At 33.7% G+C, this 57,671-nt stretch carries 54 protein-coding genes (1 of these 54 running past the window's edge); 44 read left to right on the forward strand and 10 right to left on the reverse strand.

The window, feature by feature from the left end; translation table 11 throughout:
* Positions 1-118 precede the first annotated feature (118 nt).
* The 5 genes from HDR40_RS05560 to rpsD all read right to left on the reverse strand — a co-directional run bounded on the left by HDR40_RS05560 (position 119) and on the right by rpsD (position 3,731).
* The gene (locus tag HDR40_RS05560) at positions 119-595 is read right to left on the reverse strand and encodes a universal stress protein (protein ID WP_290627348.1); all 477 of its coding nucleotides are present in this window, start codon (positions 593-595) and stop codon (positions 119-121) included.
* Between the two features lie 52 nt (positions 596-647).
* Positions 648-932: a hypothetical protein gene (locus HDR40_RS05565; RefSeq protein WP_290627350.1), complete on the reverse strand. Its 285-nt coding sequence runs from the start codon at positions 930-932 to the stop codon at positions 648-650.
* 294 nt (positions 933-1,226) lie between these two features.
* Positions 1,227-2,537 carry a replication-associated recombination protein A gene (locus tag HDR40_RS05570; RefSeq protein WP_290627352.1) on the reverse strand — a complete coding sequence of 437 codons (1,311 nt, stop codon included), beginning with the start codon at positions 2,535-2,537 and terminating at the stop codon, positions 1,227-1,229.
* Positions 2,538-2,539: 2 nt separating this feature from the next.
* Entirely contained in the window at positions 2,540-3,013 is a 474-nt protein-coding gene (locus tag HDR40_RS05575; RefSeq protein WP_290627354.1) for a YueI family protein, read from the reverse strand.
* A 106-nt stretch (positions 3,014-3,119) separates the two neighbouring features.
* Entirely contained in the window at positions 3,120-3,731 is a 612-nt protein-coding gene (gene rpsD / locus HDR40_RS05580) for a 30S ribosomal protein S4 (protein ID WP_290627356.1), read from the reverse strand.
* Positions 3,732-4,016: 285 nt separating this feature from the next.
* On the opposite strand from rpsD, the gene ezrA reads away from it, so the two are divergent.
* From ezrA to mreD, 14 genes are all read left to right on the forward strand, one after another.
* Positions 4,017-5,759: a septation ring formation regulator EzrA gene (gene ezrA, locus HDR40_RS05585; protein ID WP_290627358.1), complete on the forward strand. Its 1,743-nt coding sequence runs from the start codon at positions 4,017-4,019 to the stop codon at positions 5,757-5,759.
* Positions 5,760-5,843: 84 nt separating this feature from the next.
* Complete coding sequence (locus tag HDR40_RS05590; RefSeq protein ID WP_290627360.1) at positions 5,844-6,998, forward strand: cysteine desulfurase family protein; 1,155 nt, start codon at positions 5,844-5,846, stop codon at positions 6,996-6,998.
* A gap of 9 nt (positions 6,999-7,007) precedes the next feature.
* On the forward strand, positions 7,008-8,225 hold the full coding sequence (thiI, locus tag HDR40_RS05595; protein ID WP_290627362.1) for a tRNA uracil 4-sulfurtransferase ThiI: 1,218 nt from the start codon (positions 7,008-7,010) through the stop codon (positions 8,223-8,225).
* 68 nt (positions 8,226-8,293) lie between these two features.
* Positions 8,294-9,406: a hypothetical protein gene (locus tag HDR40_RS05600; protein ID WP_290627364.1), complete on the forward strand. Its 1,113-nt coding sequence runs from the start codon at positions 8,294-8,296 to the stop codon at positions 9,404-9,406.
* A 106-nt stretch (positions 9,407-9,512) separates the two neighbouring features.
* Entirely contained in the window at positions 9,513-10,223 is a 711-nt protein-coding gene (locus HDR40_RS05605) for a pseudouridine synthase (RefSeq protein WP_290627366.1), read from the forward strand.
* Positions 10,224-10,576: 353 nt separating this feature from the next.
* Positions 10,577-13,855, forward strand: a complete 3,279-nt coding sequence (locus tag HDR40_RS05610) for an SLAP domain-containing protein (protein ID WP_290627368.1) — start codon at positions 10,577-10,579, stop codon at positions 13,853-13,855.
* A 363-nt stretch (positions 13,856-14,218) separates the two neighbouring features.
* Complete coding sequence (locus tag HDR40_RS05615; RefSeq protein ID WP_290627370.1) at positions 14,219-15,925, forward strand: cell division protein; 1,707 nt, start codon at positions 14,219-14,221, stop codon at positions 15,923-15,925.
* 388 nt (positions 15,926-16,313) lie between these two features.
* A complete protein-coding gene (locus tag HDR40_RS05620) occupies positions 16,314-18,953 on the forward strand; it encodes a valine--tRNA ligase (RefSeq protein ID WP_290627372.1) in 2,640 nt (879 codons plus the stop codon).
* Positions 18,953-20,218, forward strand: coding sequence for a folylpolyglutamate synthase/dihydrofolate synthase family protein (locus HDR40_RS05625; protein ID WP_290627373.1), 1,266 nt, complete (start codon positions 18,953-18,955; stop codon positions 20,216-20,218). Before HDR40_RS05620 ends, HDR40_RS05625 begins: the two co-directional genes overlap by 1 nt.
* On the forward strand, positions 20,199-20,879 hold the full coding sequence (locus HDR40_RS05630; protein ID WP_290627374.1) for an HAD family phosphatase: 681 nt from the start codon (positions 20,199-20,201) through the stop codon (positions 20,877-20,879). Before HDR40_RS05625 ends, HDR40_RS05630 begins: the two co-directional genes overlap by 20 nt.
* A gap of 34 nt (positions 20,880-20,913) precedes the next feature.
* Complete coding sequence (gene radC, locus HDR40_RS05635; protein WP_290627377.1) at positions 20,914-21,537, forward strand: DNA repair protein RadC; 624 nt, start codon at positions 20,914-20,916, stop codon at positions 21,535-21,537.
* A 128-nt stretch (positions 21,538-21,665) separates the two neighbouring features.
* Positions 21,666-22,667 carry a rod shape-determining protein gene (locus tag HDR40_RS05640; protein ID WP_290627379.1) on the forward strand — a complete coding sequence of 334 codons (1,002 nt, stop codon included), beginning with the start codon at positions 21,666-21,668 and terminating at the stop codon, positions 22,665-22,667.
* Positions 22,668-22,715: 48 nt separating this feature from the next.
* Positions 22,716-23,567: a rod shape-determining protein MreC gene (mreC, locus tag HDR40_RS05645; RefSeq protein WP_290627381.1), complete on the forward strand. Its 852-nt coding sequence runs from the start codon at positions 22,716-22,718 to the stop codon at positions 23,565-23,567.
* The gene (mreD, locus tag HDR40_RS05650) at positions 23,567-24,103 is read left to right on the forward strand and encodes a rod shape-determining protein MreD (protein ID WP_290627383.1); all 537 of its coding nucleotides are present in this window, start codon (positions 23,567-23,569) and stop codon (positions 24,101-24,103) included. Before mreC ends, mreD begins: the two co-directional genes overlap by 1 nt.
* Before the next feature lie 46 nt (positions 24,104-24,149).
* On the opposite strand, the gene HDR40_RS05655 is transcribed toward mreD, so the two are convergent.
* Complete coding sequence (locus tag HDR40_RS05655) at positions 24,150-24,272, reverse strand: DUF4044 domain-containing protein (protein WP_290627385.1); 123 nt, start codon at positions 24,270-24,272, stop codon at positions 24,150-24,152.
* Between the two features lie 111 nt (positions 24,273-24,383).
* Here HDR40_RS05655 and HDR40_RS05660 point away from each other — a divergent pair, with 111 nt between their 5' ends.
* The 26 genes from HDR40_RS05660 (at position 24,384) to HDR40_RS05785 (ending at position 49,847) form a co-directional block, all read left to right on the forward strand.
* Positions 24,384-24,722 carry a DUF3397 domain-containing protein gene (locus tag HDR40_RS05660; protein ID WP_290627387.1) on the forward strand — a complete coding sequence of 113 codons (339 nt, stop codon included), beginning with the start codon at positions 24,384-24,386 and terminating at the stop codon, positions 24,720-24,722.
* Positions 24,723-24,894: 172 nt separating this feature from the next.
* Positions 24,895-25,326, forward strand: coding sequence for a division/cell wall cluster transcriptional repressor MraZ (gene mraZ, locus HDR40_RS05665; protein ID WP_290627389.1), 432 nt, complete (start codon positions 24,895-24,897; stop codon positions 25,324-25,326).
* A gap of 2 nt (positions 25,327-25,328) precedes the next feature.
* Positions 25,329-26,276: a 16S rRNA (cytosine(1402)-N(4))-methyltransferase RsmH gene (gene rsmH / locus HDR40_RS05670; protein WP_290627391.1), complete on the forward strand. Its 948-nt coding sequence runs from the start codon at positions 25,329-25,331 to the stop codon at positions 26,274-26,276.
* A 28-nt stretch (positions 26,277-26,304) separates the two neighbouring features.
* Complete coding sequence (gene ftsL / locus HDR40_RS05675) at positions 26,305-26,676, forward strand: cell division protein FtsL (protein WP_290627393.1); 372 nt, start codon at positions 26,305-26,307, stop codon at positions 26,674-26,676.
* Positions 26,676-28,841, forward strand: a complete 2,166-nt coding sequence (locus HDR40_RS05680) for a penicillin-binding transpeptidase domain-containing protein (RefSeq protein ID WP_290627395.1) — start codon at positions 26,676-26,678, stop codon at positions 28,839-28,841. The genes ftsL and HDR40_RS05680 overlap by 1 nt, the downstream gene beginning before the upstream one ends.
* 19 nt (positions 28,842-28,860) lie before the next feature.
* Positions 28,861-29,820 (forward strand): phospho-N-acetylmuramoyl-pentapeptide-transferase, encoded by a 960-nt coding sequence (mraY, locus tag HDR40_RS05685; RefSeq protein WP_290627397.1) that lies wholly within the window; start codon positions 28,861-28,863, stop codon positions 29,818-29,820.
* An 8-nt stretch (positions 29,821-29,828) separates the two neighbouring features.
* Entirely contained in the window at positions 29,829-31,211 is a 1,383-nt protein-coding gene (gene murD, locus HDR40_RS05690; RefSeq protein ID WP_290627399.1) for a UDP-N-acetylmuramoyl-L-alanine--D-glutamate ligase, read from the forward strand.
* 1 nt (position 31,212) lies between these two features.
* Positions 31,213-32,331 carry an undecaprenyldiphospho-muramoylpentapeptide beta-N-acetylglucosaminyltransferase gene (murG, locus tag HDR40_RS05695; protein WP_290627401.1) on the forward strand — a complete coding sequence of 373 codons (1,119 nt, stop codon included), beginning with the start codon at positions 31,213-31,215 and terminating at the stop codon, positions 32,329-32,331.
* Positions 32,332-32,338: 7 nt separating this feature from the next.
* Complete coding sequence (locus tag HDR40_RS05700; RefSeq protein ID WP_290627403.1) at positions 32,339-33,208, forward strand: cell division protein FtsQ/DivIB; 870 nt, start codon at positions 32,339-32,341, stop codon at positions 33,206-33,208.
* A gap of 73 nt (positions 33,209-33,281) precedes the next feature.
* A complete protein-coding gene (gene ftsA, locus HDR40_RS05705) occupies positions 33,282-34,661 on the forward strand; it encodes a cell division protein FtsA (protein WP_290627405.1) in 1,380 nt (459 codons plus the stop codon).
* Between the two features lie 16 nt (positions 34,662-34,677).
* Entirely contained in the window at positions 34,678-36,021 is a 1,344-nt protein-coding gene (ftsZ, locus tag HDR40_RS05710) for a cell division protein FtsZ (protein ID WP_290627408.1), read from the forward strand.
* A gap of 23 nt (positions 36,022-36,044) precedes the next feature.
* Complete coding sequence (locus HDR40_RS05715) at positions 36,045-36,473, forward strand: cell division protein SepF (RefSeq protein WP_290627410.1); 429 nt, start codon at positions 36,045-36,047, stop codon at positions 36,471-36,473.
* Positions 36,473-36,769 carry a YggT family protein gene (locus tag HDR40_RS05720; RefSeq protein WP_290627412.1) on the forward strand — a complete coding sequence of 99 codons (297 nt, stop codon included), beginning with the start codon at positions 36,473-36,475 and terminating at the stop codon, positions 36,767-36,769. Before HDR40_RS05715 ends, HDR40_RS05720 begins: the two co-directional genes overlap by 1 nt.
* Before the next feature lie 5 nt (positions 36,770-36,774).
* Positions 36,775-37,575 (forward strand): YlmH/Sll1252 family protein, encoded by an 801-nt coding sequence (locus tag HDR40_RS05725; protein ID WP_290627414.1) that lies wholly within the window; start codon positions 36,775-36,777, stop codon positions 37,573-37,575.
* 4 nt (positions 37,576-37,579) lie between these two features.
* Complete coding sequence (locus tag HDR40_RS05730; protein WP_290627416.1) at positions 37,580-38,440, forward strand: DivIVA domain-containing protein; 861 nt, start codon at positions 37,580-37,582, stop codon at positions 38,438-38,440.
* A 213-nt stretch (positions 38,441-38,653) separates the two neighbouring features.
* Positions 38,654-41,443: an isoleucine--tRNA ligase gene (gene ileS, locus HDR40_RS05735; RefSeq protein ID WP_290627418.1), complete on the forward strand. Its 2,790-nt coding sequence runs from the start codon at positions 38,654-38,656 to the stop codon at positions 41,441-41,443.
* Positions 41,443-41,661 carry a cold shock domain-containing protein gene (locus tag HDR40_RS05740; RefSeq protein ID WP_290627420.1) on the forward strand — a complete coding sequence of 73 codons (219 nt, stop codon included), beginning with the start codon at positions 41,443-41,445 and terminating at the stop codon, positions 41,659-41,661. The genes ileS and HDR40_RS05740 overlap by 1 nt, the downstream gene beginning before the upstream one ends.
* A 9-nt stretch (positions 41,662-41,670) precedes the next feature.
* The gene (locus HDR40_RS05745; protein ID WP_290627422.1) at positions 41,671-42,234 is read left to right on the forward strand and encodes an NUDIX hydrolase; all 564 of its coding nucleotides are present in this window, start codon (positions 41,671-41,673) and stop codon (positions 42,232-42,234) included.
* The gene (locus tag HDR40_RS05750; protein ID WP_290627424.1) at positions 42,227-42,502 is read left to right on the forward strand and encodes a hypothetical protein; all 276 of its coding nucleotides are present in this window, start codon (positions 42,227-42,229) and stop codon (positions 42,500-42,502) included. The genes HDR40_RS05745 and HDR40_RS05750 overlap by 8 nt, the downstream gene beginning before the upstream one ends.
* Before the next feature lie 20 nt (positions 42,503-42,522).
* Entirely contained in the window at positions 42,523-43,221 is a 699-nt protein-coding gene (locus HDR40_RS05755; RefSeq protein ID WP_290627426.1) for a 5'-methylthioadenosine/adenosylhomocysteine nucleosidase, read from the forward strand.
* A gap of 116 nt (positions 43,222-43,337) precedes the next feature.
* On the forward strand, positions 43,338-44,495 hold the full coding sequence (locus HDR40_RS05760) for a cysteine desulfurase family protein (protein ID WP_290627428.1): 1,158 nt from the start codon (positions 43,338-43,340) through the stop codon (positions 44,493-44,495).
* Between the two features lie 107 nt (positions 44,496-44,602).
* Positions 44,603-44,938: a DUF1831 domain-containing protein gene (locus HDR40_RS05765; protein WP_290627430.1), complete on the forward strand. Its 336-nt coding sequence runs from the start codon at positions 44,603-44,605 to the stop codon at positions 44,936-44,938.
* Positions 44,939-44,954: 16 nt separating this feature from the next.
* Positions 44,955-46,082: a tRNA 2-thiouridine(34) synthase MnmA gene (gene mnmA, locus HDR40_RS05770; protein WP_290627432.1), complete on the forward strand. Its 1,128-nt coding sequence runs from the start codon at positions 44,955-44,957 to the stop codon at positions 46,080-46,082.
* Positions 46,083-46,208: 126 nt separating this feature from the next.
* The gene (locus HDR40_RS05775) at positions 46,209-46,868 is read left to right on the forward strand and encodes a histidine phosphatase family protein (protein WP_290627434.1); all 660 of its coding nucleotides are present in this window, start codon (positions 46,209-46,211) and stop codon (positions 46,866-46,868) included.
* A complete protein-coding gene (locus tag HDR40_RS05780) occupies positions 46,868-47,512 on the forward strand; it encodes a tetratricopeptide repeat protein (RefSeq protein WP_290627436.1) in 645 nt (214 codons plus the stop codon). The genes HDR40_RS05775 and HDR40_RS05780 overlap by 1 nt, the downstream gene beginning before the upstream one ends.
* Positions 47,499-49,847 (forward strand): ATP-dependent RecD-like DNA helicase, encoded by a 2,349-nt coding sequence (locus HDR40_RS05785; protein ID WP_290627438.1) that lies wholly within the window; start codon positions 47,499-47,501, stop codon positions 49,845-49,847. Before HDR40_RS05780 ends, HDR40_RS05785 begins: the two co-directional genes overlap by 14 nt.
* A gap of 30 nt (positions 49,848-49,877) precedes the next feature.
* Here HDR40_RS05785 and HDR40_RS05790 read toward each other — a convergent pair whose 3' ends face one another.
* The 4 genes from HDR40_RS05790 to def form a co-directional block, all read right to left on the reverse strand.
* Positions 49,878-50,819 (reverse strand): diacylglycerol kinase family protein, encoded by a 942-nt coding sequence (locus HDR40_RS05790; RefSeq protein ID WP_290627440.1) that lies wholly within the window; start codon positions 50,817-50,819, stop codon positions 49,878-49,880.
* A 53-nt stretch (positions 50,820-50,872) separates the two neighbouring features.
* A complete protein-coding gene (locus tag HDR40_RS05795) occupies positions 50,873-52,558 on the reverse strand; it encodes a ribonuclease J (RefSeq protein ID WP_290627442.1) in 1,686 nt (561 codons plus the stop codon).
* Complete coding sequence (locus tag HDR40_RS05800) at positions 52,558-52,785, reverse strand: DNA-dependent RNA polymerase subunit epsilon (RefSeq protein ID WP_290627444.1); 228 nt, start codon at positions 52,783-52,785, stop codon at positions 52,558-52,560. The genes HDR40_RS05795 and HDR40_RS05800 overlap by 1 nt, the downstream gene beginning before the upstream one ends.
* 170 nt (positions 52,786-52,955) lie before the next feature.
* Positions 52,956-53,510: a peptide deformylase gene (def, locus tag HDR40_RS05805; RefSeq protein ID WP_290627446.1), complete on the reverse strand. Its 555-nt coding sequence runs from the start codon at positions 53,508-53,510 to the stop codon at positions 52,956-52,958.
* Positions 53,511-53,790: 280 nt separating this feature from the next.
* Between def and typA the strand changes: the two genes are divergently transcribed.
* The 4 genes from typA to rsmD form a co-directional block, all read left to right on the forward strand.
* Positions 53,791-55,656 carry a translational GTPase TypA gene (gene typA / locus HDR40_RS05810; protein ID WP_290627448.1) on the forward strand — a complete coding sequence of 622 codons (1,866 nt, stop codon included), beginning with the start codon at positions 53,791-53,793 and terminating at the stop codon, positions 55,654-55,656.
* 103 nt (positions 55,657-55,759) lie between these two features.
* The gene (locus HDR40_RS05815) at positions 55,760-56,950 is read left to right on the forward strand and encodes an FtsW/RodA/SpoVE family cell cycle protein (RefSeq protein ID WP_290627450.1); all 1,191 of its coding nucleotides are present in this window, start codon (positions 55,760-55,762) and stop codon (positions 56,948-56,950) included.
* Positions 56,950-57,285 carry a DUF2129 domain-containing protein gene (locus tag HDR40_RS05820; RefSeq protein ID WP_290627452.1) on the forward strand — a complete coding sequence of 112 codons (336 nt, stop codon included), beginning with the start codon at positions 56,950-56,952 and terminating at the stop codon, positions 57,283-57,285. The genes HDR40_RS05815 and HDR40_RS05820 overlap by 1 nt, the downstream gene beginning before the upstream one ends.
* Positions 57,282-57,671 carry the 5' portion of a 16S rRNA (guanine(966)-N(2))-methyltransferase RsmD gene (rsmD, locus tag HDR40_RS05825; RefSeq protein ID WP_290627454.1) on the forward strand. Its footprint extends 159 nt past the window's final position, so the window shows 390 of its 549 coding nt (coding positions 1-390); it begins with the start codon at positions 57,282-57,284; its stop codon lies off the right edge, out of view. Before HDR40_RS05820 ends, rsmD begins: the two co-directional genes overlap by 4 nt.

A 57,671-nucleotide genomic window follows, 5' to 3' on the forward strand; every position in this document is an offset into this window, starting at 1 on the left:
AGTCCTAAAAGGGACTATTTTAACAAAAAGAAGACACAAAAATAGAGCAAGATTTCTAAAAATAGAATTCTTGCTCTTATTTTTTAGTCTAGGAAGCTAGTTTTTTCCCAGACTCTTTCTAGTTTTGATTCTTTTTAATGTCGACGTTTTGAGCTTCAGGATGTCGAATTACTAAAACATCACAGTCTGCGGTTCTAGTTACATATTCAGTAATGCTACCGATTAATAATCTTTCAACTGCATTTAATCCAGTAGCACCAATAATGATTAAATCAATATCATGCTCATCTGGGAAGGAGTGAGCAATAATATTTTTAGGAGAACCAAATTCTACTGAATAATTTACTTCTTTAACACCGGCCTTAAGTGCTTGTTTGTAATAATCTTCAATTTTGTCATGAGCTTCTTTAGAAACTTGTTCAATCATTGCTGAGTCAAAACTAGAAACGTCTTGAAATGCACGTGTATCAACAACGTGCAAAATTTCTAAAGTAGCGCCATTTCTTTTAGCAACTTCTACGGCCTTGCTAAAAGCAACTTCGGCTTCTTTGGAACCATCTACTGCGACTTGAATATGTTGATATTGTTTTAACATAATGTTGACCACCTTTCTTCAATCTATTTTACCAAAAATTTACTAAATCAACCTACTTATTTAAACTAGTAAATCTAAAAGAAAAAATAGTCATAATCATTGCGCTGATAAATAAAGTGATGAAATTATAATATTTACCTAAAGTAAACAAAATAATGATGCCAATAAACCCTATTATGATTAAACTAATTGCGGTTGTTTTAATTAGTTTCTTTACTTTATCATTTTGACTAATATTAAATATTAAAAACTTTTCTTGACCAAGTGCAAATAAAAAATACCATGCAGTTAAGAAAAGGAAAACGACAAAAATCAGCATTAAAATTTTTACTGCCATAAAAACTCTCCAGATAAAATTTGATATGAAAAAAGCGGCTGAAAGCCGCTTCCTTTAAAATTCAAAAGAAATCTGAGTTGACGATTCGAATAATGACGCTTGTTGAACCCGCAGTGTTCAAAATTTGAGCCCATGTCGCAGCGAATATGGATCCTAGGACAAGCTAGTATTCCGATTCGGTAGTTATTCATAAGCTCCAACGTCTATTGTTTGATCGGTCAACTTTATTATTAAACTTCACGATCAACTCAGACCATATTATATTTTAGCAAATTCTTTTATCTTGTCAATAAATTAACTTGGATTATTCTTTAAACCATCAGATTGCATTTTTCTCAACTTTTCATATTGATTTTTAAGAGCTTGCTCAAATTTTGAGTTACCTTTTGGAGAAAAATAAGAAGTTTCTCGTAAATTATCTGGGAGGTATTGTTGAGCGACCCAGTCGTTAGGATAAGAGTGAGGATAAATATAAGAAACACCATGTCCCAATTTTGAGGCGCCTTTATAGTGCGCATCTTTTAAGCTAGTGGGAATAGGATCATTTTTTTTGCTTTTAACGTCATTAATAGCTTGATCAATGGCCATGATGGCACTATTACTTTTAGGAGAAAGACATAATTCAATTACTGTATTGGCTAAAACTATTCTAGCTTCTGGAAGACCAATTGTTTGGGCTGCTTGAATGGCTGTAGCTGCACGCTGACAAGCTGGTGGATTGGCAAGTCCAATGTCTTCATAAGCAATTACAGTAAGCCGTCGGCAAATAGATATTAAATCACCTGATTCGCATAATTGGGCAAGATAGTATAGAGCAGCATCGGTATCAGAACCGCGGATAGATTTTTGAAAGGCAGAAATTAAATCATAATGTCCATCACCATTTGCATCATAATCTTGACTCTTTACTTGTAGCGAATCTGCCATATTTATTTCATCAATTAAAATTTTATCTACTTTTTTGCCAGCATATTCTAATTCTTGTTTAGTAGAAAGAACTGCTAACTCTAATCCATTTAGGGTAGCTCTTAAATCTCCATTACCCTTTTCAATTAAAATCTTGCGAGCGTTAGATGTTAGTTCAACATTATAATTGCCTAAGCCATTTTCTCGATTTGAGAGGGCGCGATCGATTGCAGAGCTTACATCGGCTTCATTTAAGCGATGTAATTCAAATATCTGGCAACGAGATCGAATTGCAGGGGAGATAGAAATGTAGGGATTTTCAGTGGTAGCACCAATAAGAATAATTTTTCCTGATTCAAGTAGGGGCAATAAAAAATCTTGTTTTGTTTTGTCAAGTCGATGGATTTCATCTAGAAGCAAAATAACCGTACCACTCATCTTACTTTCTTCGGCGACAATTTGTAAATCTTTTTTACTATCGGTAGCAGCATTTAATTTTCTGAAAGCATATTGTGTGGAACCAGCAATGGCACTAGCAATACTGGTTTTACCAATACCAGGTGGTCCGTATAGAATCATGGAGGAAAGTAATTTAGCTTCGACCATTCGACGAATGATTTTTTGGGGTCCTACCAGGTGTTGTTGGCCAACAACCTCATCTAGGTTAGTAGGACGCATTTTATAAGCTAATGGTTGCATGGTTAATCTTTTTTACCAAATAATTTTTCAAATAAATGATGTTTATGTTCTTTTGGGGCGTTTAATTGATCAGTAGGAAATTCAGGAGCGTATACTTGATTAATTTCAATTCGCATACGATTAATAGCGGTCTTAGCAACCACTAAAATACCAGTTGCATCAGGATCTGTTTGAGCAGTATTATCGCTGATAATAGTGAACTTATCACCATATTTTGAACATTCACTCATTAATTGGCCAATAAATTTATTTTGAGGCATCTTGCCATTAATTAAAATAGTGTAATCTTTATAGTCACTTAAATGATCTAAAAATATTTTTTGCCACTTGGGATTTTGAGTCTGAGCAATAGACATTCTTACTAGGGTGCGTTCTCTTAGTGAACCTAAAAAACGTCTTCTTTCATCGGGTTTAGTTTGAGGACCACTACCACTTCGAGAAGCTTGCTCAAGTCTTTGATTTAAATCTTCAGTCATAAAAAATACCTCTCTTTCTATATAATCTAGTTTAACAACTTTAATAAAAATTAGATACAAAAAAAGTCCCATCCGGAAAGGAGGGACTTTTGAAAAGAAATAGAAATTAAAGTTTCTTGTTGTACCATTCAACAACAAGTGCTTCGTCGATTTCAGGTTCCATTTCGTCACGTTCTGGAAGACGTACTAAAGTACCAGTCATCTTGTTTTCGTCAAATGATACGAATGCAGGACGAGCAGTAACTGCTTCAAGAGCGTCCTTAACTTGTTGCAAGTTCTTTGACTTTTCTCTTAAGCTAATTTCGTCACCAGGCTTAACTTCGTAAGAAGGAATGTCAACACGCTTACCATTTACTAAAATGTGACCGTGGTTAACAAGTTGACGAGCTTGTTCTCTAGTATTAGCCAAGCCAAGACGGTAAACAATGTTATCCAAACGACTTTCAAGTAAAGCCATGAAGTTAACACCGTGCTTACCTTCGCGAATCTTACCTGCACGAATGAATAAGTTTTGGAATTGACGTTCGTTCAAACCAAACATCCAACGTAATTTTTGCTTTTCTTTTAATTGTTGACCATATTCTGAAACCTTAGCACGGTTGTTAGGACCGTGATCACCAGGTGCGTAATTACGACGGCTAAGTTCCTTACCAGTACCGGAAAGGGAAATACCTAAACGTCTTGAACGCTTCCAACTTGGGCCAGTATATCTTGACATATAATAAATCCTCCATAAAATGTAATAAATTTCTGGAGTAAAATATAAGGAATAAGTTCAACATTCGTGCATCTTGAGTTGCATGTTTCGCCCAGTGCAGCGGCGGGTTACTCGTTCACTAAACGTCCCAAGATGTTGACGTTCTTGTCACTTATTGCTGCAAATATTTTACACGTCGTATATTATAGAGATAAAAGATAATTAAATCAAGCATCACTGAATATTTTTTAAATACTTCTTAATTAATTTTTTGCTATAATGAAATCAAGAAATTTGGAGGAAATTATGTCATCTGGACTATCAATAACAATAATAGTAATTATCATTTTGATTATTGCTGCTGTTGCAGTAGCAGTAATGGTTAATAAATCTAATACTAACCAGCTGGATAAAATAGAAAAAGCTAGTGCTGATTTAAATGATTTGTCTGTTAAAGAAGATATCAAGCGCTTAGAAAAAATGGAGTTAGCTGGTAAAAGTCTTGAGACTTTTAATAAGTGGAAAAAGACATACGAAAGTGTTGAGACGCAAGATATAGGTACTTTACATCAATTACTTAAACAAGGTGTGGCTGAAAACTCTCGTTATAGTTTGTTTAAAGCTAAAAAAATGATTAGTGAAGCACAGGAGATTAATGAACGTGCTCACACTAACTTAAAAGAGAGTAAAAAGGTTTTTACTGAATTACTTGAATCTAACCGAGATAATCAAATTCAATATACTTCTTTGCTTAAGGAGTATCAGGAATTAAGAAAGGAAGTCTTAGCAAAGTCATATAATTATGAAGTTGCACTGGATAAGATTGAAGATGAGCTTACTACGATGGAAGGCGAGTTTGACTCAGTTAAGAATCTTTCAGCTCAAGGTGATCATGTTGAGGCTAAGCGTGTGTTGACTCAAATTGATGACGAACTTAAAAGGCTTCAAAAACAACTTCCTCAAATTAAAAAGTTTGATAATGACTTAAAAAATACTTTCCCAGAACAATTGGAAGAAATTAGTGATACTTACAGAAAGATGCGCAAGGAAAAGTATAAGATTAAGGAAGTTAATATTTTAGATGAAGTTAAGAATATTTATGATCAAATTGACAGTAATCTTATTACATTAGGCGAAATGAATATTGAAGGTGTTAAAAAGAACAACGAAATTATTGCTAGCCAAATTGATAATTTGTACGGTACCTTAACTAAAGAATTTAAAGCACGACCTTTTGTTGATAAAAATCAAGATAAAATTGTTGAATTATTAGGTCATAGTGCCCATAATTCATCTCAATTAGTAACTAAACTACAACATATTGATGAAAGTTATGAATTAACCCATGGTGAATTGCAAGAAGCTAAAACTTTGGAAAGTGAAGTTAACCACTTAAATGTTGATTTTGGAACTGATTGTCAAAAGATTGCTGATGGTGAGGGCGTTTATTCTGAAATTCAAAATAAGTGGCTTAGTCTATTAAAGAAACTTGAAGAAATAGATCAACGTGAAAAGCAAATTTCAGAAGATGTTGATGGATTGTTTGATGCAGAAGCAGTTGCTAATGATTCTATCGAAAAGTTTAAGCAAGAAGTATCATTAATTTATCGCAAGTTGGAAAGAAGAAATTTACCTGGAAAACCAGAGAGTTTTGTTCAAATGTATACTTTGGTAGTCAACGAAATTACACGTACTAGCAAAGAATTACAACAGGTTAGAATCAATATGGAACATATTTCTGATGAATTGATTCAAATTCAAGAAGATATCAAACGTCTTAAGAAAGAAGCTAATGAGATTTTAAGTGCTGCAGATTTAGTAGAACTAACAATGCAGTATTCTAACAAGTTCTTGAATGATCCAGAAATTAAAAGAGCTCGAAAAGAAGCTTATAATTTATATCAAAATAAGTATGAATATCAGGAAGCTCTTGATATAATTGCTACTGCAATTGAAAAAGCTGAACCAGGATCATTCCAACGTCTTGAGCAAGAATATTATTCTGATAAAAAAGAAAGAGAACTTGCTAATCAAGATGAGAAGGAATAATTGAAATTGTTTCTTACTTAAGGTAAGATAAAATTTGTTTATTAAACGGTCATTTTTGATGGCCGTTTTTTTGGAGGTAACTGCATGATTTATTTTGATAACAGTGCAACTACCCAAATTTATCCTGAATCATTGGATACATTTGATAAAGTTGCTACACAAATTTGGGGAAATCCATCTAGTCTTCATAAAATGGGAGATCGTTCTCATCAGTTATTAGAAGCATCTAGAAAACAAATTGCTGATTTAATTGGTGCTAAACCATATGAAATTTTCTTTACTTCAAGTGGTAGTGAATCTGATAATTGGGCTATTAAGGGTACTGCATTAGCTAAGAAAGATTTTGGTAATCACATTATCACTACTAGTATTGAACATGCGGCTGTAACTAACAGTGTTCGCGCTTTAGAAAAACAGGGCTTTCGCGTAACAATGTTACCAGTTGATAAAGAAGGTCGTGTAAATCCTGAAGATTTGAAGAAAGCTCTTGATCGAGAGACTATTTTAGTTTCTATTATGGGAGTAAATAATGAAATTGGTTCTATTCAACCAATTCAAGAAATTAGTGCAATTTTGGAAGATTATCCTAATGTAACTTTTCATGTTGATAATGTTCAAGCTCTTGGTAAAAATGTTTGGGATAAAGTTTTTACACCTCGTGTTGACTTGATGAGTTTGTCATCTCATAAGTTCCATGCTCCACGTGGGGTAGGTATCCTTTATAAAAAAGAGGGCAAGATGATTGATCCTTTAGTTGATGGTGGTGGTCAAGAAAAAGGATTACGCTCAAGTACCGAGAACTTAGCAGGGATTGCAGCAACTGCCAAGGCAATGCGTTTGTACCTTGAAGATGAAAAGCAAAATGCTAAAAAAGAAGCTACAGTTAAAACTAAAATTATTGATTACTTGAAAGATAAACCAGGCTTACATATCTTTTCGCCAATGAATGATAATTTTGTACCAAGTATTCTTTGTTTTGGTATGGAAGGAATTCGTGGAGAAACTTTGGTGCATACACTTGAGTCAAAGGATATTTTTGTTTCTACTACTAGTGCGTGTTCTTCCCGAAGCGGTGTTGAAAGTGGTACACTTAATTCAATGAAGGTACCTGATGATATTGCAACTGGTGCAATTCGGTTAAGCTTTGATCCAAGTAATAGTGTTGAAGAAGCTGACCATTTTATTGAAGTATTTGATAAGATTTATAAACACTTCGCAGAAATTAATCATTTGAAATAAGGTGAAATAATGCAATATACAGAAGTAATGGTTCGTTACGGCGAACTTTCTACTAAAGGAAAAAATCGTAAGGACTTTATTGGACGTTTAGCTGGGAATATTACGAGATTACTCAATGATTTTCCGGAAATTGAAATTCATCCTAAGCATGATCGTTTGCACATTGTCTTAAATGGTGCATCTTTTGAAGAAATTGATGATCGTCTTAAGCGAGTTTTTGGTATTCAAACTTACTCTCCAACTATCAAGGTTGAAAGAAATATTGAAGCAGTAAAAAAGACTGCTTTAGAATTAATGCAAGATACTTTTGAAGATGGGATGACTTTTAAGGTTAATACTCGTCGTAGTGATCATGAATTTGAATATGATACTAATCAAATTAATGAAATGATTGGTGATTATCTGTTTGATAATATGGATAATCTCAAGGTTAAGATGAAAAAACCAGATATGGTTTTACGTATTGAAGTTAGAAAAGATGCAATCTATATCTCTAATCAATTAATTAAGGGTGCCGGAGGGATGCCAGTTGGTACTGCAGGAAAGGCTGTGATGATGCTTTCTGGTGGTATTGATTCTCCTGTTGCTTCTTATTTAGCTCTTAAGCGTGGAGTAGATATTGAAATGGTTCATTTCTTCAGTCCACCATATACTAGTGATAAAGCTTTGGCTAAGGCTAAAGAATTGGCCGGCATTTTAGCTAACTATTCAGGTAAGATAAACTTTATTGCTGTTCCATTTGCTGAAATTCAAGAACAAATTAAAGAAAAGTTACCAGAAGGTTACTTAATGACTATTCAACGTCGTTTTATGCTACGTTTAGCAGATATGATTCGTGCTAAGCGTGGAGGTTTGGCTATTTTTAATGGTGAATCTGTAGGTCAAGTCGCATCTCAAACTTTGGAATCAATGGTTGCAATTAATGATGTAACATCTACTCCTGTTCTTCGACCGGTTGCTACTATGGATAAAACGGAGATTATTAAGTTGGCAGAAGATATTGGTACTTTTGATTTGTCAATTAAACCATTTGAAGATTGTTGTACCATTTTTGCCCCACCTCGTCCAAAAACTAAACCTAAGCTTGAAGAAGCTAGAAAGCTAGAAGCTAGACTTGATGTTGAAGGCTTACTTCAACGAGCAATGGATGGAATTGAAGTAACTCCAATTTATCCAAACGAAACCTTCTTAGATGATCAAGCACAGATTGATATGAGTTTACTCTAATGTTAAAATACTACCCGTATGTTAATGGGTAGTATTTTTATATTAAGTTTGAGAAGGAAAATAGAATCTTGCAAAAAAAACAACCGCAATTATCTTGGAAATTTATTGTAGCTTTAATTTTAATTGTTTGTGGGATAGCAGTTTTTGTTATACACTCCCACCAGAATACTAAGGAGCCAGCTGTAGTCGACAATACTAGTACGCGTCCAGCGTCCTATTCGACTAAAGAGTTTAAGTCTTTATTACAAAAGCAATATCCTGATGTTTATAAGAATTTGGATCTTACTCAAAAACCGGCTTTTTATGTTATTCCAGGTTTAATTAAGTCAGCAGCTGTTAACCATAAAACACAGAAGCCCGGAATTGCTCGGGATATGGATCCACAAGGGTTAGCAATTATTCATAATAAGTACTTGATTATTTCAGCTTATAGTAAAAGCAAAAAATTTGATTCAGTACTATGGGTTTTAAATTTTCAAACAGGGGAATTTATTAAAACTATAGCCTTAAATGGTCTTGATCACGTAGGGGGAATTGCTTACGACAATGACCATGATCGTTTATGGGTAGCAACTATCAATAGCTCTAAGCGGGCCCAAGTCCAATCGATTACTTTAAATGAAATTGAAAATTATAATTTTGAAACTCAAAAGAAACCAATTAAGTTCCATAATGGAACTAATTTAGCCAATCCACAGCGAACATCTTATATGACTTATCACAATCATAAACTTTATGTAGGATATTTTGATAAAGTTCATGGTGGTCAACTTTTTGCTTATAAACTTAATAGCAAAGGTCTCTTAAAGAAAGATAAGAAGGATAACAATCTCGCAGTGCCAAATGAAAATTGGTCCACTTACACCCAAATTCAAGGGATTAGTTTTGATAAGAATGATATTGTATTGTCTTCTTCATACGGTGACAATAATTCTCAATTATTAATTTTTAAAAACAAATTGAATAAGAAGAATTATAAACTTAATTTCGCAGACGCTGATAAAATTGTTTCACTTCCACCATATCTGGAACAAATTATTGCTAAAGATGGGGAAACTTATCTTTTGTTTGAATCTGCTACAGCTCGTTACCGTAAGAATACTAATCTGCTCCATATGGATCGAGTAATTAAGATAAAAAACACAATAAGTGGTGAAAAAAACAAAGTAGTTAAAAAATAAAATAAAAAGTCCTTAGTATCAAATATTAAGGACTTTTTTTGATTGTAGTATAATTTGTTAGTCTATAGATAAAATAATATAACTTAGCGTATTAATGGTGATAAAAATGAGAATTGATAAATATTTGGCAAATATGAACGTTGGCTCGCGTTCAGAAGTTCATAAGCTAATTAAGCAGGGAATCATTACAATCAATGGTAAAAAAGTAAAAGCTCCGAAAGAAAAAGTTGCAGAGGGTGATGAAGTTTTAGTTGATGGTAAAGAGATTGCTTACCAAAAATATCATTACTTCTTACTAAATAAGCCGAAGGGTGTTTTGTCAGCAACTGAAGACCGAAGTCAAAAAACAGTTTTAGATTTATTGAAGAAAAAAGACCAATATCAAGGAATTGCACCAGTTGGAAGATTGGACAAGGATACAACGGGACTATTAATGCTCACTAATGATGGTCAATTGACGCATGAGTTGCTGGCACCGAAAAAACATGTTGATAAGATTTATCAGGCTTTAATTGCAGGAATTCCTGATGAAGATACGATCAATATATTTGCTAGTGGAATGACTCTTGGTGATGGTACTATCTTAAAACCAGCAGAGTTAACAATTTTAGAAACTTACCCTAAGACTAACCAAGCTAAGATTGAAATTAATATTCGCGAAGGAAAATATCATCAAATCAAGCGTATGTTTGGTGCATGTGGTATGAAAGTGTTAGAACTTGAAAGACTGCAAATGGGTAATTTGAAGTTAGATAAAGATTTGAAGCGTGGCCAATATCGTGAACTCAGCCTAGCAGAAGTTGAAAATATTCGTTAGGTTGCTTTTTTGGTTTAAGAATAATGGCTGGCATGTTACAAGCAACTTGTATATCAAGAAATAATTTCTAAAAATATTAAATAAAATCTTCCCTTAAATACTCTACAGGTAAAACTGTAGGGTATTTTTTTGCTTGAATTAGTATAAAAAAATTATAGTTTAAAAGAATAACTATCATGTTGTGAGCGGATACACATACTTATTTTTTGTGTACATAAAAATTAATTGTTCAATTATCGTTGCAATTTGGCATATTTCGAGACAGAAAGTAAAAAATAGTGCAATATGTACAATATTGTGTCAATAAAGGTACTGAATACTTATTGTATGGAATAGTGGAGAAGATGAAGATAATGAACAAAAAAGCAAAGCTTACAAGTTTAACTACTGCTACCCTAGCTACTGTATTGTTAGCAGGCGCAAACTTAAGCGGTAATGTTAAGGCTGCTACTAATGAGGATGTTAATGCAAATAGCACTCAAAAAGCACAATCTCCAAAGGAAATTGCGCAGGATAATATTAAAAACGCTCAAACTAAGGTTGATCAAGCTCAATCTAAAGTAAATACTGATTCTAAAAACTTAGATAATGCTAAAAAGGACGCTCAAGCTCCTGATAAAGCATATGACGATCAAGATGTTAAGGTTACTGCTGCACAATCTGACTTGAATAAGAAAAAAGATGCACAAACAAATGCTCAAAACGAGGTAAATGATGCTCAAAAGTTAGTTGATCAAGCAACTGATTCTAATGTTGCTGCAGCTAAGAAAGTAGTTAATGACAAGAGTACTGAAATTTCTAACAAGCAACAAGACTTGAAGGATACTGAAGCAAAAGTTCCAGCTAAACAAGCTGCAATTGATAAAGCTAATAGTGATGTTAATAGTGCACAAACTAACTTAACTACTAAGACTAATGCCAAGTCTGATGCTGATGCTGCAGTTAAGAATGCGCAGGATGCATTGAATAATACGGGGATTAATGAGACTAACCAAGCAATTGAGACTTATAAAAATAATATTAAGAGTTTAAATGATAGTATTACTGCTAATCAAAAGACTTTAGAACATAATCAGGATGTTTTAAAAGATAATCAAACTAAACTTGATGATATTAATAAGCAATTGCCTAAAGCTACCCAAAGTCAAAAAGATGCCCAGCAAGCGGTAGATGATGCCAAAAAAGCTTTAACTAATGCGCAAACTCAATTGGCACAAGATCAAGATATTGCTAATAGTGCTGCTGGTTTCTTTAAGAGTCTAGCTGAAGATACTAGCTTAACTGATGAACAACGTGAAGATGCTCGCATGGCTTATAGTGTTGTGATGAATGAGGGGAAGGCTGTACCTGGATACAATGTAACCTTCGAAGATGGTAAATTAAATTCGCCAAAAGTAGAATTTACTGAGGATAACAGTCAAGTGGTTGTTAACCTACCAAATGGAGTGACAGAGTTTAATTATGATACCCTTACAAATGGTAAAGGAATTAAATTAGCGTGGTATAACAATGGAGTATCGTTAGGACAATCTGATGATGCCACCTCTTTAAGTAGTATGAAAGAAGCGCTAAATGATTTTGATGATTGGATAAAAGTTCGATCTGAATATAATTTGTCTCAACCACAAATATCGTTAACTGCGGTGGCTATTGCGATGATGAGTTCTGATTATCTTAACAGCCATAATTTTGATCATCCAATTAATCATCCTGAAGATGGACCGTTTTATGGAACTGAAGAAGATATTGCATATGGTTCGTCTCAAGTAGGATTATATATGGATGAAAAAGAGTATATTGATAATTTAATTGCTGAACATCCAGAATATGCACAATATAGATATGATACAGGTAATTTAACAGAAGAACAGTGGAATAAGAATAATGAATTTTGGGCTGCTCATGGGTTAACTATAAGTGGTGATGGAGATCAAGTAATTGGTCACTACATATCTATGATAGAACCAAATAAGCATTCTGTAGGTATGGCAGTTAGTGGTCCTAACTCTTCTACGGATATAATTGGAGATACAGTATCTTATCCAATTTCAGTAAAAATAGATCATATAGATCAAGAATGGGGACCAGAATATAAAGATGATGAATTACATTATCCCTATGATAGTTTCAGTATTTCTGATTACAAAAATTTAGTAAATAGCTATAATCCAGAAAATGCATCATTTATTCAAACAGATAAAACTGACATCAAAGATAAGCAAGAAGATTTAAAAAATAAGCAAAAATTTTTAGATACTGCTAAAACTAATGTAACTAATTTACAAAATAGTATTGATGAATTTAATACTGCAATTTCTAATACTAAAACTGCAATTTCTGATACTCAAAAGGCAATTAAGAAAGCTCAAGATGAGTTACCAACTCAACAAAGCAATTTAGAAAAAGAGAAAGCTAGATTAGCTTCATTGACTGTGTCCAATGATACTAAGACTAGTAACTTACAGGCTGCATTAGAAAATCAAACTAAGGCTCAACAAGATGTTGAAGCTGCTGAAAACAAATTAACTGATGCTAAGAACGAACTTACTGATGCTAATAAAGCTAAGAGCGACTTAGAACAAAGTATTAAAAATAAACAAGCTGCTATTGAAAAAGCTCAAAGTGAATTAAAAGACTTAACTGCTAAGAGGGATGCACTTGTCAATGCTCCGCAAACTTTAAAGGCTGCTCAAAGCAATTTGACTGCAGCTAAAAATGCAGTAACAACAGCTGAAAATACTTTGAAGACAGAACAAGATAAGCTAAAAGAATTAAAAGCTCCTAAAGATGAAGCAGATGCTAAGGTCAAGCAAGCCCAAGAAGCTTATGATACAGCTAACAACGAATTAACTGATGCCAAAGATAAGTTGACTAAGGCCAAAGATGCATTATCTGAAATCGAACGTCAAGAACAAGAAGCTGCTGAACTTGCTGCTCAAGAAGCTCAAGAACAAGCTGAAGCAGCCAAGAAAGCCGCTGAATTAAAGAAGGCAGCAGATGAAGCTCAACCTGTAAATTTAACCCACAATGCTTATGTTTACGATAAAGATGGTAAAGCTATTACTGTCAATGGTGAAACTAAGACCTTAACTAAAGGTGACTCAATTAAAGCTTACTCAAAAGCTAAGGTTGTCACTATTAAGGGTAAAGAATTTTACCAAATTGGCGAAAACGAATTTGTTAAGGTAGCTAATACTGTTGCTAAGACAAATAACTCAACTAAGAATACTAGTGTTCCTAAGTCAGTAAAATTAACTCATAATGCTTTTATTTATGATAAGAATGGTAAGAGAGTTAAGTTAACATGGATCAAACGTGGTAAGACTATCAAGCCAACTAATATGATAACTATTAAGGGTAAGAAGTATTACCAGATTAGGAACAATAGCTTTGTTAAGGTGGCTAATACTAAAGTTAAGACTCATACTGTAAAGAAGACTGCTACTATCAAAGCTAAGCTAAATCATAAGGTAGCAACGGTTGATCGTTTGGGTAAGAATAACGGTGACTATGTATTAGGTAGCCGCACTTACTCATTTAATGAAAAGTTAGTTGTTAATGGTAAGACTTACTATAAGATTGCTGGCAAAAATGATTGGGTTCCTGCAAGTAAGTTAAATTTGAAGAAGTAATAAGATTGTTTTTAACGATGATTAATAATTAAATTTGATGCTCAGCTTGCTGGGTAAAATTGAAATAATTTTAATATAGATACTTTCTCCTCCAAACATATTCATACACAGAAAGCATTTTGCTATTTTGAAGTTACTTATTCAGTTTTTACCGAGTTAAAGAGCATTAAGTAAAATATTAGTATAAATCTTCCCACATACTAAGTTTTAACTATGAAGCTGCACTAAATAGTGCGGCTTTATTTTTTTAGGATAAAATAACCTCCAAAAACATGCTTTCCTTAAAAAGTATGTTTTTTGTTTTTCCAATAAGTAGTAAACTATCTTAATATACCGACTTCGCTTTAAAAAGGAAGGATATTAATGCACAAAAAGAATTTAAAAAATTATGTACTAAGGTGTATACCATATGGAATTATGTTAGTGGTCATTCTTCTTGGTATCGGTTATCAGCTGAGATATCGGGCAACAGTTGTTGGTAGTGATACGATGATTCACTTTCAGCGTTTTTATGATGCAATGGCTCAGATTAAAACTGGAAATTATTCATATTTTCAAATGAATTATGGTTTATATCGGACAGGACGCATTTTTAACGCCGTTTATGGCCCATTTTTTGCCTATTTAAATGGACTGTTACTATTAATCTGTGGTACTTGGTATAGATTTGATATTGTCTCAATCTTAATTGTCCAAATGATTGGAGCAGTATCAATGTACAAGCTAAGTTTAAAGGTTAAGACCGATAAATGGATTGCTTTACTGCTAAGTTTAATTTATACAGAAAGTAGTTTTGTTGTTTCTTTTCAACGTTTTAACTTTATGGGCTGGGGTGGAGCTTTAGCCCCATTAGTGATTATGCAGGCCGTTAATATGGTGCAAGATCATAAAAAGCCTATCCATTGGTTTCAGCTTGCTCTAATAATGTCAATTTTGGCTCAAATTCATTTGTGGTCCACATTGATGTTAACAATTACAATTATTCCATTTGCGGTATATGGACTAGTGAAGAATAACAATAAGAAGCAAGTAGTCTTTTCTGGATTAAAAGCAATTGGTATCGCAATTTTACTAACAGCTAATATTTGGGGTGCCATGTTATTGCTTTATCACAGTAATAAATTGGCTTTGCCTAATGTCCATAGTTTGAGTTATTTTTCTCTTAAAATTGCTTATAAGTATAATTACCATGCAGCAGTTTTGTGGAGTATAGTTCTTGTAATTATTTTGCAAGTAATTTATATTTTGTTTCACTTCAAGAAGAATCCTCTTAATACTTTATCAACGGGGGTTGCCATGTTTTGGCTTATTGCTGGTTCACGGTTAATACCTTGGGCCAGGATACAGGCAAAATATCCTCGTTTAGGTTCTTCTTTGCAATTTCCCTATCGTTTTTCCATAGGTGCTTGGCCATTAATTTTTATGGCAATTGGAATTACGATTACTTATCTAAATTCTAAATATGGTCTTAAGAGTAAAATCCTGGCTTTTCTTATTCTTTTAGTATTAGCAGGACAAAATCTAGCTATTACTATAAAATATAATCGATATTTTACTAATTTATATCTTAATGATAGGGTTGTTATCACGAATGGTGATTATTACCAAATGCCTAAGGATCGTACCCAATTTAGAAAGATTTTATATGAAACAAATAGTCGAAAATTATTAGATTTATCATTGCGAGCCCAGCCGGATTATTTGCCGTCAAATACGTCAACAACAAATGCTGTGTTTGAACAAGATGTACTAAAAAACATCAAACATTATAAATATAAAGTTAAGGGTGATAGACTCTATGTATATTGGCAAAGTAAGTCTACCAAGAAGCGCTACTTGCCAATTGTGATGTATAGACAGTCCCGCTTAATTGTTAACGGTAAAGATAAAACAAATGTTGCTAAGAATAAAATTTATCAACCACTTGTACGTAGTAAAGTAGGGAATAATACTGCTATCTTATATTTTGTAGTCCCAACATGGTTCTGGATCCTAGTATGGATTAGTCTTTTATCTTGGGTAGGAATGATAATATATGGGATTAAAATAAGGTTCTCACATAATGCTTAATTCAATTTGAAAATTAAGGCATAGGTAAAAAGCTATTTGACTTACCCTCCAGGAATGCCAATGATAATGTAGGAGTAGCTGTATAGAACTAAATTTTCTCTAGTGATTGCTAGACCTTTTTTCTCGGCTTTGTACATGTTATAATCATAGACAAAGCAACAATCAAGAGGGGTTACTTTCATTAACAGAGAAAGGCCATAATGCTGAAAGGCTGGAGAGGAACTAGTAGCTTGATTAGCTGGTGAACTGAACTTAAGTAAGTTTACCCGGACACTTCAGCGCCGTTATTGCTTATAAGAGAAGTGCATTGCACTTAACGTAGGTGGTACCGCGGTTAGTAAATCGTCCTAGACATATAGTCTAGGACTTTTTTTATGGAGGAATTTTAATGACAGATTTAGCACCTAAATACAACCCAACAGAGGTTGAAAAGGGTAGATATCAAACATGGCTTGATGAAGATTTGTTCAAGCCATCAGGTGACAAAAAGGCTCACCCATATTCAATTGTTATCCCACCACCAAATGTTACTGGTAAGCTTCATTTGGGACATGCTTGGGATACTGCGATTCAAGATACTTTGATTCGTTATAAACGTATGCAAGGTTATGATACTTTGTACCTACCGGGGATGGACCACGCAGGAATTGCAACTCAAGCTAAAGTTGAAGCCAAGCTTCGTAAGCAAGGTAAGGATCGTCATGAGATGGGACGTGAGGCTTTTGTTAAGCAAGTTTGGGATTGGAAAGATGAATACGCAAATATTATCAAGAGTCAATGGTCTAAACTTGGTTTATCTTTAGATTATTCAAGAGAAAGATTTACCCTTGATAAGGGACTTTCTAAGGCTGTTAAGAAGGTCTTTGTTCAACTTTATAATGAAGGTCTTATTTATCGTGGCGAATACATTATTAACTGGGACCCAGCTCTTCAAACTGCCTTAAGTGATATTGAAGTTATCCATAAAGATGATAATGGTGCCTTTTATCATATTAAATACCCATTTGCTGATGGCTCAGGTTTTGTAGAGATTGCTACCACTCGTCCAGAAACTATGTTTGGCGATACAGCTGTTGCAGTAGCACCTGGTGATGAAAGATATAAAGATATTGTTGGCAAAGAACTTATCTTACCAATTGTTGGTCGACATATTCCAATTATTGAAGATCAACATGTAGATCCAGACTTTGGAACTGGTTTAGTTAAGATTACTCCAGCTCATGATCCTAATGACTTCCAGGTAGGTAATCGTCATAACTTGGAAAGAATTAATGTTATGAATGACGATGGTACTATGAATGACGAAGCTGGTAAGTATGCTGGTATGGATCGTTTTGAAGCTCGTAAAGCATTAGTAGCTGACCTTAAAGAAGAAGGTTACTTGATTAAGATTGAACCAATCGTTCACTCAGTTGGACATTCAGAACGTTCTGGTGTTCAAGTTGAGCCACGTCTTTCTAAGCAATGGTTTGTTAAGATGAAGCCATTAGCAGAAAAAGTTCTTGAAAATCAAAAAACTGAGGGTAAGGTTAACTTTGTTCCTGAAAGATTTGAACAGACTCTTAATCACTGGATGGAAGATGTTCATGATTGGGTAATTTCTCGTCAATTATGGTGGGGACATAGAATTCCAGCTTGGTACAATAAGAAGACTGGTGAAACTTACGTAGGTGAAGAGGCTCCTAAGGATATTGAAAATTGGGAACAAGATCCAGATGTTCTTGATACTTGGTTTTCAAGTGCTTTATGGCCATTCTCAACTATGGGCTGGCCTGATACAGAAAGTACTGACTTTAAACGCTACTTCCCAACTAATACTTTAGTTACTGGCTATGATATCATTTTCTTCTGGGTATCGAGAATGATTTTCCAAAGTCTTCACTTTACTAAAGAAAGACCATTTAAGGATGTTGTTTTACACGGTTTAATTCGTGATGAACAAGGTCGTAAAATGTCTAAATCATTAGGTAATGGTATCGACCCAATGGATGTTATCGATAAATATGGTGCGGATGCCCTTCGTTGGTTCTTACTTAACGGTACTGCTCCTGGTCAAGATACTCGTTTTAGTTATACTAAGATGGACTCAGCTTGGAACTTTATCAATAAGATTTGGAATGCAAGTCGTTTTGTAATTATGAACTTGCCTGAAGGCGCTAAGCCAGCTCATATGCCAGATACTACTAAGTTTGATTTAGCAGATAAATGGATTTTTGACCGCTTGAATCGTACTGTTGCTGAAGTTACTAGATTATTTGATGAATATCAATTTGGTGAAGCCGGACGTGAACTTTACAACTTTATTTGGAATGACTTCTGTGACTGGTATATTGAAATTTCTAAGGTTGCATTAAACGGTGAGGATGAGGAGTTAAAATCTCGTAAGCAAGAAAACCTAATTTGGATTCTTGATCAAATCTTGCGTCTAATGCATCCAATTATGCCATTTGTAACTGAAAAATTATGGTTGTCTATGCCTCATGATGGAGAAAGTATTATGGTTGCTGATTACCCGGTAACTCATAAAGAATTCGACAATGAGCAAGCTAATGAAGAAATGGACTTCATGATTGAAGTTATAAAAGCTGTCCGTAACATTCGTATGGAAGTTAATGCTCCAATGTCATCAGAAATTGATATTTTGATCCAATTAGATGATAAAGCTAATAAGCACATTTTAGATGAAAATGTAGAATATGTAGAAAACTTCTTACATCCTAAGACTTTAGAAGTTGCTACTGACATTGAAGCTCCTAAACTTGCTAAGACTGCTGTTATTCCAGGTGCCCAAATTTTTGTTCCATTGACTGAATTAGTTAATGTTGATGAAGAAATTGCTAAAATGGAAAAAGAAGAAGAGCGTCTTGAAGGCGAAGTTGAACGTGCAAGTAAGAAGCTTTCTAACCAAGGTTTTGTTGCTCATGCACCAGAAGCCGTTGTTGAAAAAGAAAAGGCTAAGAAGGCTGATTATGAGAGTCAATTAGCTGGTGTTCGTCAACGTATTCAAGAATTGAAGGATAGTCATTAATGAATTATCAAGAAGTCATTGAAAAAATTGAACATTTACCGAAACTCCATAAAAGGAATGATTTGTCCTATATTCGTCGGGTTTTGACTAAGCTGGGTAATCCGGAGGATAAGGTAAAAACTATTCATGTAACTGGTACGAATGGTAAAGGATCGACTTCTTATTACTTGAGTAATTTATTGCAAAAGGCTGGTCAAAAAACCGGCCTTTTTGTTTCTCCTTATATTATAAAATTTAATGAACGAATTCAGATTAATGGTCAAGGTATCAGTGATGATGACTTAGTGATAGGATTTGAAAAAATTTCAGAGGCAATTAAGGATATTCGTCGACAAGATCCGGACTTTAATTTAGTAACATTTGAATTTGAGACTGTACTGGCTTTTTGGCTTTTTGCTTATAAGCAATGTGATTATGCCGTAATTGAAGTAGGTATTGGTGGGGAACATGATAAGACTAATGTAATAACGCCTGAGGTTAGTATAATTACAACTATTGGTCTTGATCATGAAAAAATAATTGGTCCAACTATTGAAGATATTGCGCATGAAAAAAGTGGTATTATTAAGGAAAAGCGTCCGATTGTCTTGGGAAATATTCCTAATAATGTCCACAATATTTTGTTAAAAAAGGCTGAACAATTACATGCTCCCTTGTATGAGTTAGGGGTTCAATTTAAGGTAGAGACTGAGAGCACAATTATTTATCAAGATAAGAAGAATCGCTATACTTTTAATTTGCGGCCATTAGTAGAAAGTTATGATATTGCAATTGCAGTACAAGCTTTTTCTCTACTAGGGTTAGATTTAGAAGCTGTTAAACTCGAGCAAGCTATTAACCAGACTCAAATTCCTGGCAGATATCAAATTTTACAAAAGCAGCCGCTGATTGTTGCTGATGGAGCTCATAATATTCAAGCAGTAAGCAATTTATTGGAGTTTATTAGAAAAACTCCTTCAAATAAGCACTACTTTTTAATTGGGATGATGAAGGATAAAGATTTAAAACAAGTCTTTGATTTATTTGATTCTGATGAACAGATAATCCTAACAAGAATAAATTATCCTAGAGCTGCCGAAAAAGAAGATTTTCCTAAAAATATTCAAAAAAATGCACAATATTTTGCTGATTATCGGCAGGCGTATGAGCAGGCTAAAAGTTATTTGAAGAAAGATGATATTTTAGTAGTGACAGGATCCTTTTACTTAGTAGGAGCAGTTTTAAATTACTTAGAAGGTAAGAAAAATGAAGGTACGAGGAATTAAAGATGATATTCAAGGTATCATTTTTGACATGGATGGACTTTTAGTTAATTCTGAATATTTGTATTGGCAAGCTAATATTCAAGCGGCTAAAGAAGTCCACTTAGATATTCCAGAAGATTCATATTTAAAATTGGTTGGCTCGAGTGTTGAAGAAATGGAAAAGTTTTATCATCATTATTTTTCCACTTACCAAGATCGTGTTCACTTTATTAATCGTACTGATGAATTAGTTGAGCAATGGACTAATGAAGGTAAATTAAAATTACGCCCGGGAGTAAAGGAAACTTTAGATATTTTTTATAAAAGTAATGTCAAAATGGCAATTGCTTCTAGCAACTATGAAAAAGTTATTGAAAAAAATTTAGCGGTAACAGGAATACAAAAATATTTTTCTTTTTATTTAAGCCATGATGAAGTACAAAGACAGCATGTTAAATCTAAACCAGCTCCAGACATCTACTTATTAGCTCAGAAAAAATTAGGAGTTGCTAAGAAGAATATTTTAGTATTTGAAGATTCTTCTACTGGAGTTGCTGCAGCTACAGCTGCTGATTTAAAATGTATAATGATTCCAGATTTAAAAGAAGCAAGTGAAGTAGATAAAGATAATGCCATAATTATTTGTAAAACTTTCTATAATTTTCTGGAAAAAATTAAATAAATTTAACGTAAATAATGGTGGAAGGAGATTCAAGATGAATTTGTACGAAAATAACCATTATTTACTTAAAAGCGATGAACAAATACTTACTAAATTAAGAGAGGTGATGGTGCAGAAGAAAATTATAAATTTTGACGACCTCTTAGAAAAGGCAATATCTAGAAACATATACTCACTCAGTGATTTATGGAATTTTATGTGTAGTAGTGAATGTGATGAAGATTTAGGAATATGTTTGCGGTCTCTCTTCTATCGAATTAAGCGACTACATAATGAAAAAATTGAAACTTTTTCTTCAAGTACACAATTAGGTTATTATTTACAGGATAAATTTTGTGGAAGTGAGCAAGAGAAGGTGTATGCATTATTCCTTGATTCTAAAAATAAAGTAATTGCGGAGAAGATGATTTGTGAAGGAACATTAAATCGCTCAATTATTCATCCACGAGATATTTTTCGTAGAGCAGTAGTATATAATTGTGCATCATTTGTTTTAGCGCATAATCATCCTAGTGGGGATGCAGATCCCTCTAAGCAAGATCTTGATTTTACTGCAAAGCTTAAGCAAGCAAGTAGGATGATGGGGATTGATTTTTTAGACCATTTTATTGTTTCTGATACTGATTATTTTAGTTTTAGAGAAGCAGAACTTCTTTAAGGCTTTATTAATTGTCTTTTCTTAAGTAAAACTTTTAATTTTGTATGCTATAATATCAAGGACTAAATAAAAGAGATACGATTTAGGCTAAACAAAAAAGAATAACAATTATTAAGGAGAGATTTGGCGTGTTTGGATTAGGATCTAAAAACATAGGTATTGATTTGGGAACTGCCAACACACTTGTTTATATTGAAGGTAAGGGTATTGTTTTGCGTGAACCTTCAGTTGTGGCTAAAAATACCCAAACCGGTGAAATTATTGCAGTTGGTTCTGAAGCTAAAGAAATGATTGGTAGAACACCAGGTTCTATTAGGGCAATCAGACCAATGAAAGACGGTGTTATCGCTGATTACGATACTACTGCTGCAATGCTTAAATATTTCATGGAAAAGACTGTTGGTAATTCTAAACCAGTAGTCATGATTTGTGTGCCATCAGGTGTTACTGAAGTTGAAAAGAGAGCTGTTATTGATGCAGCTAGAGTTGCAGGAGCTCGTGAATCTTACGTGATTGAAGAACCATTTGCTGCCGCAATAGGTGCTGGACTTCCAGTTATGGATCCAACCGGTTCAATGGTTGTTGATATCGGTGGGGGTACTACAGATGTAGCAACTATTTCATTAGGTGGTATTGTTTCCTCACGTTCAACCAGAATTGCTGGTGATAAGTTTAATAGCGCAATTGCAAATTATGTTCACCAAAACTTTAATTTATTAATCGGTGAAAGAACTGCAGAAGCAATTAAGATTCAAATAGCATCCGCTTCTGTAGAAAAAGCAAAAGAAATTGAATCAATGAATATTCGTGGTCGTGATTTGGTAACTGGTTTGCCTAAGTCAATTGATGTGGATGCTGTTGATGTTGCTAAGGCAATTCAAGAATCTGTTCAAAGCATCATTGTGGCTATCAAAGAAACTCTTGAAGAAACATCTCCAGAAATTGCAGCTGATGTTATTGATCATGGTATTGTATTAACTGGTGGTGGAGCATTACTTAAGAACCTTCCTGCTATTATTTCAGATGCTACTAAGGTTCCTGTATTTATTGCTCAAGATCCACTTGATTGTGTTGCAATTGGTACCGGTGAGTCTCTCAAGAATATTGATGTTATGCGTAAACGACGTTAATGATAAGCCGGCTTGATGCCGGCTTTTCTTTTTAGGAATTGTATCTAGATGAAGAATTTTTTTAAAAACAAAAAAATACTAGCCACTTTTATTATAATTATTGTAATTTTGAGTATGTTGACAGTTTCTGTAAACTTAAGAAATCGTCGATCAGCTCCGACATTTGTTCAAAAGCTGGGTAATGATACGATGGCAATTGTATCTAGGGTAGTTAAATGGCCGGTAAGTTTAGTTACTGGTAGTGTGGATAGTGTACAAAATTTAGTTAACGCCCAAAATGAGAACGATCATTTAAAGAAGCAAATTGATGATTTAGCTCAAACTAAAGCTCGTAATAGTGCGTTAGAAAGTGAAAATACCCAATTAAAGCAAGCCTTAAAGCTAAAAAGTACATTATCTGATTATGATATTGTTAATGGTTCAGTAATTTCACGGTCACCAGATAGTTGGTCAGACTTATTGGTTATTAATCAGGGATCACAGTCAGGAATCAAAAAAAATATGGCAGTAATGTCTGGTTCTGGAGTGATCGGGAGAATCATTGAAGTCAATAGAACGTCTTCTAAGGTTGAATTAATTACTAGTACAGATAAATCGGCAAACCGATTTGCTGTAGAAGCTACAGCAGCTGACGGCAAAAAAGTTCATGGAATTATTTCGGTTACTAGTGATAATAAATTAGCCTTTACACAAGTAGTTGATGGTCGCAAACTTAAGAAGGGAACTCGCGTTTACACCAGTGGTATGGGCGGTCGTTCACCTAAAGGTTTATTAGTTGGAACTGTCAAGAAAACAACCCGGGATAGCTATGGCTTATCTGATGTAATTGAAATTAAGCCGGCTGGTAATATTAATGATCCATCAGTTGTTTCAGTTATTGAAAGAAAGGTGGCCGAGTAATGCGTATTCTACGGGAGTGGTATGTCGCAATTGCTTTGTTGGTTGCCGTAATTTTAGATGGAGTGGTGGCCTTTTATGCTCAGGGATTTATTTTTCGAGGAACATATGGGGCAAGTTGCTGGTTCAGCGTTATTGGAATTGTTTTAATAGGGTTATCCGATGATCGTAATGAATCAAATATTTGGCTGGCGCTTGGAATTGGAATTATTGCAGATTTGTATTATTTAGGTTTTTTGGGCGTTTACACTGTGGCTTTTCCAACTTTATGCTTTTTAGCCGAAGTTATTGCTAGATTTTTGCCAGAAATATTTTGGTCAAGATTAGTGGTGAGTATCCTTGCTTATATTTTGATGGATGCATATTTATTCTTGGTATATAGTATTGCAGGGACGATAAGTCTTCCAATTTCTAGCCTACTAAAAAGCCTTTTGCCAGGGGTAGGGATAGGTATAGTTATTTTCTTAATCACCTATAATTTTTGGATTTGGCTGGTTGAAAAGCATCCATTTCTTAAACCAGAAAATAGATTTTATTAAATAAAATAAATAGGATGGGGTCAAATACCTCATCCTATTTTAGTAATTATTGAACCATGAATTGGATAGCTGTTGCAAAGATACCCACTAAAGTAATAATCGCCATCAGCCAAGCCATAACGATTGTTAATTTTTGAAACGGTGACTTTTTCTTTTTCTTTCTACGCATCATTGTGCCTCCTAGTTGAATTTATTCTAGCGTAAGATAACACTTTTTGCAATTTTGGGTTCATACAAAATAAAAATAAGGTAAAATTAGAAGGACGGAGGAATTTTGATAATGCAACTTTTATGGATTTTTCTTGTACCTGTAATTGGTGTGCTGAGTGCAGGAGTTTTAGGACGAGTATTTCCTAAAGCACAATTTAAAGGATATGACATTTTGCCTTTCTTTTTTATTGGTGCGTGTCAATTAATTACCACCTATAAAAAAGAACCAACTTTTTTACCTTATGGATTGTGGGTATATTTTATCTTAGTTGTGATTGTGGCTATTTTTACTGCCATTCGCAATAAAAATATTTCAATTGGAAGCACAATTAGGACATTGTGGGACTATTTAGTTATTTGTTCTGTTTTTTGGTATATTGGTCTCATAGTGTTGTTACTTTTAGATTAAAATTTTAAATTTATTACCTTTATAAAAGCCTGGTAAATCTTAAGTTTACAAGGCTTTTTCTTTTTATAAAAAAAGTAGTATAAGTTTTTTTAATAATTAATAAAATAATTCGGTATCGTTATGGTAGAAAGTGGGGAATTGTGGTAAATTATTCATGAGAGGGGGGTAGTCCATGTTCATGGGTGAATACCATCACAATCTGGATAGTAAAGGTCGTTTAATTATTCCGGCAAAATTTCGAGATCAGATTGGTAAACTTATTGTATTTACTCGTGGAATGGAAGGGTGTATCTTCGGCTATCCAATTAGTGAATGGCAGAAGATAGAAACTAAGTTGGCCCAACTTCCACTGAATAAAAAGAACGCACGAAATTTCATGCGTATTTTTTATTCAGGTGCGATGGAGACAGAATTCGATAGACAAGGACGTATCAATTTAACCGCCACTTTGAAAGAGTATGCGGCATTAAAACATGAGTGTATTATTATTGGCGTTTCTAACCGAATTGAAATCTGGAGTGCTGAGCGCTGGCAAAAATTTTCTGAACAAGCCAGCGAAGACTACAACGACATCGCAGAGGACTTGGACGACATCGACTTTTAATTATGGAATTCAAGCACAAGAGTGTATTATTACACGAAACAATTGATAATTTAGCTCCTAAAGATGGTGGCGTATATGTAGACGCGACTTTTGGTGGCGGGGGTCATACAAGATATTTATTAAGTAAGTTAAGTTCAGGCACTGTTATTGGTTTTGATCAAGATGAATATGCGATTGAAACAGCACAAACTACTTTTGCTAAAGAGTTACAGCCTGACAGTCAGCCGCGCTTAATATTAGTTCATGATAATTTTTGTCATTTACAAGAAAATCTTAAAAGACTAGGCTTTTCGGATGGAATTGATGGGATTTTTTATGATTTAGGTGTCTCATCACCTCAATTTGATCAACCAGAACGAGGTTTTTCTTATCGATTTAATGCTTGCTTGGATATGCGAATGGACCAGAGCCAAGAATTAGATGCTTATACGATTGTGAATACATGGTCACAAAAAGAAATAAGTGATATTTTATATCAATATGGCGATGAAAAATTTTCTCATCAAATTGCTCGAAAGATTGTTGAACGTCGACAAGAGCATCCAATTGAAACCACTTTTGATCTAGTTGATATTATCAAAGATGCAATTCCAGCTTATGCACGACGTAGTGGTGGACATCCTGCCAAGAAAAGCTTTCAAGCCATTAGAGTGGCTGTAAATCGTGAATTAGATGTATTAAAAAAATCTTTGCAGGAAGCAATTGATGTACTAAAACCTGGTGGTCGAATTAGTGTAATTACGTTCCAATCTCATGAAGATAAAATTGTAAAGAAATTATTTAAAAAATATTCTGAAGTGGAAATACCACGCGGAATGCCTATGGCGCCAGCGGATAGTAAGCCGATTTTACGATTGATTAGTCGTAAACCAATTGTGGCAACAGAAGATGAGCTCGAAGAGAATAATCGCTCACATAGTGCCAAATTGAGAGTGGCAGAGAAATTATAAAAAGTAAGTATTTTTTAAGGAGAAAACAATGGCTGATAGCTCAGCAAGAAATTTTAATTATAATAATCAAAATATGAATCAAAAGACTGAGCAGCAGCCACAGCAAAAAATTGTTCTTAATGCTGGTAAGGTTCCTATTAGTAGACTAGAAAAATTTATTATTGTAGTTGGTTCCTTATTAAGTTTAGGAATGATGTTTTTATTGGTTTCGGCTACTGTAGCTCAAACTAGTGCTCAACATGATTTAGCAAATATTGAACAAAAAATTAGCTCTAAACAATCAAGTAATACTGATTTACGACAAGAAATTGGTGAAATGACTTCTACAAGTAGAATGAATAAAATTGCTCGTCAAGAGGGTTTAAGTTCAATTGAAAATAATCTTAGGAATGTTCGTTGATGAAGAAAAATAAAAAAAATATATCCAAAGCCTATGGCTATCGTTTTACAGTGGGAAGAATTCTCCAAATAGTCTTAGCTTTGGTTTTTCTTGTATTTGCAGGAAGGTTTTTATATATTGGTATCTCTAAGACTGTAGCAGGGGAAAATCTTTCTAAAAGAGCGAAGCAACTTTATCAAAGAAATGAAGTTATTAAAGCTACGCGTGGTACTATTTATGATAAAAATGGTTTAACAATTGCAGAAGATTCGCATGTTTTTACTGTATATGCAATTTTAGATAAGACTTCCATCGATTATAATGACAAGCCAATGTATGTTGTCAATAAGAGAAAAACTGCTAAAGAGTTAGCCAAAGTTTTACCAATTAGTGAAGAAAAGATTTATAAATATCTCAATCCAAAGAATAAGGCATATCAAGTTGAATTTGGTAGTGGAGGATCTAATCTAAGTCTTTCTCAAAAAAATAAAATTGAAAAAATGAATTTACCGGGGATTAAGTTTGTCGAGACAGCTTCGCGCCTATATCCTAATGGTAAGTTTGCTTCTCATATTGTTGGCTTAGTTACTCCTAAGAGTAGTTCTACTGAAAGTACTAGCTCTACCAATTTGGTCGGTACAATGGGCATTGAACAATACTTCAATAAACAATTGTCGGGAACAGATGGCTATCGTCAAGCATTTGTTGATGCCGATAATTATCAAATGCCAAATAGTCAACATATTTATAAACCCGCTAAAAATGGGGATAATATTTATTTAACTTTAGATTCTCAATTACAAACCTATTTGGAATCTTTAATGGATAAAGTTCAAAAACAGTATGATCCGAAGACTATGACGGCTGTAGTAGAAGATTTGAAAACAGGTCAAGTTTTAGCTGCATCTCAACGACCAACATTTGATCCACAAACCAAAAAAGGATTAAATTCAAATTGGCGTAATATTTTAGTTCAGGATGCATATGAACCAGGGTCTGTTTTTAAGATTTTATCTTATGCAGCAGCTATTCAAAGTGGAAATTATAATCCAAATGGTTACTATAAATCTGGATCCATTACTGTGCAAGGTTCAACAATTCATGATTGGAATAATTCAGGTTGGGGAACCATTCCATTTAAACAAGCTTTTCCGAGATCAAGTAATGTTGGTTTTACTACTCTAGAAGAGAAAATGGGTCTTAAGACTTGGAAAGAATACTTGAAGAAATTCAAAATTGGTGAAAAAACTGGTGTAACGTTACCGGGAGAAAATCCAGGACTCGTTTCTATTACCACTCGTTTAGATGGTGCAGTAACTTCATTTGGCCAAGGTGTGAATGTAAATGTGATGCAAATGATGCAAGCTTTTAGTTCGTTGGCAAATAATGGTCAAATGGTTAAACCACAATTTGTTCAAAAAATTACTTCATCATCAGGAAAAACAATTTCAAGTTATAAAGTAGATAAGGTAGGAACACCAATCTTTTCTGCTTCTACTGCTAAGACTATTTTGAATTCAATGGAAGACACTGTTACTAAGAGCTATGGTACGGGTACAGCGTATAAGATTCCTGGAAAGAGTATTGGTGTAAAAACAGGTACAGCACAAATTGCTGCTTCTAATGGTGGATATCTCAAAGGAAAGAAGAATTATATCTTTTCTGTTGTAGGTATAACTTCAATTAAGAATCCACGTTACTGTGTTTATATCACTATCCGTCAGCCAAAAACTTTAGGTAAGTCTCAATCGGCAGAAACTATGTTAGCTTCAATTTTTAAACCATTAATGTCTAGAGTAATTGCTAGTGCAGATGACAGTAATATTACATCGACTTCAGAAGCAGTTGTAGTTCCTCAACTGAATGGTAAAAAAGTTTCAACAGCTAAATCAGAAGCAGAAAACAGTGGCTTATCTGTAGAAGTAATTGGTAGTGGTAAAAAAGTTTTACGTCAATCGTTAAATTATAATGCTAAAACTGAATTAAATGCTAAGATATTTTTGTTTACTGGCGGCACCATTAAGTGTCCTGATATGACAGGATGGAGCAAGGCAGAGGTTCAGGCTTTTAGTAGTAGTTCGGGAATTCCAATTTCATACTCAGGTAGTGGAACAGTAGTCAGCCAGAGTATTAAAGCCGGCAAGGTTATAAATACAAGTAGTACATTAAAGGTCAGTTTAAAATAAAAAGTTAAAGGAGCAAGAAATGCAATATAGTTTGATACCGTTTATAAGTAGTTTTGCTTTAACGGTAATTTTTCTACCATTATTTATCGGTTTTATGAGAATGCATCATGAAGGGCAACAAATTCGTGATGAGGGACCAAAATGGCATGAGAAAAAATCCGGAACGCCTACCATGGGTGGAGTGGTTTTTAATTTAGCAAGTATTATTTCTACTTTATGGGTAGCACTGTGGCAGCATAACCTTAATAAGTCAGTTTGGATTTTGGTAATTGCTTTCTTTGGCTATGGTTTAATTGGATTTTTAGATGACGGACTTAAGTTATTTTATAAACGTAATTTAGGTTTGAAAGCGTGGCAAAAACTATTAGGGCAAATTATTATTGCTACCATTATTCTTGTTTTAGCATTTAGTGATCATTTTGGTACTGGTATTTATATTCCATTCTTTGGTGTAGAAACTAGTGCAGTCTTGTTTTGTTTGTTTGTTTTGTTTTGGTTGGTTGGTTTCTCTAATGCTGTTAACCTTTCTGATGGTTTAGATGGTTTAGCAACTGGTCTGTCAATAGTAGCTTATGGAACTTATGCTTATATGGCCTATAAACAACAAAATTGGGCAGTATTAATTTTTACCATGACAGTTATTGGTGGTTTAGTTGGTTTCTTCATTTTTAACCATAAACCTGCTAAAATTTTCATGGGTGACGCTGGTTCATTAGCACTTGGCGGTGGATTAGCTGTTGTGTCGATTTTGTTGCATCATCCTTGGTCATTGTTGTTAATTGGTATTGTGTTTGTTTGTGAAACTGCAAGTGTTATCTTACAAGTTATTTCTTTCCAAACAACTGGAAAACGTATATTTAAGATGACTCCAATTCATCATCACTTTGAAATGTTAGGCTGGTCAGAGTGGAAAGTTGATATTGTATTTTGGATTGTAGGCCTTATTGGAAGCATTATTTATCTTGTAATTTGGGGTTAATTTAGAAAATGAAACAAATTAAAACATATGAAGATAAAAATATTTTGATTTTGGGTTTAGGAAAAAGTGGTTTTGCTGTTGCTAAACTTCTATTGAAATTGGGAGCACATCTTACTTTAAATGATAAAAAGGATTTGAGCAGTAATAAGGAAGCTGCTGAACTTGAAAAGCTTGGTGTACGAATAATTTCTGGCTACCACCCAGTTGAGATTTTTGAAAAAGAAGATTTTGACTATTTAGTAAAAAATCCTGGAATCCCTTATGAAAATCCGATGGTTGAAAGAGCACAAGTAGTAGAGGTCCCTGTAATTACTGAACCTCAAGTAGCTCTTTCTGTTAGCGAAGCACCATATGTTTGTGTAACAGGTTCAAATGGTAAAACTACAACTGTTATGCTTACTCAACAAATTATGGATCATTATTTAAGTAAAAATGGTGGTCATGCTTATGCGGTTGGTAATATTGGTGTGCCAATTTCTGAAGTAGTAGAAAAAGCAACTAATAAAGATTTATTGGTTGTCGAAATGTCCAGTTTCCAACTACTTGGTGTCACCGATATTAAACCTAAAGTTGCCGCCATTGTAGATATCTATAACAATGTCCATCTTGATTACCATAAGACTTTTGAAAATTATACTGATGCGAAATTAAGAATTACCCAATCACAAGATGAAAATGATTACTTTATCGCAAACTATGATCAAAAGAATATTTTGGCAAAAGAAAAAGATAAAACTAAAGCAAAAATAATTACTTTCTCTGAGAATGATTCGTCTGCAGATTATTTTATTGGGGAAGAATACTTGGAAAGTCATACTGATCATCAAATTATGAAAATAGATGATATTAAAATTCCTGGTGTACATAACCAACAAAATAGTATGGTCGCAATTGCAATCTCTAAAATTATGGGAGCTAGTGATAAAGATATTCAAGAAGTTTTATCTACATTTGCTGGGGCAAAGCATCGACTTCAATATGTAATGACCTATAACAATCGTAAAATTTATAACGATTCAAAATCAACTAATATTGAAGCTGCTTCTGTAGCTATTCCATCTTTTAAACAACCAGAGGTTTTAATTGCAGGTGGCCTTGATCGTGGTTTTACGTTTGATGACTTAGTTCCCTTATTTAAAAAGCATGTTAAAGCTATCGTCTTGTATGGTGAAACTCGTTATTTATTAGCTGATGCAGCTAGAAAATCAGGTATTAAAGACATTGTCATTGTCAATACTTTACAAGAAGCAGTGCCTAGAGCTTATGAATTAACTGACCCTGGAGATGTATTATTATTCTCGCCCGCATGTGCATCTTGGGATCAATTTAATACTTTTGAGCAACGTGGAGACTTTTTCGTAAAATTTATAGAGGAATTGAAGACAAAATAAAATGAGAATTATCTTTTCTGGTGGCGGTACTGGTGGTCACATTTATCCAATTATGGCGTTGATTGAACGCCTAAAAGAACGTAAATTAGTTACTAATGATGAAATCCTTTTTGTAGGAACTACAAAAGGACTTGAATCTAAAATAGTTCCAGCAGCAGGTGTACCTTTCAAAACTTTAAATATTCAAGGATTTGATCGACACCATATTTTGAAAAACTTTCAAACAATTAATTTATTTATTAAGGCTACCAAGCAAGCTAAACAAATTATTAATGATTTTAAACCAGATATTGTTCTGGGTACTGGTGGTTACGTTTCTGGTGCTATTGTTTATGAAGCTGCAAAAATGCATATTCCTACGATTATTCATGAGTCTAATTCAGTTGTGGGCTTAGCTAATAAGTTTTTAGCACATTACGTAGATAATGTTTGCTATACTTTTGACGATGCAGCTCAGCAATTTTCTGAAAAGAAGAAGTTAGTTAAGACTGGGAATCCACGGTCTCAACAAGTATTAGGGTTGAATGCCGAAAAGGTTGATATTCATAAAAAATGGGGATTAGATCCAAATGTTCCAACTATTCTAATTTTTGGTGGATCACGTGGTGCTTTAGCAATTAATAATATTGTTGAAAAATCTCTTCCAGAATTATCTAATAAGCCATATCAAATTATCTGGGCAACTGGGCAATTATATTATGATAGTATTGAAAAGCGATTAGCTAATCAACAAGTTGGTGAAAATATTCGCGTTGTACCTTACATTAAAAACATGCCGGGACTTTTACCACAAATGACATGCGTTGTTTCAAGGTCTGGGGCAACTAGTTTAGCTGAATTTACTGCGCTTGGAGTTCCAGTTATTTTGATTCCAAGTCCCAATGTAACGCATAATCATCAGATGAAGAATGCATTAGATATGGAAAAATCTGGTGGAGCATTAGTAATTGCTGAGAATGATTTAAATCCTAATAATTTCGTTTCATCTATTGATCATATTTTGTTAGATACTGAATATGCTAAAAAAATGAGTACAGCATCTAAGAAAATGGGTGTTCCTGATGCATCAGATCAAGTAATTAAGGTGATGCAAGATTTAATAGCAAATAAGAAAAAATAAAAGGTAGGTGGGGCAATTGGCTAAAAAGAAAATAACGAAAAAAAATCCTAAAAAGGAGATTTCAGGTTGGCTTGATTATCAACATAAATCTCCTAATGGAAGAAGAGAAAAAAAGGTCTCTGCCTCACTAAAAAAATTGCAAGCTGAAAGACGTCATTCACTTTTAAAGCGTCTAGGTCTAATTGTTTTTATTTCTTTAGGATTTATTATAATTTTAGGATATTTTATTTCACCTATTTCAAATGTCAAAAGTATTCAAGTTTTAGGAGCTAATGGAATAAATAGTAATCAGGTTGTAAAAATCACTGGTATCACGGCACAAGACAAGGTTATCTCCACGCTTTTTAACAAAAATGAATATAATGAAAGGTTGAAGAAATACTTTCCAGAGGTAAACAATATTGATCTTCATGTAAAAAACATGAATAATTTAGTAATTCAAATCAAACAACGGCCAGCAGTAGGGTATATCCAAGAGAAGAAAGGGTATCGAGAAATTTTATCAAATGGTGATTTAAGTACTCACTTTGTTTCTGCTTCAAAGATTGATCATTCAAAACCTTTATTTATAGGTTATAGTAATCAAAGTCGTTTAAAGGAAAGTTTGAAAATATATTCTCAATTATCAAAGACTATTAAAAACAAGGTAAGATTGATTGATGGTGATACAAAAAGATCAACACAAATTATCCTAGTAATGAAGGATGATAATATTATGGTTATTGGTAATGTTTCCACTATTGCTGAAAAAATGAATAAATATTATTTACCTATTGCCAAACAACTAAATAAGCCTTCAGTTATTGATTTTGAAATTGGAGCTTTTAGTCGTTCGATGACCAATAAAGAAAAGAAATTAGCTGAATTAATAGATTAACTTTAACTATACGCAAGTATAAGTGTTATGTTAAAATCTTAGTTAAAAGATATATTTTTTTGGGGGCATTGTCTTGAATAAATCAAATTTACTCGTTGGCCTAGATATAGGAACAACGAGTGTAAAAGCTGTCGTAGCTGATACTTCATCAAAAGAATTGCGTATAATTGGTGCTGCCAATGAACCCACTTCAGGTATGCGTCATGGTAAAATCGTTGATATTGATGAAACAGCTGCCAGTATTTCTGGAGCATTAAAGAAAGTAGCACAAAAAACTAATTCTAAAATTTCGAGAATTGTAACTGGTATTCCAGTTGGACTATTACAATTGGAAAATGCAACGGGCTTGATTAATATTGGTGAACAAGGTCAAGAAGTGGGTGATAACGATGTTAAACGTGTATTATCAGCTGCTATCAGTGCTGCCTTAAAAGATGGCAGACAACCTATTGCTTTTTTACCAAGTAAATTTTTAATTGATGGAAAAACTGATGTTGATGATCCACGTAAGATGATTGCGCATTCGCTAGAAGTACATGGTATTTTATTAACTGCACCAACAGCAGATTTGCACAATATTCGTAAAGCAATTGAAAAAACAGGTTATCAAAATAATTTCTTTGTACCAACACCGTTAGCTATTGCAAGTATTGCCTTAGACGAGGGTGAAAGAACCTTTGGCTCTATTATTTTAGACTTAGGTGGGGGTACTACTACTGCAACTGTTATTCATGAAAATAAAATCAAGTACGCAACAATTGATCTTGAGGGTGGTATAGATATCACTAATGATATTTCGGCAGTTTTGAATACCTCTCGTAAAGAAGCTGAAAAAATAAAGATTGAATTTGGTTATGCAGATCCGGAATTAACTTCAGCCGAAAATCAATTTCCAGTTAAGGTAGTTGGAGAAAGTGCTCCTAAGATGATTGATGAAGAGTATCTTAGTGAGATTATTAATGCACGTATTGAACAAATTCTTTCTCGTGTAGGGAAGGGTTTGAATGACCATGATGCCTTTACGCTCCCAGGTGGCGTTGTGATCACTGGTGGAACTAGTGCTTTACAAGGTATGGATGATGTTGTTAAAAATGCCTTTAAAGTTAAGACCAGAATTTTCCAACCCGATCAAATGGGATTACGGAATCCTATGTATACCGCAGGTTTTGGGGTTGTGAAGTATGCTTATGATTTAGATGATATTGATTATTTAGTAAATAGTGTAATTTATGGGGGAGATGTTCTACCTACTTCTTCTATTCCTGAGCCAGAAACAAGAGAAAACAAGATTTTCAAAAGTCAGACAACTACTAGTGAAATAGTAGAAAAAGAAGATTATAATAATGGTAAAGTGGCATCTACTAATCCGGAAATGGCGGATGAAGGTGTTAAAAAGACTAAAAAAGATAATAAAAAGGGATTCAAAGAATTCTTTAAAAAATTCTTTGATTAAATAAGGTGGTTTAGTAATGGATTTTACTTTCGATTCTGATGACAACAAAAATGCAGTCATTAAAGTAATCGGTGTTGGTGGTGCCGGTGGTAACGCTGTTAACCGTATGATTGATGAAGGTGTGCAAGGTGTATCCTTCATTGCCGCTAATACTGATGTACAAGCATTAAATAGCAATAAAGCTGAAAACAAAATTCAACTTGGACCTAAATTAACAAGAGGTCTAGGGGCTGGTTCTCATCCTGAAGTTGGACAAAAAGCAGCTGAAGAAAGTCAACAAACTATTGAAGATTCTCTTAAGGGTGCTGATATGATTTTTATCACTGCCGGAATGGGTGGTGGTACTGGTACAGGTGCAGCGCCGGTTATTGCTAAGATTGCACGTGAAACAGGTGCATTAACAGTAGGTGTTGTAACTCGTCCGTTTACTTTTGAAGGCCCTAAGAGATCAAAAAATGCGGCTGAAGGTATCACTCAGTTAAAGCAATATGTTGATACTTTAGTTATTATCGCTAATAACAGATTGCTAGAAATGGTTGATAAAAAGACTCCAATGATGGATGCTTTTAAAGAAGCCGATAATGTCTTACGTCAAGGTGTTCAGGGTATTTCAGATTTGATTACTTCCACTGACTATGTGAACTTGGACTTTGCAGATGTTAAAACAGTTATGGAAAATCAGGGTGCTGCTTTAATGGGTATTGGCCGTGCAAGTGGTGAAAATAGAACCGTTGAAGCAACTAAGCTTGCAATTTCTTCACCTTTACTAGAAGTTTCAATTGACGGTGCTAAGCAAGTATTACTTAACATTACCGGTGGCCCAGATTTAACTTTATTTGAAGCTCAAGATGCATCAGAGATTGTTTCTAAAGCAGCTGGCGATGGTGTAAACATCATTTTTGGTACGTCAATTAATGCTAACTTAGGTGATGAAGTAGTTGTAACTGTAATTGCAACTGGTATTGATGCCAAAGCTGAGGAGGAAGCGTCGAGACAGCCTATTCGTCGTCCAAGTAGACGCCCTAGTTCTTCAGAAGTATCAACAAATGAACATTCTTCTGAAAAGCCTGCTACAAGTAAGCCAACTGAAGCACCTGTTCAAAAAGTTACAAAGCATGAAGAAACTAGAACAGTAGATAATTCTGATGCTTTATTAGATCCAACTAGTGTTTGGAAGCAGGATAATTCTGAAAGTAAACGTCCAGAACAACCAATTCAGAAACCACAATCATCACAGGAACAAGATAATTTCGATTCATTTAGTTCTGATGAACAAAGTAGTATTTCACAAATTGAAACTAGTGTTGATGAAGATTCAGATAATGATATTCCATTTTTTAAACATCGTCGTAAAAACTAGTTTAGAGTAGAAAGGAGAATTTTATGGCATTCGATAAATTAGGGCGCTTTTTCGGTATCGATGGTTCAGAGGATGAAATTGATGAGATTGAGCCAAGTGAAGAAACTATCAGCGAAGAGGTACCTCAAAGTAATGAAAGACGTGGAAATGTGGTTTCAATTAATTCAGCAGGCACTCCAACTAGTAAAATTGTCTTAGAAGAACCTCGTGTTTATTCTGATGCTAAAGAAGTTGCACAAAATTTATTGAATAATAAGGCAGTAATTATTAATTTTGCACGTATGGATGATGCACAAGCACGTCGTATAGTTGATTTTATTACTGGAACTGTTTATGCTCTTAATGGCGAAATTCAAAGAGTAGGCGATAAAATTTTCTTAGCAACTCCTCCTAAATTTGAAACTGATGGAAAAATTGCTGAATTAGTGGAAAAGAAAGATAATATTGAATAATGTTTTTAACTATAATTGGCTGGATTTTTAGAATAGTCTCTACCTTGTTAAATGTCTATGCATTTTTAATTGTTATCTATACATTATTAACGTGGATTCCTAGCTTGTTAGATACAAAACCAGGTCAAATTTTAGCTAGAATTGTTCAACCTTATTTAGATTTATTTGAAAGATTTATTCCACCAATTGCAGGATTGAGCTTTGCACCTGTGATTGCATTATTGGTAATATATTTTGTAAATAACTATATATTAATTTGGATAGCAAATATTATAATTAGATTAGCAATACATTAATTAAAATGATTGAAAAAAGACAAGCAAGTAGTTTTTATCAACATTTTGATATAAAAGAAAAACCGATTGTAGATCGCTACGTCGGTTTTTTTAATAGATTTTTATTTCAAAATGAACCGATATTGACCGATTTTTTAAATCCAAGAGAAGCATATATTTTTAAAGAAATTGTTGGTGGTTATGGCCAGATATATGAATACGGAGGTTATAAAGAGGCAGAAAAGAAGCGATTATTTCTTTGTGATTGGACTCTTCCGTATCACAAGTCAGCATTTAATGTTACTTTACTTAAAATTGAATATAATAAAAAATGGGATAAGATTACACATAGTCAAATTCTAGGTGTATTAACTAGTTTGGGCGTCGAAAGTAATACTTTTGGTGATATTATTTCTGATGAAGAAGGCAATTGGCAATTTTTTGTAAAAAGTGAATTAGCTGATTTTTTTATTGAACAGATAAACCGTATTGGTCATACTAAAGTTAAAGTAAAAAAGATTGATCTTCAACATATTTTACAAATAAAAGATGACAGCCAAGAAAAAGAAGTAACTAGCACTTCGATGAGAATAGATACTATTGTTAGTTCAGTGACTAATTTAAGTCGCAGCCAGGTAAAAGAAGCCCTGATGGCTAGTGAAATTAAATTAAATTGGCATGATGTAAGTGAATCGCATATAATTATCAATATAAGTGATGTATTGAGTATTAGACATTTTGGACGCATCAAGATTTTGAATGTTACAACTACTCGAAAAGGAAAGTTTAAAATTTTTTGTAAAATTTGGCAGTCAAAGAAAAGGTGAGATTATGGTTTTAACACCAATGGAAATTCATGATAAAACTTTTGAGAAAAAATTTAAAGGTTATGATGAAGAAGAAGTAGATAAATTTTTAGATCAAATCGTTAATGAATATGGTGATGTATTAGATGAAAATTCTGATTTAAAAAATGAAAATAATTCTTTAAAGGAAGAAAATGAAACTTTAAAAGGTAAAGTTGCCGAATATGATCAGATTAAAGAATCATTGAATCAATCCTTGATTTCTGCACAACAACATGCGGATAATTTGCAGAAACAAGCTAGCCAAGATGCAAAAGAAATTAAAGAGAATGCTCAAAAAGAAGCTGATGAAATTATAAGTAAAGCCAAAATATCTGCTGGTAAATATAATGCTGACGTAAGAGAACAGTATGGCACTTTAAGTAAAGATTATGAGTTATTAAAGAAACAAGTTGCTGAATTTAGACGTGATATTCAGATTAAACTTCAAGATGAGTTGGATGGTTTAAATGATGAGACTTGGCAACAGCAATTGGATGAATATTACGGCCGGTCACGCTTATATCCAGCTGATGGTTCTCAGCCTGTAACGGTAGATGATGATGATGAAATTATGGAACTTGATGATGAAGAAATTGCTGCTGAAGATGCTGCCGTAGAAGTTGAGAAATCAGAAAATACTCTCGAAGAAATTGACAAACCTATATCAAATGAAGTAAAATCTGACTCAGGATTAGATGATTCAGATGGCCCTAAAATTTTAATTGGCGATAGCAGTAACAATGTTGGTACGTCAATTTCTAGAGATAAAAGAGAGTCAAAATTACGCTCTTCTGACAGTAATGGACCAACTATCATTTTTCCAGATGATGATAATGATAATTAATTTTGAATCGACAGTAAAACAAGTAGACGTCTTAGCGAGTTAGCAATTGGTGAAAGGCTAACATAGTTGAAAGTTGATCAGCTGCCAATAGATTTAAACGTAATCCATACGATACATGGATTTAAGTGGAACAGAAATGTTCAATTTAGGTGGTACCACGAACTTTAGCTTCGCCCTATTTAGGGCGAAGCTTTTTATATAGGAAGGAAAATTATGAAAGTTAAAGATACTTTGAATTTAGGTAAGACTAAATTTAAGATGCGCGGAAATCTTCCTGTCCGTGAAGCTCAATGGCAAAAAGAATGGGAAGAAAATAATTTATATGAACAAAGATTAAAGCTAAATGAGGGAAAACCTCGCTTTGATTTACATGATGGTCCTCCATTTGCTAATGGTAATATTCATATGGGACACTCATTAAATAAAATTTCTAAAGATATTATTGTGCGTTATAAAAATATGAGTGGCTTTTATGCACCTTATGTTCCTGGATGGGATACTCATGGATTACCTGTTGAACAAGCCTTAGCTAAGAAAGGCATTGATCGTAAAACTATGGATCGTGCCAAGTACCGTGAATTATGTCGTCAATTTGCTGAAGAACAGATTGAAAAGCAAATGGCAGACTTTAAGCGACTTGGAGTAATGGCTGATTGGAAGCATCCTTATATTACTCTTCAACCAGAATTTGAAGCTGAAGAAATTAGAGTATTTGGCAAGATGTTTGAAAAGGGTTATATCTATAAAGGTAAAAAACCTGTTTACTGGTCTTGGTCTAGTGAATCAACTCTAGCTGAAGCAGAAGTTGAATATCATGATGTTAAGTCACCATCTATCTATATTGCTTTTCCAGTTAAAGATGGTAAAGGTATTCTAAATGAAAAAGATACTTACTTTGTAATTTGGACTACTACACCTTGGACAATTCCATCTAATCAAGGTATCACTGTTAATCCACAATTTGACTATTCTGTAGTTGAGGTTGGTGACAAGAGATATGTTGTTGGATCTGATCGCTTAAATGCAGTAGCTGAAGCACTTGAGTGGACAGATTATAAAGTTGTTCAACATATGAGAGGTTCAGAAATGGACCATATGGTAGCTAAACACCCACTATATGATCAAGATAGTTTAGTTATGAATGCTATGCACGTAACTGCTGATGATGGTACTGGTTTAGTCCATACAGCTAGTGGTTTTGGTGAAGATGATTATAATGTTGCTCAACGTTATAATTTACCAGTCTTTAGTCCAATGGATGCTCAAGGTCGCTTTACTAAAGAAGTTCCTGATCCTGAGTTAGTAGGTATGTTCTATGATGACGCTAATAAAGTGGTTAGTGAAAAGCTTGAAAAATCTGGTGCATTACTTAAGTTGAATTTCTTTACTCACTCATATCCACATGATTGGCGTACAAAGAAGCCTGTTATTTATCGAGCAACTACACAGTGGTTTGCTTCAATTTCTAAGTTCCGTGATCAAATTTTAGATGAAATTCAAAAGGCTAACTTTATTCCTACCTGGGGTAAAACTCGTCTTTATAATATGATTAAAGATCGTGGTGATTGGGTAATTTCTCGTCAACGTGCTTGGGGTGTGCCACTTCCAATTTTTTATGCAGAAGATGGTACTCCAATTGTTACTCCTGAAACTATTGAACATGTTGCCAAAATCTTTGAAAAAGAAGGTTCTAATGCTTGGTATACGCATACAACTAAGGAATTACTACCAGAAGGTTTTACTTCAGAGCATTCACCACATGGTGATTTTAAGAAAGAAACGGATATCTTGGATGTTTGGTTTGATTCAGGTACATCATGGGCTGGGGTTTTGAAGCATCGTGATGGTTTGGGCTTTCCAGCAGATCTTTATCTTGAAGGTAGCGACCAATATCGTGGTTGGTTTAATTCCAGTTTAATTACTTCAGTTGCCGTCACTGGACAATCACCATACAAGCAAGTTCTTTCTCAAGGTTTTGTATTAGATGATAAAGGGCATAAAATGTCTAAGTCATTAGGTAATGTAATTTCTCCTAATGATGTTATCAAGCAAATGGGAGCAGAAATTATTCGTTTGTGGGTAGCTGGAGCTGATACTACTTCAGATGTTGCTGTTTCTCAAGATATTTTGCGCCAGGCTTCAGAAAGTTACCGTAAGATTAGAAATACTATGCGCTACATGTTGGCTAATACAAGTGATTTCGATCCAAAAGAAGATAGTATTGCATATCCTGATATGGCAAGTGTTGATCAGTATATGGAAGTTAAATTAAATCGTCTCGTTGAAGAGGCACTAAAAGCTTACGATAATTTTGACTTTAATGGCGTTTATAAGAAAATCTTTAGCTTTATTTCTAATGATTTATCGGCATTCTATCTTGACTTTGCTAAGGATATTCTTTACATTGATGGCAAAGATAGTGAAACTCGTCGGTCCATGCAAACTGTAATTTACGATGTCTTGGTTAAATTAACTAAGCTGATGACACCAATTTTGCCACACACAATGGAAGAAGTTTGGGGCTATTTAAAAGAATCAGAAGACTATGTTCAGTTAGCTAATATGCCTGAAGTTGCACATTTTGCTAATGAAGAAGAGCTTTTAGAGAATTGGAAAGACTTTATGAAGCTTCGTTCTGATGTCTTAAAAGCTCTAGAAATTGCACGTAATAATAAGGTTATCGGTAAATCGTTTGAAGCACACGTAACTCTTTATCCAACTAAAGAAACTAAGGAATTACTTGATAAACTTAATGCTAATATACGTCAAATATTAATTGTTTCAGAATTGACTATTTCTGATGATGAGCCTTCTACCGATGGTGAAGAATTTGCAAGTGGCACAATTCTAGTTGAACATGCTGCAGGCGAAGTTTGTCCAAGATGTAGAAGAATTACCACTGATGTAGGTTCTGACACTAGATTTCCAGAATTATGTGCTCGTTGTGCTGAAATCGTGGCAGAAAATTATCCTGAAGCAGTTAAAGAAGGTTTTGAAGAATAATGCGTACAGGTACTGTAAAACAATTTGATTCTAATTCTGCATATGGTTTTATTGAAGACGATTTAACACATTCAGCTTATTTTGTTTTCTATAAATCAATTAAAGAAGAAGGCTACAAGCGATTAGATGTAGGTCAAAGAGTTCGTTACCAATTAGCACAAGGAAAAAAAGGACTACAATGCATCAATGTATACGTTGATCATGGTCAAAAGGAGTAGTTAGTTATAATGGACCTTAGAGAAACCGAAATTTCCAACAAATCAGTTTTTGAAGGTAGATTAATTGATTTAGATGTTGAAACAATTAGCTTACCAAATGGGAAAACGGCAACTCGTGAAATAGTAAAACACCCAGATGCAAGTGCAGCCATTGCTATAAATGATAAAAAACAAATGCTTCTTGTAAAGCAATGGCGTGAAGCTATCAAGCAAGTCACTTTAGAAATTCCAGCTGGCTTAATTGATAAAACAGATGCTTCTCCACTAGATGCTATGAAACGAGAGTTAAATGAAGAAGGCGGCTATAAAGCTGAATATTGGGAAAAAATCTCAGAATTTAATTCTTCACCAGGCTTTTGTGATGAAAAAATTTACTTATTCTACTGTGATACTCTTACTAAGTTGAAAGATAAACGTCCTTTGGACGAAGATGAATTTTTGACTAGACAATGGTATAGTTTAGCAGAATTAAAAGAGCTTTTATCTCAAGGTAAGATTGTAGATTCAAAAACAATCATGGCTATTCTTTTCTGGGAAAATATGCTTTTAACAGGAAAACAAAACAATGACTGAAAAAAGATCAGATTATCGCAAAAATCAACGTCATAAGAAGTTATCACGATTGTGGTCCGGTCGTCATTCCACAGCTGATCGTAAACATACTGAATCTAACACAGTAGATGTGAATCCCGATTTTAGAAGAAATGACAAGAATATTAAGGGGCGCAATAAAAAAACTTCTGAGGAAAAAGTCTTGCGTTTAAAACAAAGGCTTAATTGGGCGATTTTTATCGTAGTAATTTTGATCATAATAGTTTTATTTGCTTTATTTAAATTATAAATATAATAGGGGATTAAAAAATGAAAATAGCAATTATCGTACCTATGGCTGAAGAAGCGGAATTTTACGATAAGCATTTTCAATCCGCAGATAAAAAAATGTTCGGTTCAACAGAATTCGAACATTTTTCTGTAAATGGAAATGATATTTATCTAGGTTTAAGTGGAATTGGTAAAGTAAATGCTGCAATGAATTTGACTAGTTTGCTTGCTAATGAGGATATTGATTTAATTTTTATGACAGGCTCAGCCGGTTCACTTAAATCAAATATTCATAAGAAAGACTTAATTTTACCAAGTGAGTTTACATATCATGATGCCCACAATACGAGTGCGGGTAACTATATTGAAGGCCAGATTCCTCAAGAACCTGCAAGGTATAAATTAAATAGTGATGCAAGAGCTAAATTTGCTCAGTATTTAGAAAAAAATAATATTTCTTATAAAGAAGGATTAATTGTAACAGGGGATTCATTTATTTCTTCTCAAAAACAAAAAGATGAAATTGAAAAGAATTTCCCTGAAGCTGTAGGGGTAGAAATGGAAGGGGCTGCTTTTGCTCAAGTAGCCCACCATTTTAATACACCATTAGTTGCTGTAAGAGCTATTTCTGATAATGGTGATGAAAATGCTGATGAAGATTTTGATGTCTTTGTAAAAGAAGTAGGTCAAAAAGCAGCGACAGTTATTAGTTCGTATTTAGAAGATGAAGTGTTTTAGGTAGGAAGAGGAAGCGTAAGCGCGCTTCCTTTTTTTGTGTTATAATGAGTAAACCACTTGATGCTTACGAAATGTAAGATAGAACTCATGACTAAAATAGATAGAAGGATAAGTTAATGGATAAGAAGAATATCTATTTAGATAATGCTGCTACGACTCCTATGTCGCCAGCTGTAGTAAGCAAAATTAGTGAAGAAATGGCTAATGATTTTGGAAATGCTTCTAGCCAACATATGTTTGGACGTACTGCACGTCATAGTGTTGAAGAAGCTCGGCATATCTTAGCTCAATCGATTAATGCTCAAGATAAAGAGATTATTTTTACTTCAGGGGGTTCTGAAAGTAATAATAATGCGATTTTTGGAACGGCTCGTGCACGTAAAAAAATAGGTAAAAAAATTATCACGACTAAAATTGAGCATCCATCTGTTTTAAATCCGATGAATAGATTGGAAAAAGAAGGCTATAAAGTAGTTTACTTAGATGTTGATGAAAGTGGTCATATTTCTTTAGACCAATTAAGGAGAGAATTAACACCTGATACAATCCTTGTATCCATAATGGCTGTTAATAATGAAGTTGGATCAATTATGCCTTTGAAGGAAATTGGGGAAATAGTAAAAGATTCTAATGCGTACTTCCATGTGGATAATGTTCAGGGATTTGGTAATATTCATGTTGATGTTCAAGATATGAATATCGATTTATTATCTACCTCTGCTCATAAGATAAATGGTCCCAAATTTTTAGGTTTCTTATACGAAAGAGATGGAATTGAGGTAGCAGATCTATTGCTGGGCGGTGAACAAGAGTTGAAGCGTCGCCCAGGTACTGAAAATGTACCTGGAATAGCAGGTTTTGGAGTAGCTGTTAGGGAAATGAATGCTATCGATAAACAAGAGTTACAACAAAAGTATAGTAATTTTCAAAAAATTATATTAGATGCTCTGAAAGATGCCGATGTTGATTTTGAAATTAATGGTACTCTTGAAGGGCAAGTTTCTCACCATGTTTTAAATCTTTGGCTTAAAGGCGTAGGAACTTATTCTGCATTGACTAATTTAGATTTAGCCGGAGATGCAGTTTCAGGCGGTTCTGCATGTACAGCAGGTTCGCTTAATCCATCACACGTTTTAACTGCTATGTACGGAGCAGATTCACCACGTTTAGCAGAATCAATTAGAGTTTCTTTTGGTCGTTATAATACCGATGAAGAAGTAAAGAAATTTGCAAATGATTTGATAGAAATGTGTCAGCGTTTAAATAGTAAGTAAATTTTAGTATTTGCGTTAAAGGATTAGTTTTATATACTAAAAGAGAAAACAAAAAACTTGACACTTACAAATTGTAAGTTAAAATAGATACATGAAAGAGATTTAATATGGCAAATACAGTAATTATTAATGGCGATAATCGTAAATTTACAGTGAATCCTGACGTTAAGCGCTATGCGTTAATTGATGTAGGGTTTAAGCAAACAAAGCGAGGAAATTATACCTATGATCATCCATTGTATAATGAGTCTCCATATAATGCGACTTGTAAGTTGAAAATGACTTTAAATAAAGATTTGAATCATTTAACAATGGTGATAACAGATATTAATGGCTTACAGAAAGTTAATATTTTTAAAAATAAACAATTAGAACCAATGGTTGAATTATTAAACTTTATTTTAAAAGATTTAGAAGACCGTCAGATTATTACTGTTTGCTAAGAGGAGGAAACTTTTAATGGTGGATAACAGCAAAATCAGAGTTGTCGTTGGTATGAGTGGAGGAGTAGATTCATCTGTTTCAGCTCTTTTACTTAAACAACAAGGCTATGATGTTGTAGGTGTCTTTATGAAAAACTGGGATGATACAGATGATTCTGGTGTTTGTACAGCAACTGAAGATTATGAAGATGTAAAAAAAGTTGCTGATAAGATTGGTATTCCTTATTATGCTGTTAATTTTGAAAAGGAATATTGGGAAAGAGTTTTCGAATATTTCTTAGATGAATATAAAAAGGGTAGAACTCCTAATCCAGATGTAATGTGCAATAAAGAGATTAAATTTAAGTCATTTCTTGACTTTGCAATGGACTTAAATGCAGATTATATCGCAATGGGTCACTACGCTAAGACTAGTGTTGATGAAGATGGCGTAACTCATATGATGCGTCCTAAAGATGGAAATAAGGATCAAACTTATTTCTTAAACCAACTTTCACAAGACCAATTATCAAAAGTAATGTTCCCACTTCAAGGATTAACTAAACCACAAGTGCGTGAAATTGCTTTGGCTGCTGGTCTTGCTACTGCTAAGAAGAAGGATTCAACTGGTATTTGTTTTATTGGTGAAAGAAACTTTAAGAAATTCTTGAGCGAATTTTTGCCAGCTAAGAGTGGTAAGATGATTACTCCTGATGGTAATGTAGTTGGTGAACATGCTGGCTTAATGTACTATACAATTGGTCAACGTTCAGGTTTGGGATTAGGTTCAACTAAGGAATCAACTGCTCCATGGTTTGTGGTAGGTAAAGATTTAGAAAAGAATGAACTAATTGTTGAACAAGGTTATGACAGTGATCTTTTATACAGTGATAGCTTAGATGCTAGTGATGTTTCATTCTTTACTGGTTTACCAGATCATGATTTTGAACTCAAGTGTACAGCGAAATTTCGCTATCGTCAGCCAGATGTCGGTATTACAATGCATTATCATGCTGCTGATAATACTGTAACGGTTGATTTTGATGAACCAGCACGTGCAGTTACTCCTGGTCAAGCAATTGTCTTCTATAATGGCGAAGAATGTCTTGGTGGTGCTACTATTGATAGAGCATACAAGAATGCTGAGCAATTACAATTAGTCTAATTTAATAAATTATTAGAAAAAAAGAATCAGACAATCTAATTTATGGTCTGATTCTTTTTTCTTTGCATCTTCTGTTAATTTTTATATTAAAATCTTATAATTAATGTAAGAATGGAGAGTTTAAAGATGCAATTATACTTTGTAAGACATGGTAAAACAAAATGGAATTTAGAAGGACGCTATCAAGGAGGTAGTGGTAATTCTCCGCTTTTGCCCGAAAGTTATGCTGATATTAAAAAACTAGCTGAATATCTTGAAGGTACCAGTTTTAAAGCTTTTTACACTAGTCCTTTGCAGCGTGCAGTAACTACAGCAGTTACTTTAAGAGATTATATGGGAATTACTGTTCCGGTAGTGATTGATGAACGCTTAAAAGAATTTAATCTAGGTGATTTAGAAGGCATGAAATTTGTTGAAGCTGAAAGTAAATATCCTCAACAGATAAAGGCTTTTAGATATGAACCAGATAGATATGATCCATCAAGTTTTCATGGAGAAAGCTTTGAACACATGATTGCTCGTGGAGAAGCACTAATTGATTCTATTGTAAAACGATATTCAGAACCTGAGGATAAAGTTTTATTAGTTAGTCATGGGGCTGCTTTATGCGCATTAATTAGATCATTAGAAGGTTATAAAATTGCTGATATTAGAAAACGTGGCGGATTAACAAACACCAGTTTAACAATTTTAGAAACTAGTGATGAAGGAAAGACTTATCAAGAAAAAGTATGGAATGAAACTTCCTATCTTGACCGTAAAATTACAAAGAAGGATACGATTTAATGGATAAGAAAATAGCAAGTTTATATGATGCAGGAGAAATTGATCGTGCTATTCATTTATTAGTTAAAAAAATTGATCAATATCCTAAACAAGTAGAAAATTATTTACAGCTTTCAACTTATTTAATTGAACAAAATTCAATTGATCAAGCTTTAGAATTATTACAGAAGGCTCAGGGTATAGTAGATAATCCTGAGGAGTTAATTTATAATATTGCTGTTTGTTATTATATGCAGGGAGAATATCAAAAATCTTTGGCATTACTGGATAGACTTTCTAATGATGATGAGACATTATATCAAAAAGCTCTAGTTTTTATAAAATTAGGTCAGTACCAAAAGGCCTTAGCATATGCTATGACAATTAAAAATCTTGATACAAAAAGTTTAGAATTATTGGGAGATATTTGGCTAAGTTTAGGAGATTTAAAAGAGGCTAATAAAACTTTTAAAAGAATTAATTCTGAAAATAGAAATGCTAAAGTTAATTTTTTGTTAGGATTGACAGTCTTAGAGCAAGATCGAGATTTAGCGCAGAAATACTTTAATCTTTCTAAGCAAAAAGATGCAGTTTATTTTACAAATGCTCAAAAACAGTATGATGCTTTAATACAGATGATTAGAGGTAAAGATGGAAAAAATTAAATTTACTGGTAAAGTAGATAATATTGTTTTTGAAAATAATCAAAATCTTTTTAAAATCATGGATGTAGAAATTATTGGAACTTTACAGAACTATGATGAAGAAGCAATTCGAGTTACTGGAAATTTTGGTGAAATTCAACTTGAAGGAACTTATACTTTTGAAGGAAGCTTGTTTGTTCATCCAAAATTTGGTACTCAGTTTAAAGTGGAATCGTATAAACAAGCTCTTCCTCATGAAGAAGGTAGTTTAACAAAATATCTTAGTTCTAATAAATTTCCTGGGATTGGTAAGAAAGCAGCCCAAAAAATAGTTGCTGAGTTGGGAGTAAATGTATTAGATATAATTAAAGAAAACCCACAAAAAATTTCTACTTTGAGTCTTACTAAAAAGCAAAAGGATACTTTGCTATCTGGTATTAATAGTATGGATTCTTACTCAGAAATCATTTTAAAGTTGGCCAAATATGGTATTAATAAGCGTGTAGCAAATAATATTTATAAAACGTATCATGGCGATGCTTTAAGTCATTTAAAGTCAGATCCTTATGAGCCGGTAGGAAGTGTGACAGGATATGGTTTTAGAACTGCAGATAAAATTGGTCAAGAGTTAGGTATTAAGTCAGATGATAAAAGAAGAATTAAAGGTGCAGTTTTACAAATTATCGGGAATTCTTTAGCACAAAATGGTAATACTTATGTAGAATTAGAAAATTTATTGGATGCAACGTCGGAATTAATTAATTTTGATCAATACGATGTAATTGCCGATGAAATTAATGAGCTTCAGAAAGAAAATAAATTAGTAGTTAGTGGTGAAACAGCAGCTTTAAAAAATATTTTTGAGACTGAATTAGAGATTGCGAATGAATTAAAACGAGTAATTGATAGCAGAAAAAAGATTAAAGTTTTTTCTGATAAAGATATTTCTCGAGCTATTAAAAATGCAGAAAAAGCATTAAAAATTAGCTATGATGATACGCAAAAACAAGCTATTAAAAATGCATTAAATAATTCAATTTCTGTTTTAACTGGTGGTCCAGGAACTGGAAAGACAACTATTATTAATGGGATTCTTCTATGTTTAAGAGAATTAGAAGATATTCCTAGTGCTGCAATTTATAGTGATGATTCTCCATTTTTATTAGGAGCACCGACTGGAAGAGCCGCTAAGCGAATGAGTGAGATTACTGGCATTAATTCTAAAACAATTCATCGGTTATTGGGGTTGGGAATTGGTGATAGTCATCTTGAAGTCGAGGAGTTAAATCAACTAAACGGAGAAATTTTAATCATTGATGAAATGTCAATGGTTGATATGTTCCTGTTTAAATTACTTCTACAAGGTATTCAAGATACTAAAAGGATTGTATTTGTAGGGGATAAGGATCAATTGCCCTCAGTTGGAGCAGGAAATATTTTTGGAGATTTAATTTCTTCAAAAGCATTTCCGACTACTAAGTTAGAAACAATTCATCGGCAAGGAAATGAATCTTCAATTATTACCTTAGCTCATGCTATTAATAATAGTGAGGCTGACAGTTTAATTTTTGAAAAAACTAAAAATTATTCCTTCATTCCTTGTGACGCTAGTCAAGTAGGTGAAGCGATTAATCAAATTGTTACCTTAGCTTTGAAGCGTGGTTTTGATAAGGATGATATTCAAGTTCTGGGTGCCATGTATAATGGTCCAAGCGGAATAAATAGTTTGAACGATATTGTTCAGGCTATTATGAATCCTCGAGAGAATCATAGTAAAAAAATTGAAGCACATGGGGAAGTTTTTAGAATAGGAGACCGTATTCTTCAGTTACAAAACAATCCTGAAAAAGATATCTATAATGGACAAATAGGTAAAATTATTGGTATTAATGACAAAAGTAAAAATGATTGTTTGATTGCTAATTTTGATGAACGAGAAGTTAAATTTGACTTGAAAGATTTATCCGATTTAACTAGGGCATATGCTATTACTATTCATAAGTCTCAAGGCTCAGAATTTCCACTAGTTATCTTAAATTTAACTATGCAAAATTATATGATGTTGCGCCGCAATCTTTTATATACTGCTATTACACGTGCTGAAAGTAATTTGGTAATGGTAGGAGAAAAAAGAGCATATTTAATGGCCTTAAATACTCCTGGAAATAATCGTAAAACTGGTTTAACATCTAAAATTCGTCAAATTTTGAAACTAAATTTTGATGAAAAGGATACTACAAAAAAAGAAGAAGTAGTTCTTTCTCAAGAAACCATTTTAACACCAGAGTTAATTTATTCAGGAAGCATTGATCCGATGATTGGTATGAAAAATATTAAATTAGAAAAAAGAACTTAAAAATGGTATCCCGTAATTGGGATACCATTTTTAAGTCCATAAGTTAAATGAACTAATTTTGAAATTTAAATCAAAGTCTTGTTTACCTAACTCTTCGCCATCTAATTGTCCATATTCAGGATGAGATGTTTTAACATGTAATTTTTCAGCTTCATAGTAATGAAAGTGAGGATCTTTAACATGTGATCCATTGATAAAGAGTTTAGCAAAAAGTCGTAAAAACTTTAGGGCGCCAACTTTTTCTACTACCACCGTATCTAGCTTATGATTATAAACATTTGCTCTTGGAAGCAAAGGTACACCACCACCAAAATAAGGATGATTGGTAGTAGTTACAAAGTAAGTATGATTAAAACGATGAGTCTTACCATTAACGGTTACTTCAGAAGAAAATGTATCTTGATTTTTAAGAACATTAAGAATATGAAGACCATATGTAAGATTTCCAATATGGAGGTTATTAAACTTCTTTTTAATGGTCGAGTGATTTGTTAGATAAACTACATGAGCATCAAAACCAATGCCTAAATTATTGATGAAATAATTACTTTCACCAGTTATGTTATCAGTATAATAGCCACAATCTATTTTAGAAATTTTTACTCCCTTTTTGATATGTGAAATCAATTTTTGGACTTGTCGGGGAAGAATGAGTGCTCTGGCAAAGTCATTGCCTGTACCAGCAGGGAAATAGCCAATAGGCGTATTAGGTTTTTGAGACTTTTTTATACCATTAAGTGCTTGATTTAGAGATCCATCACCGCCAATTACTAGTAAGTAGTGTTCTGGCAAATCTCCATACTTCTCTGCAGCATTTTTAGCTAGAGATACCATTTGTCCAGGGTAGGTAGAAATAGATGTTGTGGTGGTTATATTATTCTTTGTTAGTTCCTGATTAATTAAAGAAAATTCTGTATTTCCTTTATTATTACCAGAAACTAAGTTAACGAGAAGATGAATTGTCTTTGTCATAATTAGGATACTAAATTAAAAATAAAAAGCCTAAAGAGGCCTTTTATTTAGTGTTACTTTTTATCAATAATCATTGGTAAGATCATTGGTCGTCTCTCAGTCTTAGAGTATAAGAAATCTTGTAGGTTATCAATAATTGCTTTTTTGATTTCTCGTTCATCTGGTTGAGGATTTTTAGCCATTTCTGTTCTTAAAACATGGTAAACATGTTTTTGAGCTTGGTTTATTAATTCAGTTGATTCACGCATATAGACAAAACCACGACTTAAAATGTCAGGTCCAGCTAAAACCCGTTGATGTTTATAATCAACAGTAGCCACTACTACTACTAAACCTTCTTCAGCTAAAATTTGACGATCGCGTACAACTACATTACCAACATCAGCACTACCAGAAGTATCGACAAATACATCTGGTATATTGATATGACCTGCAATTCTAGCAGAATCTTTAGTAAGGGCTAAAACATCACCATTTTTTAGAACAAATGTATGATCAGCAGGCATCCCAGTTGCTTGAGCAGTTTCAGTATGAACAACTTGCATTCTGTACTCACCATGAACTGGAATAAAATATTCAGGTTTAGTAATTTCAATCATCATCTTTTGTTCTTCTTGACCACCGTGTCCAGAAGTATGGACATTGTGAATCTTACCGTGAACAACATTAGCTCCAGCTTGGTATAGCTTGTTTATTAAGTGGTTAACACTAGTAGTATTACCAGGAATAGGATTGGAAGAAAAGATAACTGTATCACCAGGTTGAATATGTATTTGGCGGTGAGTACCATCAGCAATTCGAGAAAGAGCAGCCAAAGGTTCTCCTTGAGATCCAGTACAGAGAATCATTGCTTTTTCTGGAGGCGTGTGATTAATGGTATTAGCATCAACTAGAGTACCTTCTGGAATAGAAAGATAACCAAGATCGATACCATTTTGAACACCATTTTCCATACTACGACCAAAAATTGCTACTTTACGTCCATTATCAACTGCGGCTTCGATTGCCGTTGAAACACGATAAAGGTTGGAAGCAAATGTAGCAAAAATTATTCTCCCTTCAATCCCATTAATAATGTTATGTAAGGACTTTGCTACAAATCTTTCAGATTTAGTAAAGGTAGGAACTTCAGCGTTAGTAGAATCAGATAGTAATGCTAAGACTCCCTCATTACCGAGTTTTGCCATTTCTTGAAAATCAGGTGCAGGTTGATTCATAACAGGTGTCAAATCTAATTTGAAGTCACCAGTAAAAAGAACAGCACCTTGTGGTGTATGAACTGCAATTCCAAGAGTATCTGGAATTGAGTGAGTAGTACGGAAAAATGTTACTGAAAGCTTTGGAAACTTTAAAACAGTATCTTCGTGTTCTTCATGTAACTCACTGGTGTTTAAAATTCCGTGTTCTTCAAGTTTTCCTCTAATTAAAGATAAGGCAAACGGTGTTGCATAAACAGGAATTTCAGGAATTTTTTCAAGTAAATAGGGAATACCGCCGATATGATCTTCGTGTCCGTGAGTGACGACGAGCGCTTTGATTTTATCTCTATTTTTAACTAAGTATGAATAATCAGATATCACATAATTGATACCCATCATATCATCTTCAGGGAACTTAATACCGCAGTCCATGATGATAATCTCATCTTGGAATTGTACGCAGTACATATTACGGCCAATTTCGCCTAACCCCCCGATGGCAAAAATGCCGACTTCATTATTTTTTAACTTAACGCTCATTAGTTGTTATCTGAATCGAAGGTTGTGAGCTTAAAGTCAGGATTTTGCTTTTCGTAAGCAAGAGAATTCCCGGTTAATTCTTGGATGAGTTCAATGTTGTAGGGGGTGTTGTCCTCAACCATAGTACGAGCTTGCACAACGTTATCAGCTTCTAAAAAGAGTGTTTGAGTAGTTTCTCTACGTGGATTAACGATCTGGTCTTTTTGATACAAAACTTTATAGATCATTGATTTAATCTCCTTAATTTTTATTATTAAACGTTCAAAAATGAATTTTAAATCATAAGATAAAAAACTCAATAGTTGTTAATATTTTATCATAAATTATAAGTTAAGTATAGTTTCAAAAATTACTAATAGGGGTAAAAAAATAAGGCTTAAAGCCTTATTTTTTATTATTAAGAAATAACAATTGTATCTTCTTCCATTGCAAATGGATTTTCTTTGTTGATGCGATCATAGAAAAGGTGACCATTTAGATGGTCGATTTCATGAGAAGCAACAATTGCAGGATAATCTTTTAGGCGGATAGTTTTTTCTTCACCATCAACTGTGTAATAACGAATTTTTAATTTATCCGGACGTGGCACGTATCCTTCAATATTTTTATCAACACTTAAGCAGCCCTCGCCTTCTGCAAGACAAGTTTTTCTAACTGATTCGGAAAGAATTTTAGGATTAACAAAGACTTCTTTAAAAATAATTTCGCCTTTATCATTTGGAACTAGTAAAGCAGCCATTTGTACGCCTTCACCAACTTGTGGGGCAGCTAATCCAACTCCAGCACGAAGTTGATGTTTTTCAGCTATTTTAGGATCTTGAGAATTAATTAAGTATTCCATCATATCATCAGCTAATTTTTTGTATTTATCAGATAATGGAAAGGTGAGAGGTTCAGCTACTTGACGTAAAACAGGTTTGCCATCACGTACAATATCATGCATTAAAATCAAAATAAAAACTCCTTTTCAACAACTTTATAATCTTAATTGAATAATTCATTATATTTACTATAGCAATTGCAAGCAAAGTCGGCAATAATCTTTCATTATGTGTTAGAATAAATATTATTAAAGATAAAGTGCTGGAAGTCAAATATTGCAAAGTTAAGGCATTGACCTTTATCTTTATTTTTGATAAAATCGAGAAACGAAACTATAGAATTAAAAGCTTCATCAAACTGCATTATTTATTTTTGCATAAAAGGGCTGTGACTGAAGTCACAGTTTTTTTATGAAGTTCGGGGAGGAATTTCTTTTGCAAACAAGAGACGATATTAGAAACATTGCCATTATCGCACACGTTGACCACGGTAAGACTACTTTAGTTAACCAATTATTAAAGCAATCTGATACTTTATCAGAACACATGAATTTGGAAGATCGTGCCATGGACTCTAATGATATCGAGCGTGAACGTGGTATTACTATTTTATCTAAGAACACTGCTGTTAAGTACGGCGATACTACTATCAACATTTTAGATACTCCAGGACACGCCGATTTCGGTGGTGAGGTAGAACGTATCATGCATATGGTTGACGGTTGTTTACTATTAGTTGACGCATATGAAGGTACTATGCCACAAACTCGTTTTGTGTTAAAGAAGGCTTTAGAAGCTGGTGTTAAGCCAATTGTTGTCATTAACAAAATTGACCGTCCAGGTGCTCGTCCAAAGGAAGTGCTGGACGAAGTTTTAGAACTTTTTATTGAGTTAGGTGCTAACGACGAACAACTTGATTTCCCAGTTGTATATGCGAGTGCTTTAAATGGTACTTCTTCATATGAGTCTGATCCAAGTAAGCAAGAAGAAACTATGGATCCTATATTTGATACTATCATCAAGAGTATTCCTGCACCAGTTGACAATGCAGATGAACCATTGCAATTCCAAATTACTATGCTTGATTGGGATGACTATGTAGGTCGTATCGGTGTTGGTAGAGTTTACCGTGGTACGGTTAAAGTTGGAGATAACATCACTGTTATGAAACGTGATGGTTCTACTCAAAACTTCCGTGTTACTAAGTTATTTGGTTACTTCGGTTTGAAGCGTAATGAAATTCAAGAAGCAAAGGCTGGAGATATTATTGCCATCAGTGGTATTAACGATATCTTTGTTGGTGAAACTATTGCTTCTGCAGAACAGCCAGAAGCATTACCAGTTCTTAAGATCGATCCACCAACTCTACAAATGGACTTTGTAGCTAATGATTCACCATTTGCTGGTCGTGAAGGAGATCAAGTAACTCCTAAGAAGTTAGAAGATCGTTTAATTCGTCAAACTCGTACTGATGTATCTTTAAAGGTTGAACCAACTGATCAAATTAATTCATGGACCGTATCAGGTCGTGGTGAATTACACTTATCTATTTTGGTTGAAGAATTGCGTCGTGAAGGTTTTGAATTACAACTTTCTCGTCCTAAGGTTATCTATCGTGAAATTGATGGACAATTATGTGAACCATTTGAGGCAGTACAAGTTGATACTCCAGATGAATATGTTGGGTCAGTTATTGATTCACTTTCTCAAAGAAAAGGTGAAATGAAAAATATGACACCAACTGGTAATGGACAAACTAGACTTGAATTCTTAGTACCATCAAGAGGTTTGATTGGTTATAACAATGAATTTATGTCTCAAACCGCTGGTTACGGTATTATGAATCATACTTTTGATTCATACCAACCAATTGTTAAAAACTGGGCTCCAGGTCGTAGAAATGGTGCTCTTGTGTCAATTAACCAGGGCCAATCAACTACTTATTCTCTTCAATCTGTTGAACAACGTGGTGTCCTATTTATTGGAGCCGGTGTGGAAGTTTACGAAGGTATGATTGTTGGTCAATCTTCTCGTGAACGAGACATTGCTGTTAATGTAACTAAGGGTAAGAACTTAACTAACACTCGTGCTTCTGGTAAGGATCATGCGGCTGCAATTAAGACTCCTAAGAAGATGACTCTAGAAGAAGCGATTGAATTCTTAAATGATGATGAATATTGTGAAGTAACACCAACTAGTGTTCGTTTACGTAAGAAGATTTTGAATACTAGTGAGCGTCAAAAGGCTGATAAGAAGCGTAAAAAAGCTTCAAACTAAGGCTTAAATTATAAAAAGTAGCTAAGATTGTCTTAGCTACTTTTTTTCTTCCCCTTAGTGAGTGATATAATAAATAAGATATTTATCAGAAGGAGAACTTGACGTGCGTAAAAAGTTTAAAAACTTAGATTATACAATTCTCATACCATATTTATTACTTTGTGCCTTAGGGATAGTTATGGTTTATTCTGCCAGTTCTGATATCTTATTAGTAAATGGATTTAAGGCGAATGTATATGCTATTAGACAAATGATTTATTTTATAGCTGCTATAGTATTTATGGGATTGCCTTTCTTATTAATAAGTATGAGGATTTTTAGAAGTAAAAAATTTATTTTAAGCTATCTAGCCATCTCATTTTTACTCTTACTTTTTTTAGTAGGATTAAAAATTATTACTCATGGTAAAGCAGCTATTAATGGGGCTGTAGGTTGGATAAATTTAGGTTTTATTAATATTCAACCAGTTGAAATTGCTAAGTTATCACTGGTTTTATACTTAGCACATATGCTCGCTCGAAGATATGGAAAATTAATTCCGGGTAAGATATGGAGTAATTTATCTGGTCCTACAGTTATTTCATTCTTAATGATTATGTTGGTTATTGTTGAACCGGATTTTGGTGGAGCAGCCATCTTATTTATGATTATTTTTGTGATGTATTTAGTATCTGGGATACCCACAAAAAGAGCTATTCAGTGGTTAGTAATTTTATTATCTTTAGTTTTAATTACATCGTTTTTAATGATTAATTTTGCCCCATCATTTATAAAAAATTCATATCAATTACAAAGATTTTTGGCTTTTGCACATCCCTTTGAATTAGAGAAAACTGGTGGTGCTCAGTTAGTTAATTCATATTATGCTATCCATAATGGTGGTTTATTTGGTGTTGGAATTGGTAACAGCATGCAAAAGCGTGGATATTTGCCTGAACCATATACTGATTTTATTCTTTCTATTATTTCAGAGGAAATAGGTGTACTTGGTGCTATCGCCGTACTTGGGCTGTTGTTCTTTTTAATGTGGCGTATTATGGAAGTTGGGGTAAAGGCTCAATCTCAATTTAATTCTTTGGTATGTTTTGGCGTGGCAACGATGATTTTTACCGAAACATTGTTCAATGTTGGAGCTGTCGTTGGTTTGTTGCCTATTACAGGGGTTACTTTACCGTTTATTTCTTATGGTGGTTCATCAATGATGGTATTAACAGCGGGTCTAGGACTAGTATTAAATATCTCAGCTATTGAAAAAATAAATAGAAAGAAATTAGCTGCAGGAGAGAATGTATAATGGGCTTAGTATTTCAAGAAAATGAAAATATTCCGTTACAAAAAAGAAGTGCATTAATTATCTGGATCAATAAAGCTAGTAATCAATATAAATTGCGACATTATGGTGATATTATTTATTTTTCTCGTAAAAATAACTATGTAATTTTGTATTGTGATACTCAGCAGGCAGATGAGATTGCTAGAGATTTAGACAAGAAAGATTTTGTTAAGAAGGTTAAGTTTTCTACACATGATAAGTTGGATTTTAGTCCAGAGCATGAAGAGAGAATGATGAATGAATTAAAAGAACGTGCGGAAAAATTACGTGAAGAACGGGAGGATTTACGAGTTTGAGAATTATAGCTGGAAAATACGCTAAACGAAATCTATACACTTTAAAAAGTAATGCAACACGACCAACCAGTGACAAAGTTAAAGGATCACTTTTTAATACAATGGGTCAGTTTTTTGATGGCGGCCAGGTATTAGATTTATATGCTGGGAGTGGTGCATTAGGAATTGAAGCAGTTTCTCGTGGTTATGATCAAGCTACTTTAGTTGATATCAGCGGACAAGCTTGCGACGTTATTAAAAAAAACGTTGAATTGACGAAAGAAATTGATAAGTTTGATGTTTTGCGTATGCGTGATACTCGAGCGCTAAAAGTTTTTCAAGAAAATAATAAAAAGTTTGATTTAGTATTTTTAGATCCACCATATGCAAAGGAAAAAATTGTAAAA

This window comes from Lactobacillus sp., from assembly GCF_014803895.1.

What these genes read in the sequence shown, in the direction of transcription:
- HDR40_RS05725 (WP_290627414.1), top strand. Translation starts at nt 36,775, where the DNA reads ATGATTGAAAAAAGACAAGCAAGTAGTTTTTATCAACATTTTGATATA.
- HDR40_RS05605 (WP_290627366.1), top strand. Translation starts at nt 9,513, where the DNA reads ATGAGAATTGATAAATATTTGGCAAATATGAACGTTGGCTCGCGTTCA.
- HDR40_RS05660 (WP_290627387.1), top strand. Translation starts at nt 24,384, where the DNA reads ATGCAACTTTTATGGATTTTTCTTGTACCTGTAATTGGTGTGCTGAGT.
- HDR40_RS05590 (WP_290627360.1), top strand. Translation starts at nt 5,844, where the DNA reads ATGATTTATTTTGATAACAGTGCAACTACCCAAATTTATCCTGAATCA.
- HDR40_RS05630 (WP_290627374.1), top strand. Translation starts at nt 20,199, where the DNA reads ATGAAGGTACGAGGAATTAAAGATGATATTCAAGGTATCATTTTTGAC.
- ftsL (WP_290627393.1), top strand. Translation starts at nt 26,305, where the DNA reads ATGGCTGATAGCTCAGCAAGAAATTTTAATTATAATAATCAAAATATG.
- HDR40_RS05760 (WP_290627428.1), top strand. Translation starts at nt 43,338, where the DNA reads ATGGATAAGAAGAATATCTATTTAGATAATGCTGCTACGACTCCTATG.
- HDR40_RS05745 (WP_290627422.1), top strand. Translation starts at nt 41,671, where the DNA reads ATGGACCTTAGAGAAACCGAAATTTCCAACAAATCAGTTTTTGAAGGT.
- ileS (WP_290627418.1), top strand. Translation starts at nt 38,654, where the DNA reads ATGAAAGTTAAAGATACTTTGAATTTAGGTAAGACTAAATTTAAGATG.
- murD (WP_290627399.1), top strand. Translation starts at nt 29,829, where the DNA reads ATGAAACAAATTAAAACATATGAAGATAAAAATATTTTGATTTTGGGT.
- HDR40_RS05780 (WP_290627436.1), top strand. Translation starts at nt 46,868, where the DNA reads ATGGATAAGAAAATAGCAAGTTTATATGATGCAGGAGAAATTGATCGT.
- HDR40_RS05730 (WP_290627416.1), top strand. Translation starts at nt 37,580, where the DNA reads ATGGTTTTAACACCAATGGAAATTCATGATAAAACTTTTGAGAAAAAA.
- HDR40_RS05720 (WP_290627412.1), top strand. Translation starts at nt 36,473, where the DNA reads ATGTTTTTAACTATAATTGGCTGGATTTTTAGAATAGTCTCTACCTTG.
- HDR40_RS05785 (WP_290627438.1), top strand. Translation starts at nt 47,499, where the DNA reads ATGGAAAAAATTAAATTTACTGGTAAAGTAGATAATATTGTTTTTGAA.
- HDR40_RS05820 (WP_290627452.1), top strand. Translation starts at nt 56,950, where the DNA reads ATGGGCTTAGTATTTCAAGAAAATGAAAATATTCCGTTACAAAAAAGA.
- typA (WP_290627448.1), top strand. Translation starts at nt 53,791, where the DNA reads ATGAAGTTCGGGGAGGAATTTCTTTTGCAAACAAGAGACGATATTAGA.
- HDR40_RS05800 (WP_290627444.1), bottom strand. Translation starts at nt 52,785, where the DNA reads ATGATCTATAAAGTTTTGTATCAAAAAGACCAGATCGTTAATCCACGT.
- thiI (WP_290627362.1), top strand. Translation starts at nt 7,008, where the DNA reads ATGCAATATACAGAAGTAATGGTTCGTTACGGCGAACTTTCTACTAAA.
- HDR40_RS05575 (WP_290627354.1), bottom strand. Translation starts at nt 3,013, where the DNA reads ATGACTGAAGATTTAAATCAAAGACTTGAGCAAGCTTCTCGAAGTGGT.
- murG (WP_290627401.1), top strand. Translation starts at nt 31,213, where the DNA reads ATGAGAATTATCTTTTCTGGTGGCGGTACTGGTGGTCACATTTATCCA.
- HDR40_RS05570 (WP_290627352.1), bottom strand. Translation starts at nt 2,537, where the DNA reads ATGCAACCATTAGCTTATAAAATGCGTCCTACTAACCTAGATGAGGTT.
- ftsZ (WP_290627408.1), top strand. Translation starts at nt 34,678, where the DNA reads ATGGATTTTACTTTCGATTCTGATGACAACAAAAATGCAGTCATTAAA.
- mreD (WP_290627383.1), top strand. Translation starts at nt 23,567, where the DNA reads ATGCGTATTCTACGGGAGTGGTATGTCGCAATTGCTTTGTTGGTTGCC.
- HDR40_RS05565 (WP_290627350.1), bottom strand. Translation starts at nt 932, where the DNA reads ATGGCAGTAAAAATTTTAATGCTGATTTTTGTCGTTTTCCTTTTCTTA.
- mraY (WP_290627397.1), top strand. Translation starts at nt 28,861, where the DNA reads ATGCAATATAGTTTGATACCGTTTATAAGTAGTTTTGCTTTAACGGTA.
- rpsD (WP_290627356.1), bottom strand. Translation starts at nt 3,731, where the DNA reads ATGTCAAGATATACTGGCCCAAGTTGGAAGCGTTCAAGACGTTTAGGT.
- HDR40_RS05740 (WP_290627420.1), top strand. Translation starts at nt 41,443, where the DNA reads ATGCGTACAGGTACTGTAAAACAATTTGATTCTAATTCTGCATATGGT.
- HDR40_RS05560 (WP_290627348.1), bottom strand. Translation starts at nt 595, where the DNA reads ATGTTAAAACAATATCAACATATTCAAGTCGCAGTAGATGGTTCCAAA.
- HDR40_RS05765 (WP_290627430.1), top strand. Translation starts at nt 44,603, where the DNA reads ATGGCAAATACAGTAATTATTAATGGCGATAATCGTAAATTTACAGTG.
- ezrA (WP_290627358.1), top strand. Translation starts at nt 4,017, where the DNA reads ATGTCATCTGGACTATCAATAACAATAATAGTAATTATCATTTTGATT.
- HDR40_RS05615 (WP_290627370.1), top strand. Translation starts at nt 14,219, where the DNA reads ATGCACAAAAAGAATTTAAAAAATTATGTACTAAGGTGTATACCATAT.
- mreC (WP_290627381.1), top strand. Translation starts at nt 22,716, where the DNA reads ATGAAGAATTTTTTTAAAAACAAAAAAATACTAGCCACTTTTATTATA.
- HDR40_RS05680 (WP_290627395.1), top strand. Translation starts at nt 26,676, where the DNA reads ATGAAGAAAAATAAAAAAAATATATCCAAAGCCTATGGCTATCGTTTT.
- HDR40_RS05715 (WP_290627410.1), top strand. Translation starts at nt 36,045, where the DNA reads ATGGCATTCGATAAATTAGGGCGCTTTTTCGGTATCGATGGTTCAGAG.
- HDR40_RS05750 (WP_290627424.1), top strand. Translation starts at nt 42,227, where the DNA reads ATGACTGAAAAAAGATCAGATTATCGCAAAAATCAACGTCATAAGAAG.
- HDR40_RS05655 (WP_290627385.1), bottom strand. Translation starts at nt 24,272, where the DNA reads ATGCGTAGAAAGAAAAAGAAAAAGTCACCGTTTCAAAAATTAACAATC.
- HDR40_RS05755 (WP_290627426.1), top strand. Translation starts at nt 42,523, where the DNA reads ATGAAAATAGCAATTATCGTACCTATGGCTGAAGAAGCGGAATTTTAC.
- mnmA (WP_290627432.1), top strand. Translation starts at nt 44,955, where the DNA reads ATGGTGGATAACAGCAAAATCAGAGTTGTCGTTGGTATGAGTGGAGGA.
- HDR40_RS05625 (WP_290627373.1), top strand. Translation starts at nt 18,953, where the DNA reads ATGAATTATCAAGAAGTCATTGAAAAAATTGAACATTTACCGAAACTC.
- HDR40_RS05610 (WP_290627368.1), top strand. Translation starts at nt 10,577, where the DNA reads ATGAACAAAAAAGCAAAGCTTACAAGTTTAACTACTGCTACCCTAGCT.
- rsmH (WP_290627391.1), top strand. Translation starts at nt 25,329, where the DNA reads ATGGAATTCAAGCACAAGAGTGTATTATTACACGAAACAATTGATAAT.
- HDR40_RS05790 (WP_290627440.1), bottom strand. Translation starts at nt 50,819, where the DNA reads ATGACAAAGACAATTCATCTTCTCGTTAACTTAGTTTCTGGTAATAAT.
- radC (WP_290627377.1), top strand. Translation starts at nt 20,914, where the DNA reads ATGAATTTGTACGAAAATAACCATTATTTACTTAAAAGCGATGAACAA.
- HDR40_RS05795 (WP_290627442.1), bottom strand. Translation starts at nt 52,558, where the DNA reads ATGAGCGTTAAGTTAAAAAATAATGAAGTCGGCATTTTTGCCATCGGG.
- HDR40_RS05775 (WP_290627434.1), top strand. Translation starts at nt 46,209, where the DNA reads ATGCAATTATACTTTGTAAGACATGGTAAAACAAAATGGAATTTAGAA.
- mraZ (WP_290627389.1), top strand. Translation starts at nt 24,895, where the DNA reads ATGTTCATGGGTGAATACCATCACAATCTGGATAGTAAAGGTCGTTTA.
- HDR40_RS05620 (WP_290627372.1), top strand. Translation starts at nt 16,314, where the DNA reads ATGACAGATTTAGCACCTAAATACAACCCAACAGAGGTTGAAAAGGGT.